The sequence below is a fragment of the Thiohalorhabdus sp. genome (assembly GCF_036628635.1).
In the GTDB taxonomy this organism is placed as follows: Bacteria; Pseudomonadota; Gammaproteobacteria; order Thiohalorhabdales; family Thiohalorhabdaceae; genus Thiohalorhabdus.
Genome location: NZ_JAZKRM010000010.1, coordinates 1 through 57,671, shown reverse-complemented (window position 1 = coordinate 57,671; position 57,671 = coordinate 1). Strand labels below are relative to the sequence as shown.

At 65.2% G+C, this 57,671-nt stretch carries 50 protein-coding genes (1 of these 50 running past the window's edge); 29 read left to right on the top strand and 21 right to left on the bottom strand.

Going from position 1 to position 57,671, the window contains the following annotated elements:
• The 12 genes from trkA to def all read right to left on the bottom strand — a co-directional run.
• A protein-coding gene (trkA, locus tag V5A19_RS05235) for a Trk system potassium transporter TrkA (protein WP_332317429.1) crosses the window boundary here: on the bottom strand, positions 1–1,368 show its 5' portion. The gene continues 9 nt to the left of window position 1, outside the view; the window shows 1,368 of its 1,377 coding nt (coding positions 1–1,368); its start codon is at positions 1,366–1,368; the stop codon falls past the left edge of the window.
• A gap of 177 nt (positions 1,369–1,545) precedes the next feature.
• The gene (locus V5A19_RS05230) at positions 1,546–2,379 is read right to left on the bottom strand and encodes an SDR family NAD(P)-dependent oxidoreductase (protein ID WP_332317430.1); all 834 of its coding nucleotides are present in this window, start codon (positions 2,377–2,379) and stop codon (positions 1,546–1,548) included.
• 14 nt (positions 2,380–2,393) lie between these two features.
• A complete protein-coding gene (locus tag V5A19_RS05225) occupies positions 2,394–3,530 on the bottom strand; it encodes an OmpA family protein (RefSeq protein WP_332317431.1) in 1,137 nt (378 codons plus the stop codon).
• Positions 3,514–4,578, bottom strand: a complete 1,065-nt coding sequence (locus V5A19_RS05220) for a hypothetical protein (RefSeq protein WP_332317432.1) — start codon at positions 4,576–4,578, stop codon at positions 3,514–3,516. Before V5A19_RS05220 ends, V5A19_RS05225 begins: the two co-directional genes overlap by 17 nt.
• A 41-nt stretch (positions 4,579–4,619) precedes the next feature.
• On the bottom strand, positions 4,620–6,029 hold the full coding sequence (locus V5A19_RS05215; protein ID WP_332317433.1) for a sigma-54-dependent transcriptional regulator: 1,410 nt from the start codon (positions 6,027–6,029) through the stop codon (positions 4,620–4,622).
• Positions 6,022–8,154 (bottom strand): sensor histidine kinase, encoded by a 2,133-nt coding sequence (locus V5A19_RS05210; RefSeq protein WP_332317434.1) that lies wholly within the window; start codon positions 8,152–8,154, stop codon positions 6,022–6,024. The genes V5A19_RS05215 and V5A19_RS05210 overlap by 8 nt, the downstream gene beginning before the upstream one ends.
• A gap of 207 nt (positions 8,155–8,361) precedes the next feature.
• Positions 8,362–8,916, bottom strand: a complete 555-nt coding sequence (locus V5A19_RS05205) for a DUF4390 domain-containing protein (RefSeq protein ID WP_332317435.1) — start codon at positions 8,914–8,916, stop codon at positions 8,362–8,364.
• Positions 8,913–9,482 carry a hypothetical protein gene (locus V5A19_RS05200; RefSeq protein WP_332317436.1) on the bottom strand — a complete coding sequence of 190 codons (570 nt, stop codon included), beginning with the start codon at positions 9,480–9,482 and terminating at the stop codon, positions 8,913–8,915. The genes V5A19_RS05205 and V5A19_RS05200 overlap by 4 nt, the downstream gene beginning before the upstream one ends.
• Positions 9,482–10,810, bottom strand: coding sequence for a 16S rRNA (cytosine(967)-C(5))-methyltransferase RsmB (gene rsmB / locus V5A19_RS05195; RefSeq protein ID WP_332317437.1), 1,329 nt, complete (start codon positions 10,808–10,810; stop codon positions 9,482–9,484). Before rsmB ends, V5A19_RS05200 begins: the two co-directional genes overlap by 1 nt.
• A 16-nt stretch (positions 10,811–10,826) precedes the next feature.
• Positions 10,827–11,681, bottom strand: coding sequence for a zinc metalloprotease HtpX (gene htpX, locus V5A19_RS05190; RefSeq protein WP_332317438.1), 855 nt, complete (start codon positions 11,679–11,681; stop codon positions 10,827–10,829).
• A gap of 65 nt (positions 11,682–11,746) precedes the next feature.
• Positions 11,747–12,718 (bottom strand): methionyl-tRNA formyltransferase, encoded by a 972-nt coding sequence (gene fmt / locus V5A19_RS05185; protein WP_332327726.1) that lies wholly within the window; start codon positions 12,716–12,718, stop codon positions 11,747–11,749.
• A 61-nt stretch (positions 12,719–12,779) separates the two neighbouring features.
• On the bottom strand, positions 12,780–13,292 hold the full coding sequence (gene def / locus V5A19_RS05180; RefSeq protein WP_332317440.1) for a peptide deformylase: 513 nt from the start codon (positions 13,290–13,292) through the stop codon (positions 12,780–12,782).
• 599 nt (positions 13,293–13,891) lie between these two features.
• Here def and V5A19_RS05175 point away from each other — a divergent pair.
• The 4 genes from V5A19_RS05175 to topA all read left to right on the top strand — a co-directional run bounded on the left by V5A19_RS05175 (position 13,892) and on the right by topA (position 19,099).
• On the top strand, positions 13,892–14,929 hold the full coding sequence (locus V5A19_RS05175; protein ID WP_332317441.1) for a LysM peptidoglycan-binding domain-containing protein: 1,038 nt from the start codon (positions 13,892–13,894) through the stop codon (positions 14,927–14,929).
• A 1-nt stretch (position 14,930) separates the two neighbouring features.
• Entirely contained in the window at positions 14,931–16,040 is a 1,110-nt protein-coding gene (gene dprA, locus V5A19_RS05170) for a DNA-processing protein DprA (RefSeq protein ID WP_332317442.1), read from the top strand.
• 13 nt (positions 16,041–16,053) lie between these two features.
• The gene (locus V5A19_RS05165) at positions 16,054–16,539 is read left to right on the top strand and encodes a DUF494 family protein (protein WP_332317443.1); all 486 of its coding nucleotides are present in this window, start codon (positions 16,054–16,056) and stop codon (positions 16,537–16,539) included.
• Between the two features lie 196 nt (positions 16,540–16,735).
• Positions 16,736–19,099: a type I DNA topoisomerase gene (topA, locus tag V5A19_RS05160; RefSeq protein ID WP_332317444.1), complete on the top strand. Its 2,364-nt coding sequence runs from the start codon at positions 16,736–16,738 to the stop codon at positions 19,097–19,099.
• Between the two features lie 630 nt (positions 19,100–19,729).
• On the opposite strand, the gene gyrB is transcribed toward topA, so the two are convergent.
• The 4 genes from gyrB to dnaA are packed head-to-tail and all read right to left on the bottom strand — an operon-like array spanning position 19,730 to position 25,733.
• A complete protein-coding gene (gene gyrB, locus V5A19_RS05155; protein ID WP_332317445.1) occupies positions 19,730–22,159 on the bottom strand; it encodes a DNA topoisomerase (ATP-hydrolyzing) subunit B in 2,430 nt (809 codons plus the stop codon).
• On the bottom strand, positions 22,160–23,224 hold the full coding sequence (gene recF, locus V5A19_RS05150) for a DNA replication/repair protein RecF (RefSeq protein WP_332317446.1): 1,065 nt from the start codon (positions 23,222–23,224) through the stop codon (positions 22,160–22,162).
• A 44-nt stretch (positions 23,225–23,268) separates the two neighbouring features.
• The gene (gene dnaN / locus V5A19_RS05145; RefSeq protein WP_332317447.1) at positions 23,269–24,366 is read right to left on the bottom strand and encodes a DNA polymerase III subunit beta; all 1,098 of its coding nucleotides are present in this window, start codon (positions 24,364–24,366) and stop codon (positions 23,269–23,271) included.
• Positions 24,367–24,389: 23 nt separating this feature from the next.
• Positions 24,390–25,733: a chromosomal replication initiator protein DnaA gene (dnaA, locus tag V5A19_RS05140; RefSeq protein WP_443081392.1), complete on the bottom strand. Its 1,344-nt coding sequence runs from the start codon at positions 25,731–25,733 to the stop codon at positions 24,390–24,392.
• Positions 25,734–26,212: 479 nt separating this feature from the next.
• Between dnaA and rpmH the strand changes: the two genes are divergently transcribed.
• The 21 genes from rpmH to V5A19_RS05040 all read left to right on the top strand — a co-directional run bounded on the left by rpmH (position 26,213) and on the right by V5A19_RS05040 (position 48,189).
• Complete coding sequence (gene rpmH, locus V5A19_RS05135; RefSeq protein ID WP_332317449.1) at positions 26,213–26,347, top strand: 50S ribosomal protein L34; 135 nt, start codon at positions 26,213–26,215, stop codon at positions 26,345–26,347.
• 23 nt (positions 26,348–26,370) lie between these two features.
• On the top strand, positions 26,371–26,709 hold the full coding sequence (rnpA, locus tag V5A19_RS14305) for a ribonuclease P protein component (RefSeq protein ID WP_443081498.1): 339 nt from the start codon (positions 26,371–26,373) through the stop codon (positions 26,707–26,709).
• Positions 26,702–26,914, top strand: coding sequence for a membrane protein insertion efficiency factor YidD (gene yidD, locus V5A19_RS05130; protein WP_332317450.1), 213 nt, complete (start codon positions 26,702–26,704; stop codon positions 26,912–26,914). The genes rnpA and yidD overlap by 8 nt, the downstream gene beginning before the upstream one ends.
• A 36-nt stretch (positions 26,915–26,950) precedes the next feature.
• Entirely contained in the window at positions 26,951–28,654 is a 1,704-nt protein-coding gene (gene yidC / locus V5A19_RS05125) for a membrane protein insertase YidC (RefSeq protein ID WP_332317451.1), read from the top strand.
• Positions 28,651–29,970, top strand: a complete 1,320-nt coding sequence (mnmE, locus tag V5A19_RS05120) for a tRNA uridine-5-carboxymethylaminomethyl(34) synthesis GTPase MnmE (RefSeq protein WP_443081393.1) — start codon at positions 28,651–28,653, stop codon at positions 29,968–29,970. Before yidC ends, mnmE begins: the two co-directional genes overlap by 4 nt.
• Before the next feature lie 9 nt (positions 29,971–29,979).
• Complete coding sequence (gene mnmG, locus V5A19_RS05115; protein WP_332317453.1) at positions 29,980–31,851, top strand: tRNA uridine-5-carboxymethylaminomethyl(34) synthesis enzyme MnmG; 1,872 nt, start codon at positions 29,980–29,982, stop codon at positions 31,849–31,851.
• A gap of 146 nt (positions 31,852–31,997) precedes the next feature.
• Positions 31,998–32,777 carry a ParA family protein gene (locus V5A19_RS05110; RefSeq protein WP_332317454.1) on the top strand — a complete coding sequence of 260 codons (780 nt, stop codon included), beginning with the start codon at positions 31,998–32,000 and terminating at the stop codon, positions 32,775–32,777.
• A complete protein-coding gene (locus V5A19_RS05105; protein ID WP_332317455.1) occupies positions 32,774–33,643 on the top strand; it encodes a ParB/RepB/Spo0J family partition protein in 870 nt (289 codons plus the stop codon). The genes V5A19_RS05110 and V5A19_RS05105 overlap by 4 nt, the downstream gene beginning before the upstream one ends.
• A gap of 210 nt (positions 33,644–33,853) precedes the next feature.
• Positions 33,854–34,255, top strand: coding sequence for an ATP synthase subunit I (locus V5A19_RS05100; RefSeq protein WP_332317456.1), 402 nt, complete (start codon positions 33,854–33,856; stop codon positions 34,253–34,255).
• Between the two features lie 22 nt (positions 34,256–34,277).
• Complete coding sequence (gene atpB, locus V5A19_RS05095) at positions 34,278–35,060, top strand: F0F1 ATP synthase subunit A (protein WP_332317457.1); 783 nt, start codon at positions 34,278–34,280, stop codon at positions 35,058–35,060.
• A 57-nt stretch (positions 35,061–35,117) separates the two neighbouring features.
• Positions 35,118–35,372 carry a F0F1 ATP synthase subunit C gene (atpE, locus tag V5A19_RS05090; RefSeq protein ID WP_054964908.1) on the top strand — a complete coding sequence of 85 codons (255 nt, stop codon included), beginning with the start codon at positions 35,118–35,120 and terminating at the stop codon, positions 35,370–35,372.
• 74 nt (positions 35,373–35,446) lie between these two features.
• Positions 35,447–35,917 carry a F0F1 ATP synthase subunit B gene (locus V5A19_RS05085; protein ID WP_332317458.1) on the top strand — a complete coding sequence of 157 codons (471 nt, stop codon included), beginning with the start codon at positions 35,447–35,449 and terminating at the stop codon, positions 35,915–35,917.
• Positions 35,918–35,927: 10 nt separating this feature from the next.
• Complete coding sequence (locus V5A19_RS05080; RefSeq protein WP_332317459.1) at positions 35,928–36,464, top strand: F0F1 ATP synthase subunit delta; 537 nt, start codon at positions 35,928–35,930, stop codon at positions 36,462–36,464.
• Positions 36,465–36,510: 46 nt separating this feature from the next.
• Positions 36,511–38,049: a F0F1 ATP synthase subunit alpha gene (gene atpA / locus V5A19_RS05075; protein ID WP_443081394.1), complete on the top strand. Its 1,539-nt coding sequence runs from the start codon at positions 36,511–36,513 to the stop codon at positions 38,047–38,049.
• 44 nt (positions 38,050–38,093) lie between these two features.
• Positions 38,094–38,957, top strand: a complete 864-nt coding sequence (gene atpG, locus V5A19_RS05070) for a F0F1 ATP synthase subunit gamma (protein WP_332317461.1) — start codon at positions 38,094–38,096, stop codon at positions 38,955–38,957.
• Positions 38,958–39,029: 72 nt separating this feature from the next.
• Positions 39,030–40,430: a F0F1 ATP synthase subunit beta gene (atpD, locus tag V5A19_RS05065; protein ID WP_332317462.1), complete on the top strand. Its 1,401-nt coding sequence runs from the start codon at positions 39,030–39,032 to the stop codon at positions 40,428–40,430.
• A 75-nt stretch (positions 40,431–40,505) separates the two neighbouring features.
• Positions 40,506–40,931, top strand: coding sequence for a F0F1 ATP synthase subunit epsilon (locus V5A19_RS05060; RefSeq protein WP_443081395.1), 426 nt, complete (start codon positions 40,506–40,508; stop codon positions 40,929–40,931).
• Between the two features lie 100 nt (positions 40,932–41,031).
• The gene (gene glmU, locus V5A19_RS05055) at positions 41,032–42,414 is read left to right on the top strand and encodes a bifunctional UDP-N-acetylglucosamine diphosphorylase/glucosamine-1-phosphate N-acetyltransferase GlmU (protein ID WP_332317464.1); all 1,383 of its coding nucleotides are present in this window, start codon (positions 41,032–41,034) and stop codon (positions 42,412–42,414) included.
• A complete protein-coding gene (gene glmS, locus V5A19_RS05050) occupies positions 42,415–44,247 on the top strand; it encodes a glutamine--fructose-6-phosphate transaminase (isomerizing) (RefSeq protein WP_332317465.1) in 1,833 nt (610 codons plus the stop codon). It begins immediately after the preceding gene.
• Between the two features lie 47 nt (positions 44,248–44,294).
• Positions 44,295–46,052, top strand: a complete 1,758-nt coding sequence (locus V5A19_RS05045; RefSeq protein ID WP_332317466.1) for a chloride channel protein — start codon at positions 44,295–44,297, stop codon at positions 46,050–46,052.
• Entirely contained in the window at positions 46,045–48,189 is a 2,145-nt protein-coding gene (locus V5A19_RS05040; protein ID WP_332317467.1) for a UvrD-helicase domain-containing protein, read from the top strand. The genes V5A19_RS05045 and V5A19_RS05040 overlap by 8 nt, the downstream gene beginning before the upstream one ends.
• Before the next feature lie 283 nt (positions 48,190–48,472).
• Here V5A19_RS05040 and V5A19_RS05035 read toward each other — a convergent pair whose 3' ends face one another.
• The 3 genes from V5A19_RS05035 to V5A19_RS05025 all read right to left on the bottom strand — a co-directional run bounded on the left by V5A19_RS05035 (position 48,473) and on the right by V5A19_RS05025 (position 50,600).
• Positions 48,473–49,441, bottom strand: coding sequence for a homoserine kinase (locus V5A19_RS05035; protein ID WP_332317468.1), 969 nt, complete (start codon positions 49,439–49,441; stop codon positions 48,473–48,475).
• Positions 49,442–49,485: 44 nt separating this feature from the next.
• Complete coding sequence (locus tag V5A19_RS05030; protein WP_332317469.1) at positions 49,486–49,815, bottom strand: DUF2782 domain-containing protein; 330 nt, start codon at positions 49,813–49,815, stop codon at positions 49,486–49,488.
• 65 nt (positions 49,816–49,880) lie between these two features.
• Complete coding sequence (locus V5A19_RS05025; RefSeq protein ID WP_332317470.1) at positions 49,881–50,600, bottom strand: TIGR00730 family Rossman fold protein; 720 nt, start codon at positions 50,598–50,600, stop codon at positions 49,881–49,883.
• Between the two features lie 77 nt (positions 50,601–50,677).
• Between V5A19_RS05025 and polA the strand changes: the two genes are divergently transcribed.
• The 4 genes from polA to V5A19_RS05005 all read left to right on the top strand — a co-directional run bounded on the left by polA (position 50,678) and on the right by V5A19_RS05005 (position 55,591).
• Positions 50,678–53,374, top strand: coding sequence for a DNA polymerase I (polA, locus tag V5A19_RS05020; RefSeq protein WP_332317471.1), 2,697 nt, complete (start codon positions 50,678–50,680; stop codon positions 53,372–53,374).
• A gap of 112 nt (positions 53,375–53,486) precedes the next feature.
• On the top strand, positions 53,487–54,056 hold the full coding sequence (locus V5A19_RS05015) for an endonuclease dU (RefSeq protein ID WP_332317472.1): 570 nt from the start codon (positions 53,487–53,489) through the stop codon (positions 54,054–54,056).
• 83 nt (positions 54,057–54,139) lie between these two features.
• On the top strand, positions 54,140–54,889 hold the full coding sequence (locus tag V5A19_RS05010) for an MBL fold metallo-hydrolase (RefSeq protein WP_332317473.1): 750 nt from the start codon (positions 54,140–54,142) through the stop codon (positions 54,887–54,889).
• A 147-nt stretch (positions 54,890–55,036) separates the two neighbouring features.
• Positions 55,037–55,591: a hydrolase gene (locus V5A19_RS05005; protein WP_332317474.1), complete on the top strand. Its 555-nt coding sequence runs from the start codon at positions 55,037–55,039 to the stop codon at positions 55,589–55,591.
• Between the two features lie 865 nt (positions 55,592–56,456).
• Here the strand turns inward: V5A19_RS05005 and V5A19_RS05000 are convergent.
• Positions 56,457–56,786, bottom strand: a complete 330-nt coding sequence (locus V5A19_RS05000; protein WP_332317475.1) for a hypothetical protein — start codon at positions 56,784–56,786, stop codon at positions 56,457–56,459.
• 18 nt (positions 56,787–56,804) lie between these two features.
• Positions 56,805–57,263, bottom strand: a complete 459-nt coding sequence (locus tag V5A19_RS04995) for a YaiI/YqxD family protein (protein WP_332327724.1) — start codon at positions 57,261–57,263, stop codon at positions 56,805–56,807.
• Between the last annotated feature and the right edge of the window lie 408 nt (positions 57,264–57,671).

Here is a 57,671-nt window from a genome sequence, read left to right as displayed (position 1 = left end):
GCCCAGCCCCACCTGGAACAGCTTCTCCACCTGGGCGATCTTGCGCTTGTCCACCAGAAACAGGATGACGTGGTCCTCCGGCTCGATGACCACGTGGCGGTGGGCAATCAGGACCTGCCCGCCGCGGACAATAGCCCCGATAGTCACCCCGCGCGGCAGCTGGATCTCGTCCAGTCGCCGGCCGATGACCTTGGAGGTGGAAGCGTCGCCGTGGGCGAGCAGCTCGATGGCCTCGGCGGCACCCCGGCGGAGGCTGTGCACCATGGCCACGTCACCCCGGCGGACGTGAGCGAGGATGCGGCCAATGGTGGCCAGGTAGGGTGAGACCGCCACATCGATTCCAGTCTGCTGCACCAGGTCCACATAGGCGCCCCGGTTGATCAGGGTGACCACCCGCTGCACGCCGATCTGCTTGGCCAGCATGGAGGCCATTATGTTGGCCTCGTCGTCGTTGGTAACGGCGACGAACATGTCCATGGCGCCGACGTTCTCCTCCCGCAGGAGGGTCTCGTCGGCGCCGTCCCCCTGCAGGACCAGGGTGTGCTTGAGGTCGGCGGCCACTTGGGCCGCATGTCCCGGGTTGTGGTCGATGAGCTTGACCTGGACCGGCGTGCGCTCCAGGGATTCCGCCAAGGAGCTGCCGATCTTGCCGCCACCGACGATGACCAGCCCGCGCACAGTCTCCTCGGCACCCCGCAGCGAGGTGAGCACCCCCTGGATGTGCTCGCGAGCGGCGATGAAGAAGACCTCGTCGCCTTCCTCGATGACCGTGGGCCCCTCCGGGATGATGGCCTGGCCGCGGCGATAGATGGCCGCCACCCGGGTATCCACCCCGGGCATCCGGTGGCGGAGCTCCTGCAGCTGGTGGCCCACAAGGGGGCCGTCGGGCTCGGCACGCACGCCCACCAGCCGCACCCGGCCGCCTGCGAAGTCCACCACTTGCAGCGCCCCCGGGTGCTCCACCAACCGATGGATGGAGTCGGTCACCACCTGCTCGGGGCTGATGATGTAATCCACGGGAAAGGCGTCGGGGGTGAACAGCTCGGGTTGGGTAAGGTACTCGGGGGCGCGCAGCCGGGCCAGCTTGGTGGGGGTATGGAACAGGGTCTCGGCCATCTGGCAGGCGACCATGTTCACCTCGTCCGACGCCGTCACCGCCAGCACCATGTCCGCCGCCCCCAGGCCGGCCTGTTCCAGGACCTCGGGATAGGCGGCATGGCCCGAAACGGGCTGTATATCCAGCCGTTCCCCAAGGGCCGCCAGCCTGTCGCCGTCGTGATCGACGACCGTGATGTCGTGGCCTTCCAGGGCCAATTGTTCGGCAACGGGGGCACCCACCTGGCCAGCACCGAGGATGGTGATCTTCACCGGGCACTCCGAGAAAAGTGTTCAGTTTTCAGTTATGGCCCCATACCAAACAGCGTTCCGAGCAACTTTTTGGACGGGAAGAGCCGGAACCTTCCTCGGGCCACCCTCCTGTCCTGCGGCCCGATCCGCAGCCTTCCCCCGCCTTTTTCAGAGAAACCTGAAAACTTAACACTGCCGTCAACTAAGGCGCCGCAGAAACGGTTCCAGCCAGCGGGTGGGCAGGGCCCACTTCAAACCGGCCAACAAATAGGTAGGGAGGGTCACGTAGTAGCGAGCCCGTGGGCGGCCTTTCTCCAGGGCCTTTACCGTCTTGGCCAGCACTGCCTCGGGTCCCAGGGTGAACGGAGCATCTTCCGTCCCGGCCAGGCGGGTAGCAATGTCGCGCTGGTAGACAGTCCGGTGGTAGCTGTGCTCAACATCGATGTTGGCCTGGAAAGCCCGGTAGGCATTTTGCCTGAAGTGGCTGGTGATCGGCCCCGGCTCGATCAGAACGGCTTGGATGCCGCTGCCGACTAGCTCCAGGCGCAGGGTGTCAGTCAGCCCCTCCAGGGCGAACTTGGAGGCGTTGTAGGCCCCCCGGTAACCCAGGGCCACCAGACCTAACAGTGAGCTGATCTGAACCACCCGCCCGAAGCCCTGCTCCCGCATAACCGGCAGCAAGCGGGTGGTGAGGTCGTGGGTGCCGAGCAGGTTGACCTCGAACTCCCGGCGTAGGGTTTCCCGGCTGAGGTCCTCCACCGCCCCGGGTTGGCCGTAGGCGGCGTTGTTGACCAGCCCCAACAGCCCGCCTTCGCTGCGCTCGGCGATGGCCCCGGCACAGGCCGCCACCGACTCGGGGTCCGCCAACTCCAGCATCAGCGGCTCCAGGCCGGCTGCTCCCAGTCGCTCCAGGTCGTCATCGGTGCGCGCTGTGGCCACCACGCGGTAGCCGCGGTCGCGCAGCCCCAGCGCAAGGGCCTCGCCGATGCCGGAAGAACAGCCGGTTACGGCGACGGTGGCAGGCATCGACATGGGCGCCCTTGAAGTCAATACCGGGTGATCTTGAGCTCGATGCGCCGGTTCTGGCGGCGCTGCTCGGGGGTCTGACCCGGGGTGAGCGGATGGTACTCACCGTAGGCGGTAGCGGCTAGTCGCTGTGGCTTCACCCCCTGCTCCCTCAGGTGATGAAGCACGGACAGGGCCCGGGCGCTGGAAAGCTCCCAGTTGGAGCTGAACTCGGCGGTGGTGATGGGTACCCGGTCCGTATGGCCCTCCACCATAATGATCATTTCCAGGCCCTCGGGGATGCGGTCGCGTACCTCCCCGTAGGTGGCCACGAAGCGGTCCAGCTGGCGCTTGCCGCCGGGTGACAGCTCGGCCTTGCCGGAGGGAAACAGGATCTCCGACTGGAACACGAAGCGGTCGCCGCGGATCTTGATGTCCCGCCGGTCGGCGAACACCTGCCGCAAGCGGCCAAAGAACTCGGATCGGTAGCGTTCCAGCTCTTCGACCCGCTTCAGCAGCTCGGTGCGGATCCGCGCCGCCATGGCCTCAATGCGCGCCGCCTGCGCCTTTTGGCGGCTTTGCTGGGCTTCCAGCTCCCCTTGCAGCTCTTCCACCCGGGATTCGGCGGCGACGCGCTCACGCTCCTCCACCTTCAGGGCCCGTTCCAGCCGCCGCAGCCGTTCGTTGAGCCGGGCCACGTGCTCGGCAAGGGCGTCCAGGTTGGCTGAGGCCGTGCGGGCGCGCTTGCGCTCCTCGGCCAGCTCCGCCTCAGTTGCCTCCTGATCCCGACCGACCTGCGCCAGCTGCTCCCGGACCTGGCGGCGGGCTTCCTCGGCGGCCGCAAGCTCCTCCCCGAGCCTTTCGGCCCGCTGGCGCTGTTCAGCAAGACGCTCCTCCAGCTGCGCGCGCTTTTTCCGACTTGCCGCCAGCTCCTCCTGCAGCTCCTTTTCCCGCTCCTCGGCGGTTCCCAGCAGATCGGACAGGCGCTCCACCTGGCCGCGCAAGGCGGTAATGGTCTCCTCCTGGGAGCCCACCTGCCGGGACAGCACCACCTCGAAGAGGAAGAACAGGATCAGCAGGAACACGAGCACCACCACCAGCCCGGCGAGGGCATCGGTAAACCCGGGCCAGATGTGGGCGATGCTTCCCTCGGGTTGGCGCCTACGCCGACGGGCCATGATCCGACCCCTTGTCCCGCGCTACAAGCCGCGCCAGACGGTCCAAGTGCTCGCCCAGGGCGCGGTTGCGCTGGGCCTCCAGACGCTCCAGGTGGTTGGCCAGCTCGCGAATCTCCGTCTGGGTCGCCTCGCCGCTGCTCTCTACGGTACGGGCCAGGGTGCCAGCCTCAGGCTGGCTGGCAATAAGGCGCTCCATTTGTTCACCCGCCGCGTCCAGGCGCTGGCTCACCCCTTCCAGCAGGGCGGCGGTATAGGCCGGCCGGTCCTCGGCCTCCATGTCCAGATCCTCGGGCCGGCGACGCGCCCGCCAGAAAGGCAAAAGTCCGGTAACGATGAGCTCCTCGGTGCGGCTCTGCCCGTGGGCCAGGGCCCGGCCTAGCTGGTTCTCGGTAAAGCCCACAATCAGCGAGGCCCCCAGGCCGTACAGGCTGGTAGCGAAGGCCAGGGCCATGCCGTCAATGGGCGCGGCCATGCGGTCGCGCAACGCGGTTACGAAGGCGGCAACATCGTCGTATTTTTCAGCGGCAAGCGTGTCGATGATGCCTTGGACCCCCTGCACCGTCTGCAGGAGGCCCCAGAAGGTGCCGAGCAAACCCAAAACGATAAGGGTTCCGGCCAGGTAGCGCGGCAGGGTTTGCCGGCTCTCGGTGCGCTCGCCCAGACTGTCCAGCAGGTAGGGCAAAGTGGTGTGATGATGGCCGCGCAGGACCACGTCCCGCACGGTGCTCAATAGCTCCGCTTGACCGCGGGGCTCGCCGGTCAGCACCGCCTGATCCACGTCCTCGGGGGCTTCCCTGCCAGCATCGACGTTACCCAGGTGGGCGGCGATGCGGTCCAGGTAGCGATCCTCGCGAACCAGGACCCCCAGCTGCCACAGGACGTCTACCAGGCCTACCCCAAGTAGGAGCAGGATCACGCCGTTCAGCGGTGGGTTGGCCCGGTACAACCGCTCCAGAGGCTCAATGAACCAAATCGCGCCAGCCACCAGGATGGCCAGAAAGACCACGATCCGGATCAGATAGCGCAGGCTGCGTCTCGTTTGGCCCATTGACCCCTCCTACGGCTGACGACGGCCGGGCAACCGGCCCCTCAGCCCTTGTCGCCGTTCTTGAATTGCCCGGCCTCGATCCCCAGCTGCTTCAGCTTGCGGTAGAGGTGGGTACGCTCCAAGCCTGCCTCGGCGGAGGTTCGGGTGATATTTCCCCCGTTAGCCCGCAGGTGGTAGGCAAGGTAACATCGCTCGAAATCCTCCCGAGCCTGCCGCAACGGTGCTTCAAACAGCCGTTCCGGAACCTGGGGACGGGCGGCGCTTCCCAGGGCATCACGGACATCCCCCGCCCCCACTGGATCGGCCTCGGAGAGGATAAGGATCCGCTCCAAGACGTTCTCTAGCTCGCGGACATTGCCGAGCCAAGCGTGCTCCGCCAGGGCGTCTAGGGCCCCCTTATCGAAGGTCCGGGAGCGCAGGCCCTCTCGCTGGCACTGTCGCTGCAGGAAGTGGTCCACCAAGGCCGGGATGTCCCCCGCATGGTCCCGCAGGGGTGGCACCGTGATGGGGAGCACGTTCAACCGATAGTAGAGATCGCTCCGGAAGGCCCCCTCACGTACCAGGCCGTCTAGGTCACGGTTGGTTGCCGCCACCACCCGAACATCCACATGCACCGGGTCATTGCCGCCTACACGTGTGAACCGCTGCTCCTCCAGCACCCGGACTAGGCGGGCCTGGACGTCTGCCTGCATATCGGCCACTTCATCCAGAAACAGCACGCCGCCGTCGGCCTGCTCGAAGCGACCGGGCTGGCTACGCTCCTCCAGCTCTCGGCCGAACAGCTGGGTCTCCATGCCGTCGGGCGCGATGGCCGCCGAATTGATGGCGATGAAGGGGCCGCTAAGACCGGACCTCTCGTGCAGGGCGCGCGCCGCTGCTTCCTTACCCACCCCCGGCTCACCCGCGATCAGGACCGCCCCCTGGGAGCCCGCGAGCCGTTCGATTTGGTGGCGAAGCTGTGCCATGGGCGCGCTGTCGCCCACGAGCACCGCCCCGGGCGCACCATTCCGCAGGGACTCGTTCTCCCGGCGCAGGCGTACCGCCTCGGTGGCGTGCTCTGCGGTGAGAAGCAGCTTGTTCAGCGAGAGGGGCTTCTCCAGGTAGTCGTAGGCTCCCAGGCGGGTCGCCTCTACGGCCGATTCGATGGTGCTGTGCCCCGACATCATAACCACCGGGAAGGGGAGGGGGCCGTCGGCCACCCATCGCCGAAGCAGATCCATACCATCGGTCCTTGGCATCCAAATATCCAGCAGCACCATGTCGGGGGGGGTCACCCGGACCTGGGCTTCGGCCTCCTGGGCATCGGCCGCGAGCCGCACCGAATAGCCTTCTTCGCCCAGGGTGTCCTCAAGCACGGTCCGGATCTCGGCCTCGTCATCAACCACCAGAATCGCACCGGACTGGTTAGGACCGGGAACGGATTCCGAACTTGAAGGCAGGGGCTCAAACATGGGCACCCTCTCGGCGTTGCTCGCCCCACTCGGCGGCGGGAAGCTCGATCCGAACCCGGGCCCCGCCCTCGGGGGGGTTATCCGCCTCGATACGGCCCCCGTGCTCCTCCACGATCTTGCGCGCGATGGCAAGGCCCAGACCGGAGCCGTGGTCCTTGGTGGTGACGTAGGGATCGAAGAGCCGATCCAGGAGGTCCGTCGGGAAGCCAGGGCCGTTATCGCTAATAGAAACCACCACCCGCGAGGGATCATTCCCGTGCGAGGTCTCGAGCCGGATCCGGCCCGGGGCGTCTTGATCGGCCAGGGCGGCCTGGGCGTTCTGGATCAAATTACCCAAAACCTGGGTTAACCGCGACCCGTCCAGATTGGCCGGTGCCAGATCCGGATCCAGGTCCTGCTCCAGCAGGGCTTCCCCTTGCTGCTCACCGTAGAGGGCCACCGCTTGCCTGACCAGGGCATTGAGGTCTTGGAGCTCTAACCGGTTTTCCGGCTGGCGGGCATACTCGGTAAAGGCGTTGACCATGTCGCGCAGGCTTTCCACCTGTTGGATGATGGTGGTCGTTGCCCGGTCGAGGGGCTCGCCTTCCTCGCCCAGGCGATGGAGGTACTTGCGGCGCAGGCGCTCGGCGGATAGCTGGATGGGGGTCAGAGGATTTTTGATCTCGTGGGCAATGCGCCGGGCCACTTCCCCCCAGGCCGACGCCCGCTGGGCCCGGGACAGCTCGGTGATGTCGTCGAACACCAGCACGAACCCGGATATCTCCGCCTTCGCTCCGGGACGCAGGGGCGCCCCCCGAACCAGCAGGGTCACGGTGCCCGTGCGGGTGTCCGCCAGTTCCACTTGCTCGGTGATGCCCCTTTGCAAATGACCCTTGATGCGCAGATAGAGATCAAATAGCGGCTGTAGATGCCGGTTCTCGCGAGTGAGAACACCCAGGCGCCGGCCGTTCAACTCTTCGTCGGGCAGACCCAGGATCTTTCGGGCTGCGGGGTTGATGGTATCCACCGTGCCCTCAGGGCCCAAGGTCACCACCCCTGAGGTCAGGCTGTCCAGAATGGTTTCCAGGTAGGCCCGCCGGGCCTGGACTTCGGTATGGCTGGCCCGGATCTCTTCCTGAGCCGAAGCCAGCCGACGGGTCATGGTGTTGAAGGAGCGGACCAGTACACCCAGCTCGTCCTGGCTGGGTACCGCCAACTCCCGGCCGTACTGGCCCCTGGCCACGGCGCGGGTGCCCCGGGCCAGATCCCGGATGGGCTCGGTAAAGCGATCCGCCAAGCGGAACGAGAGCCATATGGCCACGAAGACGGTTAGGACCAGCACCAGGGCCAGAACCAGCAAGAAGCTGGTCTTTAAGGGGGCCCTTTCCAGCTGCAAACGCTTATAGGTCTCGGCGGCTTCCCGGATGGTCCGCGAGCGGGCGGCCAGTCCGGCGGGGACGGTGTCCGCAACCCGCAGGACCCGGATGTCCCCGGTGGGGCCGGAAACCGGGAGGTAGGCCTGAATCCGCCATGGGCCATCGTCGCGGGCGGGGACCAGCTGGGTAAACGACTGGCCCTCCGCCACCTTGAGCAGCTCCCGGCGGCCGGGGGCTTGGGGCAGCTGGGGTGTGGCCGCGGCATTGCTGGCCCCCAGCAGGGTACCGTTGGCAGTGAACAGGGCCGCTTTCCGCAACCCCTCGCCCCGCCGTCCTTCAGTGAGCACTAGCTGGAGCGGTGTGCCGTCATTCCCGCTTAATTCCTGGGCCACGGCTTTTCCGTTGGCCAGCACCTCGCTTCGGCGCTCGTCCAGATACAGTTGGGCCATACCCAGTGCCTCGTCCAGGGCCTGCTCCACCTCCACCTGAAACCAGCTGTCCACACTTCGCTGAATGAACTGCATGGAGAACAGGAACACAACTCCCGGCGGCACCAGGGCGAGTATCCCAAAGCGAATAAGCAGACGCGAGGTAAGGCGGGCACCCAGGGCCTCCCGCCGGCGGGCCCCGATTAGACGGGCGAGATTGGTGAGGATGGCGGCCGCCAATCCCAGGAGGGCCACCAGGTCCACCAACAGTAGGATCAGGAAGGAATCCCCGAGGACCGAGCCGCTCTCCAAGGCCCGCGAGGTTAGGATCAGCGACGTCAAAAGGCCCACCAGCAGGAGGCCGGTGGCCAGCCCCCCGGGGGTCAGAAGGCCCTGGCCCTTGTCCCTTTTGCCCGGCTGTTCCGCGATTAAAGACCTCCCCAACCGATGGCGAGCCCCGGTAAGCCGTAAAAGCTGGGCAAGGCGCAGCCGCTGCCCTGCACCCTAACTTGGGCTCCTGCTGGGCTGGCCCATCCTGTCAAACGATTCTTAACGGGCCAGGGGCCGGTAACGCCATTCGCTCGCCCCCTCCCATAGGCTGGTAAGAGAGGCCACGATCCGGGCTGGTAGGCTGAGCTGCTCACGCCGAGCCACCACACGCGCCCCAACGTAATAGTCCACCTCCGCCTGCACCCGGTCGCTTTTCGCCACCTCTATGGATCCGGTCCGCTGGGCCTGCCGGCGGGCCTGGGGCCATTTCCGGGTAAACAGCCGCTGGCCAGTGGCCCAATCGATCACCCGATACTGACGGGTCAGCCGGTTGTAATAGATCTCCTGCCGGACGCGAGTCTTTTCCACGCTGGCGTCGAACCACCAGCCGCGGTCGCGTAACAGCTCTAGCTCCACCGTAAAATCAATGGGCACCCCCTCATGGACCTCGTTGAAGGGCTTCCGGTCCCAGGGGACGCGCCATTCCACGCTGGCCTGCCAGGCGCCCCCGGATCGTTCCAGGCGCAGGCTGGTAACGGCCAGGGAGTCCGCGGCCGTCGGGGGGGCACCCACTAAGGCCAGGCCCGCCAAAATGGTCGCCAGGGAGCCCTTCATGGCCGCAAGCTCGCCAAAACCGCCGCCGGATCCAAGCCCTCCAACCGCTTTTCGGGAAGGATCAGGGTATCCGCGGCGGAATCCCCGAAGGCGGGGGGAGGCCCCTCGGGGTCCGGGCTCAGGGAGCGTTCGGCGCCGTCGGGGCCGTCACCCCAGTCCCCCGGAATCACTGACCCTCGGGCGTGCAACCGTGAGATCCATTCCGGTGCAGGGCCCGCCAACAGTGGCCAGGCCCATGGCGGACCCGACTCCGCCCAAGCCTCAGCGGTAGCATCATCCGGGGCGTGTGACGGCAGGAGCCAATCCACCTCGCAGGCCGCCAAGGCCGGTCCCCATTCCGGACTCGGGGTGGCCGTATCAGGCGCCTGGACCTCCAAGGGAAGGGAGGAATGACGGCGCAAGGCTCCGAGCAGCGCCGTGGCCAGAGCATCACCGGGGTCGGCTTCCAGAGCCAGCCCATCCGCCCCGGCCTCCGTCCACAGGCGGGCCCAGCCGGCCGCATCCACCAGCCTATGGGGCGGAACGCGGACCACCACCCGGGTCTGGAAGGGTCGCCCGCCCCGCATTACGGCGTTTCCTTTCGCAGTCGGGCGTAATAGAAGCCGTCCGTGCCGGCCTCCCCGGGCAGGATCTGGCAACCAGGCCCCGCCGGCCGGCCCCACTGCTGAGGCAAGGGCTCGGCCCTTGCCTCTGGATGGGCCTGCTGGAGGGCAGCCACCCGTTCGCCGTTTTCCTCCGGAAGCACCGAGCAGGTTACGTAGAGCAGCTTGCCACCAGGGCGCAGGATGGGCCACAAGCCCTCCAGCAAGGCCTGCTGGCGATCTTCCATGGGCCCCACGTCCTCCGGGCGCCGCAAATGCTTGATATCCGGATGGCGGCGTATTACCCCGCTTCCGGAACAGGGGGCGTCGATCAGGATGCGGTCGAAGGGCACCCCGTCCCACCACGTTTGCGGTCGGGCGGCGTCACCCCGCAAAAGGGCCTCGGGGGCTAACCCGGTGCGCTCCAGGGTCTCCCGAGTACGGTCCAAGCGGTCAGAGTCGGGGTCGAGGGCCGTCACATGCAGATCCGGGGTCTGGCTCAGAAGGTGGGCGAGCTTGCCCCCGGGGGCGGTGCAGGCGTCCAGGACCCGCTCGCCGGACCGGGTCTCCATAAGCGGGGCCGCCAGCTGGGCGGCGGCGTCCTGAACGCTCGCTCGCCCCTCGGGGAATCCCGGTAGGCTAGCCACGGGCCGGAACGACTTCAGGTTTACCGCCGTTTCCACCAGCGGGTGGGCTTGAGCCTCGATGCCGGCTGCCGCCAGCTCCGCCAAGTAGGCTGCGCGGTCACCGACCACCCGGAGGGTCAGCGGCGGGGCCTGGTTGTTTGCATCCAGCACCCCCTGCCAGGCGTCGGGGTAGGCCGCCTCCAGGGCGATCACCAGCCATTCCGGGTGGGCATTGGCCACGCCCACCGAGCGGGCGTCGGCCGCGGCCAATCGCTGGCCGGGCTCCCTGCCGAAGCGGCGAAGCACGCCGTTAATCAGCCGACGGGCCCAGGCCTTGCTCTTGGACAGGGCACCCACCGTAGCGGAGACAGCAGCATAGGGCGGGATGTTGGTGTGCGCGAGCTGATACAGACCCACCAAGAGCAGGGCCTCCACCTCCGTTTCCCGCCGGGGCAAGGGGCGGTCCAGTAGATCGTCCAAGACGGTGCGCAAACGGATCGCCCAGCGCACCGTACCGGTGGCCAGCTCCCGCAACAGGGCGCGGTCGGAGCGGCCTAGGCCTTGGTAATCCAAGGCCTCCTCCAGGCGCCGACCGCTATGCAGCACCCCACTAACCGCGGTGGCCGCGCGACAACGCACGGCCACGCCGCGGGGGGCGGCCTGGGCCTGCTTAGAGGCCTCGGCCATCAGCGTTCCACCGGCATCAGACCAAGGCCCGGAGGCGCCGGATGCGCTCTTCCATGGGCGGATGGGTGGCAAACAGCTGCATCAGGTCCTCCCCCGAGAGGGGGTTCACGATCATCATCTGGGCGGTGGCGGGGTGGGATTCGGCGCTTTCCATGGGCTCGCGGCTGGCTCCACGTGCCAGCTTGTCCAGGGCCCGCGCTAGGGCCTCGGGGTCGCCGCTGATCTCCGCCCCGCCAGCGTCGGCTCCGTACTCCCGGGCCCGCGATATGGCCATCTGGATTAGGCTGGCGGCGATGGGAGCGAGGATCATGGCCAGGATCATGCCAGCGATGCCTAGGGGGTTGCCGTTGCCCTCGCCGGGACGGCCCCCGAAAAGGAGCATGAACTGGGCCATGTTGGCCAGCGCCGAAATGGCGCCGGCGACGGTTGCAGCGATGGTGGAGATGAGGATATCGCGGTTCTTCACGTGGGCCAGCTCGTGGGCCAGGACCCCCCGGATCTCGCGCTCGTTCAGCAGATCCATGAGACCGGCGGTAACGGCCACGGCCGCATTGTCCGGGTTGCGCCCCGTGGCGAAGGCGTTGGGGGAGGACTCGTCGACTAGGTAAACCGCCGGCATGGGCAGCTCGGCGCGCTCCGCCAGCTTCTCCACGATCTCCACCAGGCGAGGGGCGCTGGCCTTGTCCACGGGCTGCGCGTTGTACATGCGCAGCACCATCTTGTCCGAATACCAGTAGGCCCCGGCATTCATGGCCACGGCCAAGCCTAAGGCGATAACCATACCCGTGGTGCCGCCGAGGACACCACCCACCACCACAAAAAGGGCGGTGAGTGCGGCCATGAGGACAGCGGTCTTCAAACCGCTATGCATCCCTTACTCCTCCTTATACCTTACTTGGCCGGCCCGGCAGAACGGGCCAGAAGGGTATTAACCGTTCAATCGGTTGATCCGTGGGCAGTGACTCGATCGCTAAGAAGGCTGCCCGGGTCCAGGTGCCCACCCCGGACGGCCTCCGTGGCGGACATGCGCCTACGCCCCGGGGGCTGCACCTCTTCCAGGACCAGCAGGCTGCCATCGCCGCAAGCCACGGCGGGCTCGCCGGTCTCATCTCGCACTAGGGTGGCAGGGGCTTGCTCGGTCGGGCCACCGGTCCGAGCCTGCCAGATGCGCAAAGGCCCCCCACCCAGCCGGACAAACGCCACCGGCCAGGGATTGAAGCCCCGCACCCGATTGGCCAGATCGGCGGCGGACTGAGTCCAATCCAGCTCCGCCTCCTCCTTGGTAATCTTGGGGGCGTAGGTGGCCTGGTTCGGGTCCTGGGCCCGGCCCTCCAGGTTTCCAGCACGCAGCCCGGCGACGGTTTCGGCCAAGACTTCGGCACCCAACCGGGCCAGGGCGTCGTTAAGCTCGCCGGCCGTCTCCCGCTCACCGATGGCCCGCGCCCGCTGCAGCAGAATGGGGCCCCTGTCCATTCCGGGGGTCATCTGCATGATGGTGATGCCGGTTGCGCGGCGACCGTCCAGGATGGCCCGCTGGATGGGAGCAGCCCCGCGATAGGCGGGCAGCAGGCTAGCGTGGACATTGAGGCAACCCAGTCGCGGCAGTTCCAGCACCTCCGCCGGGAGCAGCAGCCCGTAGGCGGCTACCACCATCAGGTCGGGGGCCCACCCCGACAGGACCCGCTGGCCCACCCCACCCTTTAGGGTCTCGGGCTGCGCCACGGGGACCCGCGCTTTTTCCGCTACCGTTTTGACAGGGGGCGGCTGCAAGTGGCGGCCGCGCCCCGCCGTCCGGTCCGGCTGGGTTAGCACCCCCACCAACGAATCCGGGCCCTCGACGAGGGCCCGGAGGCTAGGGACGGCAAATTCGGGGGTTCCAGCGAAAACGATACGAAGGGGTGGCTCCAAAGGGGCGATCCGTTCGAGGTGGGGCCGGCCACGACCTAATGCCCGGCGCAGGAAACCGGCCCTAGGCCGGATCCGCCTGGAGCCGCTTGTCCTTTTCCATCTTTTTGCGCAGGCGATTCCGCTTGAGCTTGGACAGGTAGTCCAGGAACAGTTTGCCCTCGAGGTGATCAACCTCGTGCTGGACGCAGCGGGCCGGCAGATCGGTAAACACCTCCTCGCGGGCATGGCCCTCACGATCCGTGAACCGCACCGTGACCTCCGCGGCCCGCACCACAGGCTCGAAGACCCCGGGCAGGGACAGGCAGCCCTCGTCTCCCTCCTGTTCGCCGGTAGCGGCAACGATCTCAGGATTCACCAGGGCCAGCGGCTGACTCCGGTCCTCACTGGTATCCATAACCAGCATCCGGATATAGTGATCAACCTGAGGCGCGGCCAAGCCGACACCACTGGCGGTGTACATGGTCTCCAGCATGTCGTCGATCAGGCGCCGGAGATCCTCATCCACCTCCGGGACGGGTTGGGTTTCCTGGCGCAGCCGTTCGTCGGGGTAGTGCAATATATCCAAAACCGCCATGGGCGATTCCTCAATAGTCTGCTTATTTGGCTCGCGGTCATTGGTGGCGCTTAGCCGGCCACCGGCCCTAGGGGACTCCGTTGGAGTAGTATAGCACAAAAAGTGGGGCCAGGCGGACACCTAAGCGGGCCTTTCCCACAGGGCGCTCGCCACTGGCCGGGCCACCACCAAGGTGCTAAATTTACGGACACCAAAAATCAACCAGGGTTTCGTACCGCAGGATTTCCCGGTTACGGCCTAACGCGGCGGATACAACCCTTTCCTACTGCGTCTGGGCCTGCAGCGGCGGTGCTATCGGCATCGGCCAGGGCGACTTCCTTTTTCGGCATCTCAGGATGGGATGCTGGCCCCATTGTAATGGTAATCCCGATGCTGGTTACCCGAGTGGTCTTACTGCGCCGGTTTTTGCCCGACAACCTCCCGGTCAGGGGGGGATACGGACTCCCGGCTTCGACTAACAAGGATTGACCGGCCGCTTGTCTCAAACGGGGTGGTAAAAGTATAGATTGCTCTGTCCACCGCAATATGGTAGCTAGAAGGGGTGTCCGGGCATGAATGACCACCGGGCCAACCGATTCACCCACAGACAGCGAAGGCCAGTGCCATTGCGGACTCTGCTGCTCGTGCTCACACTGATACCGTTTACGGCCTGGGCCCTAGACCCTGATGACCTGCGTGATGATGCCCCCCAAGTGTATACGGTGAACAAAGGGGACACCCTTTGGGACATCGCCGCCAAATTCCTCGATAATCCCTGGCGGTGGCCGGATCTTTGGGATCGTAATCCCTACATCTCCAACCCCGATCTGATCTACCCCGGGGATCGGCTGAGGCTTTATACGGTCGATGGCGAGCCCCGGGTAGCCCGCCAGCAGGTGGAACGCCTGTCGCCGGAGGTCGGAACCGAGGAGGCCCAGCGATTAGAGGCCATTTCCACGGTAGACCGCAGCGTCGTCATCCCCTACGTGGACCGCTACGGCTTATTGTCGTCCGATCGCGATCCCCAGGAGGTGGGCGGCCACCTGGTGGCGGGCGCCCAGGAGCGCGTCATGTACGCCAGCGGCGACGAGGTCTTCTTCCGCCTGGGTAAAGCGGGTGACGCCGAGACCCGTCAGTGGTACACCTTCCGCAAGCCCGACCCAATCCGGGATTCGGAAAACGGCGAGCTTCTCGGCTACTTCCTGGAGCATACCGGCTTGATCCGGATGCGGGAGCCGGCGGGGGACGATCTGTACGCCGGGACCATTGAGCGCACTTATGCGCCGGTTGAAGAGGGTGACCGGATTTACCCCGGCCGGGCCGCCTCGCCCCAAACCCGCTTCATGCCCAAACCGGCCCCGGATCTGGAAGGGACCATCCTTCGCCACGTCGGCGGCGAATCCCTGTTGGGTGAAGGCCAAATGGTCATCCTTGACCGGGGCGCCCGCCATGGCCTGGAAAAAGGCCACGTTCTAATTGTCCAGGGGAACTCCCGGACCGTGGCGGATCCCCGGACCGGGGAGCCCACGCACTTACCGAGCCGCCAAAAGGGGGTGGTCATGATCATTGAGACCAGCGAGCAGCTCGCCTTCGCGCTAATCATGCAGAATCAACAGCCTCTGGAGGCTGGTGACCGCATCGAGGGCCCCGAGGTCTGAATTGGCCCTCGGGTCCCAAGCCCGGGCCTGGCTGGAGGTGCGACACCTTCCCGGGGTAGGGCCTCGGGTCCTGGGCCGGGCCATGGAGCGGATTACCGATGTCGAAGCCTTCTTCGCCCAATTCGGCGCCGGGGAGGGCAGCGGTCTCCCCCAAGCCGCTCTGGACGCCCTCCGTCACCGCCGGCCACCTCGAGCATTTTACGACGACTGCCATTGGTTAGAGAGGCCGGGCCGCCACTTGGTCCTCCTCGGGGAGGCCGGTTATCCCGATCTGTTGAGGGACCTCCCCGAACCGCCTCCCCTGCTTTACGTGGAAGGCGACCCCACTGCCCTTCAGGCGAGTCCCACCTTGGCCCTCGTCGGCAGTCGCGAGGCTAGCCGGAGCGGGTGCGAGACCGCCCGGGCCTTCGCCCGGGACCTGGCCGGCTGTGGCTTCACCATCGTCAGCGGCCTGGCCCGAGGTATCGATGCCGCCGCCCACCGCGGTGCCCTTGACGGCGGCGGGATCACTGTTGCCGTCCAAGGCCGCGGTCCCGACCGCGTCTATCCCGCCGAGCACGGCCAGTTGGCCGCCGAGATGGTCGAAGGCGGCGCCCTGATCAGCGAATTTCCGGTAGGCACCCCGCCGCGCCCCGGCCATTTTCCCCAGCGCAACCGCCTTATCAGCGGTCTTTGCTTGGGGGTCCTGGTGATGGAGGCCGGGGCCAAGAGTGGGGCCTTGACCACAGCGCGCTGGGCGGGTAGCCAGGGAAGGGAGGTTCTCGCCGTACCGGGATCCATCCATTCCACTCTCAGCCGTGGCCCCAACGGCCTCATCCGGGAGGGCGCCAAGCTGGTTGAAGAGCTCGCCGACATCGCCGAGGAACTCCGCTCCCATCGGCCGGTCCCAATCCAGTCAACCGCTGACGCCGCGGCCCTCGCCCCCGATCTCACCCCCGATCAGGCCCTGGTGGCCGACTGTGTGGATTTCCATCCCACCACCCTGGATCAGGTGGTGGCCCGGTCTGGGTTGACCGCCGATAGGGTTTCGGCCATTCTCCTCGAGCTTGAAATCCGGGGGATTGTAGGGGCTGAGCCCGGCGGTCGGTTCACCCGCACACCCGCTAGCTAGGGATCGCAGGCGCATGAACGAGAACGTCCTCGACATCCTGATGTATCTGTTCGAGAACTACTTTTCCGAGCCCATGGAAGAGGAGCCCGATCAGGGAACCCTGGAGACCGAGCTGTTGGAGGCCGGCTTTGCCGAGCCCAACGTGCGCAAGGCTTTCACTTGGCTGGAAGGTTTGGCCGAACAGCAATCCGACACCGAGGATGAGGCGGAAGCTGGGCCTTCCCGGCGCTCCGTGCGGATCTTTACCGCCGACGAGGCCCACAAGCTTACCCGGGACGCCCGCGGCTTCTTGATCTTTCTCGAGGATACCGGTGTGGTCGATCCCGCCACTCGGGAGCTGGTGATCGACCGCCTGATGGCGCTGGATAGCGAGGAGATCGACACCGAGGCCCTGTCCTGGGTGCTGCTTATGGTTCTCCACAACAGCCCCGGCCAGGAAGGGGCCTATGTCTGGGTGGAGGACATGATTTTCGACCGCATGGATGGGGTCCTCCACTAACCCTCGGACCCGAGCATGCGACGGTACCTGAGGGCCGTCCGGCGCAGGCCGGACGGCCCTCCGTTTCACGAGGGACGGCTTTTCCTGACCGGATGATTGAGGGGCGGTAAACCGCCGCCGGTACCTCCTCCGGGAGTAACATCCGGCCGCCTCCGGCGGCCGCCAGAAGGGCCCTTCAGGGCTAGGATAGCAGACCATGGCAAAGCACGTCGTCGTCGTCGAGTCGCCGGCCAAGGCCAAGAGCATCAACAATTACCTGGGCAACGACTACAAGGTCGTGGCTTCCTACGGCCACGTCCGGGACCTGCGTGCCAAGGAAGGCGCCGTCGATCCGGAGCAAGACTTCCGGATGACCTACGAGGTCATCGAGCGCAACAAGAAGCACGTCGACGCCATCGCCTCCGAGATGGACAACGCCGACAGCCTCATCCTGGCCACCGACCCCGACCGTGAAGGCGAGGCCATCGCCTGGCATCTTGCCGAGCTGCTGCGAGAGCGCGAAAAGCTCGAGGGCAAGCCGGTCTACCGGGTGGTTTTTCACGAGATCACCAAGACGGCGGTCCAGGAGGCGGTGGCCGACCCCCGCGAGATCTCCGAAAACCTGGTTAACGCTCAGCAGGCCCGCCGAGCCCTGGACTACTTGGTGGGCTTCAATCTGTCGCCGCTGTTGTGGAAGAAGGTCCGGCGCGGCCTGTCCGCCGGGCGCGTCCAGAGCCCCGCCCTACGCCTGGTCGCCGAGCGCGAGCAGGAAATCGAGGCCTTCGAGCCCACCGAATACTGGTCCATCGAGGCCGATCTGGCGGCCCAGACCGGCGGCGACGAGGCGATGCCCTTCACCGCCCAACTGGTAGAGGCCGAGGGCGACAAGCTGGAAAAGCTTTCCATTGGCGACAGCGAGCGGGCCGAACAGCTGCGGGCCCGGGTCGAAGGGGCCGCCACCGACGGTGCCCTTTCGGTAAGCTCGGTGGAGAAGAAGCAGCGCAAGCGCAATCCGGCGCCACCGTTTACCACCTCCACCATGCAGCAGGAGGCCTCGCGCAAGCTAGGCTTCCCGGTTTCCAAGACCATGCGCGTGGCCCAGCAGCTCTACGAGGGCATCGACCTCGGCGAGGGCACCGTGGGTCTGATCACCTACATGCGTACCGATTCGGTAAACCTCTCCACCGAGGCAGTGGAGGAGGCGCGGCAGATCATCGGCGAGCGTTACGGGGCCGACTTCCTCCCGGAGCAGCCGCGTGCCTTCAAATCGCAATCCAAGAATGTCCAAGAGGCGCACGAAGCGGTCCGCCCCACAAGCCCGTCGCGCCACCCCGAAACGGTTCGGGACAAGCTCGACAAGGATCAGGCCCGGCTCTACGACCTGATCTGGAAGCGCATGGTGGCCGGTCAGATGAGCCACGCCCTAGTCGACACCGTGACCGTCCACTTCCAGCCGGAGCCCGGGTGGCGCCTCAAGGCCAGCGGCTCCACCATCGCCTTTTCGGGCTTTTTGAAGGTCTACGAGGAGGGCACCGACGACACGGCGGAGCAGAAGGACAACCGGCTGCCGCCGCTGGCCGAGGGCGACCGGCCGTGGCTCCAGCAGGTACGTAAGGAGCAGCACTTCACCGAGCCGCCGCCGCGCTACACCGAGGCCACCCTGGTCAAGCAGCTTGAGGCCTACGGCATCGGCCGGCCCTCAACCTATGCCTCCATCTTGTCCACGCTCCAGGATCGGGGTTACGCCGAGCTCCAGAACAAGCGCTTCTTCGTCACCGACGTCGGGCGGGTGGTTAACCGGTTCTTGACCAACCACTTTACCGATTACGTGGATTACGACTTTACCGCCCGGCTTGAGGACGAGCTGGACGCTATCGCCCGCGGCGAGGCCGACTGGAAGCCCGTTCTGCACCGGTTCTGGGATCCGTTCCACAAGCAGGTGGCGGAAAAGGAGGAATCGGTCACCCGCGCCGAGGTGACCTCCGAGCCCCTCGATGAACAGTGCCCCAAATGCGGGTCTCAGCTGGAGAAGAAGCTCGGCCGCAACGGCCAGTTTATCGGATGCTCGGCCTACCCCGAATGCGACTACACCCGACCGGTGGAAGGTGAGGCCCCCGAGCCCGAGGTCACCGACAAGAAATGTCCCGAATGCGGCCAGCCCCTGGCCATCAAGCACGGCCGTTACGGCAAGTTCCTCGGATGCAGCGCCTACCCCGATTGCAAGCACCGCGAGCCGCTGGAAAAGCCCGAGGGCACCGGCGTCACCTGTCCGGAATGCGGTGAGGGCGAGATCCAGGCCAAGAAGAACCGCCGCGGCAAGGTGTTCTATAGCTGCAACCGTTACCCCAAGTGCAAGTACGCCATGCCCAACCCCCCCCTCGCGGAGAGCTGCCCTAAGTGCGGCTCGGGGGTATTGATGGACAAGACCACCAAGAAATACGGGCGGGAGAAGGTCTGTCCCAACAAGGAATGCAACCACCGCGAGCCCTTCCCCGAGGAGGAGCAAGAAGTGGCCGCGCAGGGCGGTGCCGACACCCCCGCCGAGGAGCCCGAGCCCGCCGAGGCCAAATCCGATTCCTAGGCAGCTGGTTTACCGCCGAGACAGCGGGGCCGGTTAGGGCCGCCAAAGCCTGCCTTGACCAGTGGAGGTTCTCGGCCCCGGCATGCGGGCCGGGTTTTTCTCCCTCTGGGGCCTTTGTGGCCGTTCCCTATGGTTCTCTGACCCTCAGGTTTTTCGCGGTAATCGGCCATGCCCAAAGGTACCCCGTACCTGATCAAGGACGCTACTCGCCGGGCGATCTGGGACCCCTTTTCAGGAAGAAGGGGCGGCCCGCTTTCCGTGTCCATCCCACGGGCGCATCCCTAACTGCCTTGCAGCCGAGCCGGCCGCCGAGCGACTCCTCGGGCATCGAGCCTTTAACGGCGTCCGGGCGACCAGGGCCAATCCGGAAGCGCCCCAACGCCCAATCCCGGGGGAGCTGAGCCAGCCCCCTTCCTGTCACCGCCGGACCCGGGGCCATCCATTGGGGCGATCTGCCCCGTGCCGCCTTGAGGGGTTGCCAGTCCTGGCCGAGATGGCCCGGCCTACCTTCCTGCCTGACCGCTAACTATCCGGGGGAAGGCCACCCTCGGGCCTAAAATGGCCGGGGCAAGACCCGGCCATTGACATACGACTTTGTCTAGCAAGGCGGGCGCCATTGATAGGAAAGCATCAGACGTCGAGGTTTTCCACTTCCAGGGCGTTGGCCTCCAGAAATGCCCGGCGGGGCTCGACATCGTCGCCCATGAGGGTGGTAAAGATCTGATCGGCCCCCACTGCGTCCTCGATCTGGACCTGGAGCATGCGTCGAGTCTCTGGGTTCATGGTGGTATCCCACAACTGATCGGCGTTCATCTCACCCAGGCCCTTGTAGCGCTGGACCGAGAGGCCGCGCTTGCCCTCCTCTAGTAGCCAGTCCACCACCTGGCCGAACTCCTCGACCTCCTTTTCCCGTTCCCCCCGCCGGACCCGGGCCGGGGGCTCAAGGAATCCAGCCAAATTGCTCGCCATCTCCCTGATACGGGTGAACTCCGGCGATTCCAGGAATTCCCGGTCGATAACGGAGCGGGTGGCGGTGCCGTGCTCGTAGCGCTGAATAACCGCCTTGTAGCCGCCCTGGTCGGGATCTTCCAGGATCTGGAGCTGGGCGTGAACGTCCTCACCCCCTGTTTCGGTAAGGCGGGTAACCACCGGCTCCAGCCCAGATCGGAGGTCGGCCTCCTTTTGGCAGGCCTCGGGGCCAAGGTCCGGTAGATCAAGGAGGGCTTGGAGTAAGTTGGGGTCGTAGCGCCGGCTCAGCCGCTCGAAAAGGCGCTGGACATCCCGGTAGCGCCGGGCCAGATCCAAAAGCCGGTTGCCCTCGATGGGCTCAGGGGTTTCCGGACTGGGGAAAAGCTGGGCCCCCTCAAGGGCGTTCTCGAACAGGTACTCTTCCAGGGAGGGCTCGTCCTTGATGTAGGTTTCCTTCTTACCCCGGGTAACCTTGTATAGCGGCGGCTGCGCGATGAATATGTGACCCCGTTCCACCAGGTCGTACATCTGGCGGTAGAAGAAGGTGAGCAGCAGGGTCCGGATGTGAGCGCCGTCGACATCGGCATCGGTCATGATGATGATGCGGTTGTAGCGCAGCTTCTCCGGATCAAAGTCCTCCCGCCCGGCGCCGGTGCCCAGGGCGGTGATCAGGGTGCCGATCTCCTGGTGGGAGAGGATCTTGTCGAAGCGGGCCTTCTCCACGTTCAGTATCTTGCCCCGCAGCGGCAGGATAGCCTGGAAGCGCCGGTCCCGGCCTTGCTTGGCGGAGCCCCCGGCGGAATCGCCCTCCACCAGGTAGAGCTCGGCCTCCGAAGGATCCTTGGTTTGGCAATCGGCCAGCTTGCCGGGGAGGTTAGCGGTCTCCAGCGCCCCTTTGCGGCGGGTGAGATCGCGGGCCTTGCGGGCCGCTTGGCGGGCCCGGGCGGCCTCCACCACCTTGGCGGCGATGGCCTTGGCTTCCTTGGGGTGCTCCTCCAGGTAACGGGTCAAGACATCGTTAAGGACCGTCTCCACCACATTCTTAACTTCGGAGGAGACTAACTTGTCCTTGGTCTGGGCGCTAAACTTGGGATCCGGGACTTTCACCGAGATGACCGCCGTTAGGCCCTCGCGGGCGTCCTCCCCGGAGGTCTGGACCTTCTCTTTCTTGGCCATCCCGACGGATTCGATATAGGTGTTCAGGCTCCGGGTCAGGCCGGTCTTGAAACCCGAGAGGTGGGTGCCCCCATCGGCCTGGGGGATATTATTGGTGTAGCAGAAGACGTTTTCCTGGTAGGACTCGTTCCACTGCAGGGCGATCTCGACCTCGATGCCTTCCCGCTGCTCCCAAACGTAGATGGGGCTCGGGTGGATCGGATGCTTGTGCTGATTGAGGTGGTCGACAAAGGAACGGATGCCGCCCTCGTAGGCGAAGCTTTCGTGCTTGTCGGTACGCTCGTCGCTGAGGGCGATGGCCACGCCGGCGTTGAGGAAGGATAGCTCCCGCAGACGCTTGGCCAGCAGATCGAAGTGGAAGCGTGTATCGGAAAAGACCTCCGGGCTGGGCTTGAACTGGATCGTGGTGCCGGTAATCTCGGCCTCGCCTACGGCGGCGAACTCGGTGGCCGGCTCGCCCATGCGGAACTCCTGGTGATAGGTCCGGCCTTCCCGGCGGACGGTCAGGCGCAGCCACTCGGAAAGGGCGTTAACCACCGAGACCCCGACGCCGTGTAGACCCCCGGAGACCTTGTAGCTGCTGGCGTCGAATTTCCCCCCGGCGTGGAGACTGGTCATGATCACCTCCGCCGCCGGCCGATCCTCCTCCTCGTGCCAGTCCACCGGGACACCCCGGCCGTTGTCGGAGACAGTGACAGAATCATCGGGGTGGATGCTCACCTCGATACGGTCGGCGTGGCCGGCCAAGGCCTCATCGATGGCGTTGTCTACCACCTCGAACACCATATGGTGGAGTCCGGTGCCGTCGTCGGTATCCCCGATGTACATGCCGGGGCGCTTGCGCACCGCCTCCAGGCCCTTGAGGACCTTGATGCTGGTGGAATCGTAGGCCTGCTCTGTCTCCGTCTCGGACATTCAGTCGCTCCGCTCGATCGATCCTTCGCGCACCCGGAAGGTGGCCGCCGGTGTGGCGGCGGCAGGGAGAGGGCAGAGGGCCTCTTCGGTGCTAGTCACAAACACCTGCTCCCCGAATCGCTCCAGAATGTTCATGGTTGCCGCTCGCCGATCTTGGTCCAATTCCGAGGCCACATCATCGAACAGGAAGATCGGGGCGTCGCCGGTTTCCTCGGTCACCAGAGCCAGCTGGGCCAGGTGCAGGGCCAGGATTACGGCCTTTTGCTGCCCCCGGGAGGCCCGCTCCCGAGCGGGGGCGCCGTCCAGGGTCAGCAACAGATCGCCCCGGTGCGGCCCCACTCGACTGGTGTCGGCATCCCGCCTGCGGTCCCGTTCGAGGGCCTCCCCCAGCTCCAGGCCTTCCGGCCAGCCCCGGTCCAGAGCCATGGCCAGTTCGCCGAAGCCCCCTAGCTCCCGGAACAGGTCGGCCGCCCGGTTCTCCAGGCGCTGCACGTAATCAGCTCGGCGGCGGGTCATCGCTTCCCCGGTGAACGCCAGCTCCGCCCCCCAGGGATCGACCCCCGGCGGGCGCCCCTTGAGCCAGCGGTTGCGCTGCTGGAGGGCCCGCCGATAACGGCGAGCGAGCTGCAGGTAATCGGGTTCCACATGGAACAGGCCCCAGTCCAGGAATCGGCGTCGCTCACGGGGCCCGCCGTCCGCCAACCGATGGCCCTCCGGGGTGTACTGGACGGTTTTGAGCACTCCCGCCAAGGCCGCAAAGCTCGAAACGGTCGCCCCATCCAAACGCATCTCCCGCCCACCTCGAGCCAGCCGAGCCCCCAAACGGTGTCCGCCCCCGCCGTCTACCTCGACGAAAAGGGTTGCCTCCTCGGCCCCTTCCCGGCGAAGGCCCACCGGACCGCCCTGGCGGAAGGACCGGCCGCTTGCCAGGTAATGGATGGCCTCAACAACGTTCGTCTTGCCGGCGCCATTGGGGCCTATTAGGCGGTTGAGGCCGGGAGACGGCTCCAAACGGGCGCCTTCGATGTTACGGAAGTCCCCGATCTGGAGCCGCTGAATGACCACAACCTCTCCGAAGCTGGGGTAGGGGCAAGACACCCCGCGGCTGGCTATAGCCGCATGGGCATAATGACATATTTTAGGGTGGAATCGTCGGGGGGGACCACTAGGCAGCTGGATTGGGGATCCCAGAGGTGGAGGACCACCCCTTCCGTCGGAACCGCTCCCACCGCCTGTTGCAGGTATTCGACGTTGAACCCGATTTCAGTGGCCTCACCGTCATAGGTCACGGGGACCTCCTCCGTGGCTTGCTCCTGATCCGGGTTTTCGGCCGATAACTCCAGCACATCGGCACCGGGGGCCAACCGAATACCGTGGGTCTTGCGGTTCGACAGGATAGCGATCCGGCGCAGGGACTGCAGCAGGACCTTGCGGTCCGCCACCAGATGGTTGCCGTCGGGTTCCGGTATGACGCGGCGATAATCGGGGAACCGGCCCTCGATCAGCTTGGTGGTGAAGGTAACCGCGGGGAGGTCGAAACGCACGTGGTTAGGGGTAAAGGCCAAGGAGACCGGATCTTCGGTATCGGCAAGAAGCCGTTCCAGCTCCTGGACCCCCTTGCGGGGCAGGATCACCCGGATCTCTTCCGGGGCCTCGGCGACCTCCCGGTCCATTAGCGCCAGGCGATGACCATCCGTGGCCACCGCCCTTAGGTTGGTTCCCGTCCATTCCAGGAGGATGCCATTGAGGTAGTAGCGGACGTCGTCCCTGGCCATGGCGAAGGAGGTCCGCTCCAACAGGGCCTTTAGCCCTCCCTGGGGCAAGGTTACCTGATACTGTTGCTCGCCCAGCTCCAGCCTGGGAAATTCCGCCGGCTCCAACCCAGCCAGATTGAACCGGCCCCGTCCGGCCAATGCCTTTATCCGGTCGTCCTCACGGGTGACCTCGATGGTGGTGCCATCGGGTAGGGAGCGGACGATGTCCAAGAATTTCCGGGCGGGAACCGTTGCCTCGCCGCCTTCGTCCACTTCCCCGTGGCATTCCGCTTTTAGCTCCACCTCCAGGTCGGTACCGGTGAGGCCCAGCCTCCCGTCAGCGGCGCTAAGATGCAGGTGGCCCAGGATAGGCAAGGTCTGACGGCTTTCCACCACCGAAGCCGCCGGTGTCAGACTACTCAGAAGATCTTCTTTGGTGCATCGAACGTGCACGGCATCCCCCTTCCGTCGCCCCCCTAGCCCGTCAGGACGCGCTTAAGGTTGTTGATATCTTCCCGCAGACGGGGATCCTCCCGTTCGCGCTCATCGACCTTGCGGCAGCCATAGAGCACGGTGGTGTGGTCCCGTCCCCCGAAGGCTTCGCCGATTTCGGGCAAGCTGTGATCGGTCAAGTGCTTGGCCAGGCTCATGGCCACTTGGCGCGGGATGGCGATGGCCCGGGAACGCTTCTTGGAGCGCATGTCCGAAACCCGAATGTGATAATAGTTGGCCACCGTCTTTTGGATGTTTTCGATGGTTATCAGCCGGGTCTGCAGCTCCAACAGGTCGGCAAGGGCTTCCTTGGTTAAATCCATGTCTACCGAGCGTCCCAAAAACCGTGCATGGGCCAGCACGCGGTTAAACGCCCCCTCCAGATCCCGGACGTTGGACTGAATGCGCTCCGAGATGAAAAACGCTACCTGCTCCGGTAGGTCTACACCGCTCGAGGCCGCTTTGCGCATGAGGATAGCCATCCGGGTCTCCAGTTCCGGCGGTTCGATAGCCACGGTCAGACCCCACCCGAAGCGGGACCGCAGGCGCTCCTCCAGCCCTTCAACTTCCTTAGGGTAGCGGTCGCAGGAGATGCCGATCTGGCTGTTCAGATCCATTAAGGTATTGAAGGTATGGAACAGTTCTTCCTGGGTGCGATCCTTTCCCGCAAAAAACTGGATATCGTCGATCAAGAGCACGTCCAGGCTCCGATAGCGCTGATTAAACTCCTCTATGGCGTTGTGCTGAATCGAGCGCACCATCTCGTTCACGAACCGGTGGGCGGTTATATACCGAACCTTGGCCTCCGCCTCATGTTGGCGGACTAGGTTGCCTATGGCCTGCATAAGATGGGTCTTGCCCAGGCCGGTACCGCCGTAAATGTAGAGGGGGTTATAAGCCCCACCCGGGTTTTCCGCCACCTGCCGAGACGCAGCCAGCGCCAACTGATTGGATTTACCCTCCACGAAGGTTTGGAAGGTGAACTGGGCATCCAGCATGTCCCGGGCGCGGTTGGCCCGCGGGCTCTCCTTTTGCTCAACCGGCGCGGCTTGCCGCGTCGGGGCTTCAGGCTCGGCCTCCGGGATTTCGGCGACCTCAAGGTCCACTGCCAAACGACCCTCGCTAAAGTGGTCCACCAACTCGGCGATACGAGCCAGGAATCGCTCCCGGATCCAATCGTAAAAAAAGCGGTTGGATACCCGCAGGGTCAGACCATTGTTTGCTTCCTCCGCCTGGATGGGCCGGATCCAGGTGTTGAACTGCTGCGATGAGAGCTCCTCACCCAGCCGTTCTAGACACAGCTTCCAAATCGATGAATCCACCAACAACCACCCCCAAGCCTTGGTTACCCGACTACCTGCCACTAGCAAGGTGGGGATTCTAACGCAAAAGGTACCCCGAGGGTCGAGCCATACCGTGGCGCCACCAATCCCCAGAACCTGGGGAAAACCGGGTATAGGCTGTGAACAAATCGGTAGGTTTTCCACCGACCTAAAGATTCGGCTCGATTATCCCCAAATCGCCAACGCCAATCCCGCACCTTATACCCCGGGATACCCACAATCCAAAGCTAAGGCAAATTATGGCTTATCAATTTACTAAAAGATTTATCCCCAACCGGCCCTAGCCTCTAATAAGTAACGACAAGGTGTATAGAGAACCCAAACCCTTATTAGCCTTGCCTTAATGTGCCCAAGGGACCGGACCAAGGGACCTCCGAGAATTGACAGAATCCCATCCAAACCGTATTTTTGACTGTTTTTCTGACGTTCCCCAGCCACCGAACGGGTGAAAACGAGGCAGGATCATGAAACGCACCTTCCAGCCCAGTCGCATTCGCCGTAAACGGCGCCACGGCTTCCGGGCCCGAATGGCCACCAAGGGGGGCCACCGAATCATCAAAAACCGGCGGGCCAAAGGTCGCAAGCGGTTAACCGCCTAAGCGAGGCATCCGGACATCGGGCCGTGTCGGAGGTGTTTCCACAGACCGACCGACTTAAAGTTCCCCAGCAGTTCCGGCAAGTCTTCGAGGAAGGACGTAAGCAAGTTGGGCGTTATTTCGTCACCTTTGCCCGACCTAGCCAAGGCGGCCGGTCTCGCTTAGGTCTCGCGGTTAGCCGGAAAGTGGGAAATGCCGTTTTGCGTAATCGGGTAAAACGGCTAGTGCGGGAAGAATTTCGTCGCCACTGGGCTTTCGGTAGCTTGGACGTCGTGGTGGTTGCCCGGACCGCGGCTGCTGAAGCCAGCCGGGATGCGCTTATCGAGGATCTTTACCGAATCTGGCAGCGGCTCGCTAATGGTTAAAGCCTCGGTCGTTTTCCTAGTGCGGGCTTATGCTTGGCTCATTAGCCCCTGGTTTGGCCGTAACTGCCGGTTCCAGCCCACCTGTAGCAATTACGCCGTCCAGGCCCTGGAACGGCACGGTGTTCTGCGCGGCAGTTGGCTCGCCCTCCGCCGTATCCTTCGATGCCACCCCTTCCACCCTGGGGGCCATGACCCGGTTCCTTAGACGGGCATCCTCCTTTATCGGCAGCGCACGAGGCTCATGGATACCAAACGTTTCCTGCTCGCGATTGGACTGACCCTGCTGGTCTTGTGGCTCTACGAGACTTGGCTGGAATACCAGTATCCGGAATATTCCCAGGGTCAGCAGGTTGCCGAGCAGGAGGCGGAAGAGGAAGCCAAAAGGCAATCCGCCCCCGATGCTCGGGATTCCGCCGGGGCCTCGGCGGAATCCGGGGACGAATCCCGTTCCGGCGCCGATGTCCCCAAAGTAAGCCAGAACCAAGAAGAATCGAGTCCTGCCCAGCCGGCTGAAAGCTTGGGTTCCGCCCCGGGGCCCAGCGTAAGCACCGACCTCCTCCGGGTGGTGTTTGGCAAGCGCAGTGGCGACCCCATCCGAGCGGAAACCCTCCGGCATCGTCAAGACGACAAAGCGGGAAGCCCGCCGGTGGCTGTGCTCCAGCCTGAGGGTCCTCAGGTAGTGGTGGTGGAGAGCGGTTGGCAGGCTCAGGAGCTGCCGGCCCCCGGCCGTGATGCGGATTTCACCACCGACGCCTCCGGGGAGTTGGGCCTGGACCCGGGCCAAGACCGGATTGCCGTAAACTACACCCATACCCGGGACGGGCTGGAATTCCGCAAGACCTACCGATTGCGCCGGGGCTCGTATCAGGTAACCGTTGATTACACTGTAATCAATCGCAGCGATGCGCCGTGGCAGGGGCACCTTTTTGGCCATGTGCGCGAACGGGGAAGCAAACCGGGGGGGAACTGGCTTCTTGCGGGGTTCAGCTACGACGGCCCGGTGGTGTTCACCGGGGAGGACATGCAGACGTACAGCCATGATGCCCTCCTGGAACGGCAAGGGCAGGGTTTTCAGAAACGGGATCCCGACGGCTGGGCCGGCATCATGTCCCGGTATTTCCTGGCCGCATGGCTGCCCGACAGCGGGCAGGATAATCTCATCTATGCCCAGGCCTCCGGGCCCGATAGCTTCGCCGGATACTCCTCCCCCTTTCCTCGGGTCGCTCCCGGGGACAAGGTCAGCGTTCAGGAAACCCTTTACCTGGGTCCCAAGGAACAGTCGGTACTCAACCAAGTTGGACGCAACCTGCGCCGGTCCGTTGACTACGGCATCCTTTCTTTCCTCGCCATCCCCCTGTTCGAGGTCCTGCAGTTCTTTCACGGCCTGGTGGGCAACTACGGCTTCGCCATTATCTTGGTGACTCTTCTCATCAAGGTGATCTTCTTCCCGCTTTTTTCCATGAGCTATCGGGCCATGGCCAAGATGCGCAAGGTCCAGCCCGAGCTTCAGCGGTTGCGTGAGCAATACGGCGACGATCGCCAGAAGCTCAACGAAGAAATGATGCGGTTGTATCGGGAGGAAAAGGTCAATCCCTTGGGCGGCTGCCTTCCCATCCTGGTGCAGATCCCCGTATTCATCTCGCTGTACTGGGTGCTGCTGGAAAGCGTCGAGATCCGGCACGAGCCCTTTATCCTTTGGATTACGGATCTAACCAGCCAGGACCCGTTTTACGTTCTGCCCGTCCTTATGGGTGCCTCCATGGTGGTCCAGCAACTGATGAACCCGGCACCCCTTGATCCCATCCAGAAGAAGGTCATGCTGGCCTTGCCTGTGGTTTTCACCCTGTTCTTCATGCAGTTTCCTGCCGGGCTGGTCCTGTACTGGCTGTCAAATAACCTTATCTCCATAGGCCAGCAGTGGTGGATCATGCGCAAAATCGGTTGAATCCGCGAACCATAGCTGCTATCGCCACCCCGTCGGGAAAGGGTGGGGTAGGAGTGGTGCGTGTCTCCGGGACCAAGGCCCTGGCCGTGGGTCAGGCCGTATCGGGCCGTCGGACCTTTTCACCCCGTTATTGCCATTACGCCACTTTCCGGGACGCCAGCGGTAGTCCCCTCGACGAGGGCCTGGTCATTCATTTCCCTGGGCCCCATTCCTACACCGGTGAGGATGTGGTCGAGTTTCAAGGTCACGGGGGGCCGGCAGTCATGCAGGGCCTATTGCAGGCCGCTTTGGATGCCGGGGGGGAAATGGCGGAACCCGGGGAATTCACCCGGCGCGCCTTTCTTAATAATCGTTTGGATCTGTCCCAGGCCGAATCCGTAGCCGCCCTCATCGAGGCCGATCACCGTACCGCTGCGCGAGCGGCCATCCGGTCCCTGGAAGGGGAGTTCGGCCATTTGGTAAACGGACTTGCCGATGAGCTTACCCAGCTTCGGGTCTTCGTCGAAGGCTCTCTGGACTTCCCCGACGAGGACATCGACTGGCTTGCCGAGGCCGGCATGCTGAAACGGGTGGATGTTCTGCAGGGGCAGCTCGAGGCCCTGCGGCGCCGGGCCGCCACTGGGGTGAGGCTGGGGCAAGGCTTTCAGGTAGTTTTGGCAGGGCGTCCCAACGCCGGCAAGTCCAGTTTGCTTAATGCCCTTTCCGGGCGGGAGTCGGCTATCGTTACCGAGCGTGCCGGGACTACTCGGGATATTCTGCGAGAGTCCGTTGAAGTGGCGGGGTTCCCCGTGGAACTGGTGGATACCGCCGGCTTGCGGCAAACCGAGGATCTCGTGGAAGGGGAGGGCGTGCGTCGAGCTCGGGATCTGGTGGCCCATTCCGACTTGGTCCTTTTTCTGGTGGATGCTGGGCACGGATGGACCGAAACCGACGATACGGAATGGTCCCAGCTGCCTGAGGATCGGCGGGCCGTGGTTTGGTCCAAGGTGGATCGGGGGAGACCTGCTACGGGGCAAACGGCTGTCTCCACGGTGTCGGAACCCGGGCTGGAACCGGTGATCCAATTGCTGCGAGACCGGCTTCAGGAAGGTTCTGCCGGGGATGCCCTAGCCGCCCGGCAACGCCATCTGGATGCCCTGGATCGAGTCCACGGGCACGTGGTGGCCGCCCGGAGGACCCTGGCCGACTATGGAAGCGGTGATCTGGCCGCTCAGGATCTACTGTGGGCGCAGGAGGCCTTAGGGGAAATCACCGGCCATATGCATTCCGATGAACTGTTAGGTCGCATCTTCGCCACCTTTTGTATCGGTAAGTGAGGGACCGGCATGACCAGGCAGGAGTATGACCTGATCGTGGTTGGCGGCGGGCATGCCGGGGTGGAGGCGGCCACCGCCGGGGCCCGTATGGGCGCAGCTACCCTGCTGGTGACCCACAATCTAGACACCATCGGCCAGATGTCGTGCAACCCCGCGGTGGGCGGGCTGGGCAAATCCCAACTGGTGCGGGAGGTGGACGCCATGGATGGGCTCATGGCCCGGGCTGCTGATCGGGCCGCCATCCAGGTTCGGGTTCTTAACCGGCGCAAGGGGCCAGCTGTTCGGGCAACCCGTGTTCAGACGGACCGGCTGGAGTACCGTCGGGCGGTGCAGGGGGCGGTGTTGCAACAGGAAGGGCTCGAGCTGCTTCAAGCCAGCGTGGAACGGATCCGCATCCAGGCCGACCGGGTGAGAGGCGTGGTCCTTCAGGGTGAGGAAACCATCGACGCCGAGTCCGTAGTCCTAACCACCGGGACCTTTCTTGCCGGCGAGGTCCATCGGGGGCGGAACCAGCACAGCGCCGGCCGGGCAGGGGAAGCGCCTTCCCTGGGCCTGGCCGAATGGCTGCGGGCCCAGGGGTTTCACGTGGAACGCCTCAAGACCGGGACCCCACCCCGGTTGGACGGCCGCTCCATCGACTGGCAGCGCTTGGATGTCCAGCCCGGAGAGGAACCGCTTCCAGCCCTTTCCGCCCTGCCTCCGGGAAAGCGTTTGCCCCAGGTACCCTGCCATCTGACTTACACCGTCCCCCAGAGCCATAAGGTTGTCGCCGGTGCCCTTGAGGAATCGCCCATCTATTCGGGGGCCATCGACAGTTCCGGGCCCCGGTACTGCCCCTCAATCGAGGACAAGGTGGTTCGCTTTGCCGATCGCGACCACCATACCGTATTTCTAGAGCCGGAAGGCCTCCATACCCCGGAGGTCTATCCCAACGGTATCTCCACGAGCCTGCCGCGCTCCGCCCAGGAAGACCTGGTTCGGACCATTCCCGGGCTGGAGGAGGCCCGGATCACCCGCTACGGCTACGCCATCGAATACGACTTCCTCGACCCCCGCCAGCTGGACCCGACCCTGGCCCTCGGGGCGTGCGAGGGATTGTTCCTCGCAGGTCAGATAAACGGCACCACGGGCTACGAGGAAGCCGCCGCCCAGGGGATGCTCGCCGGCATCAATGCCGTTTTAAGGGTCCAGGGAGAAGGCGGATGGTACCCCCGCCGGGACGAAGCCTACCTGGGGGTGCTTGTGGACGACCTTACTTCCCGTGGTGTGGACGAGCCCTACCGGATGTTCACGTCCCGGGCTGAGCACCGCCTTATCCTAAGGGAGGACAACGCCGACACCCGCCTCACCCCCTTAGGCTGGGACCTAGGCGTGGTGAGTGAAGCTCGTTGGCAGCGCTCCCAAAGGGTGGCAGCCGACCTTCAGGCACTGATCGCCACCCTGGAAGGGCGGTGGATTGATCCCCAGCAGGTGGACACGGCTTTCGCCCAGGGCGTGCTTGGTACCCCCCTGTCCAAGCCCAGCCGTTTGGCCGACCTGGTGCGCCGGCCCCGGGTTGGCCTAGCCGAGGTGGTCCAATTATTCCCCGACGCGGGGCTGGAGGTTTACGACCCGGAGGTGCGTAAGCGGGCCGAAATCGAGGTCAAATACGCGGGCTACATCGAACGGGACCAAGCGGAGAACCGGCGGCTCAATGCCGAATTGGAGCGTCCCATGCCGGAAGGGCTGGATTACCGCCAAATCCGGGGGCTATCCAACGAGGTAGTGCAGCGCCTGGAGGCGGCCAGGCCGCGTACCCTGGATCAGGCCGCCCGCATCCAGGGGGTCACCCCGGCTGCCCTCAACCTGCTGCTGGTCCACGCCAAGCGCCTAGCAGGTTAGGCGCCGAAGCCAAGGTTCGGCTTGGCGGAAACGGTCGGCGGGGCGTACCCTATCAGCATCCCCTAGGGCGACAGGTTCCACGTGGAACCCAAAGCAGGTACGGCGGACCCCGCGAACCCCTTTCAGGTACCCGAAAAGGAGGGCCCATGGCCAAGGTGATCGCTGTAACCAATCAGAAGGGGGGCGTGGGTAAAACCACGACATCGGTCAATTTAGCGGCCTCCCTGGCGGTGGCGGAACAACGGATCCTGGTGGTGGATAATGATCCCCAGGGCAATGCCACCATGGGCCTGGGCTACGACAAGCGGGCCCAGCATGTCACAACCTACCAGGCCTTGATGGGGGAGGTGCCCATTCGCCAAGCCATTCTACGGACCGAGGCCAATGGGGCCCGTGGGCCCGATTTGGTTCCCGGCAACAGCAACCTCTCGGGGGCTGAGGTGGAGCTTGTCGATCAGGACAGCAGGGAACGCCGGTTGCGGCGGGTTTTGGCCGAAACTCAGGAGGATTACGACTACATCCTCATCGATTGCCCCCCCTCGCTGAACCTGCTTACGGTGAACGCCCTGGTGGCGGCCCACTCCGTGCTCATCCCCATCCAAACCGAATACTACGCCCTCGAGGGCCTGTCACAGCTAATGGAGGTGATCCAGAAGATCCGGCGGCGCTCCAATCCGCAGCTGCGTATCGAGGGCCTGCTGCTGACCATGTTCGACAACCGCAACAATCTGGCCAATCAGGTCTCGGAAGAGGTCCGCAGCCACTTCGGCCGCAAGGTCTATGAGACCATGATCCCGCGCAATGTGCGCCTGGGCGAAGCCCCTAGCTACGGCATGCCGGTTATCTACTACGACGCCCTGTGCCGGGGATCCCGCTCCTATATGGATTTGGCCAACGAAATCATGGATCTGGGGGTGCCGGCATGAGCAAGCGCCGACTCGGGCGAGGCCTCGACGCCCTGTTGACCGAGGACCCCGGGGACGACGAATCCTCGGAAGGCGTTGGCTTCCAGGTCCTACCGTTGGACATGATCCGGCCGGGGGCCTTCCAGCCCCGTCAGCACATGGAGGAAGCAGCCCTTCAGGACCTAGCGGAGTCAGTCCGGACCCAGGGCATTGTTCAGCCGGTATTGGTCCGCGCCAGCGAGGAGGGCGGCGAATACGAGCTAATCGCCGGCGAGCGGCGTTGGCGAGCGGCCCAGCTAGCGGGGCTGGAGACCATACCGGCCATAGTCCGGGAACTGAGCGACGACCAGGCCTTGGAAATTGCCCTGATCGAGAACATCCAGCGCGAGGAGCTCACCCCGGTGGAGGAGGCGCGGGCCTTCGAGCGTTTGACCAAGGAGTTCGGCCTGACCCACGACGCTCTCGCCGAAGCGGTAGGGCGCAAGCGGGCTACCATATCCAACACCCTCCGTCTCCTGCGCCTTCCCTCCGAGGTCCAGAAGGCCCTGGAGGAGGGCGACCTGCGCATGGGGCACGCCCGCGCCCTGTTGGCTTTAGAGGGCGACGAACGCCTGGGCGAGGTGGCCCACGAGGTGGTTAAAAAGGGGCTTTCGGTAAGGGCGACCGAGGACAGGGTACGCAAAGTCGCCAAGGAACCGGGGCCGCGAGAGAGCGCAGCTAAATCGGCGGCCAACCGTAAGGATCCCGACGTGGAGCGTTTGGAGCGAGACTTGGGGGAGCGCCTCGGCGCCAAGGTCCGCATTACGCAGCGCCAGAATCGGGGTCGCGTTGAGATCGAGTACAGCTCTCTAGACGACCTGGAAGGCATTGTGGCTAAAATCGGCTAATACCCGGGAGGTAGGTCCTCCGGATGATTGACTTTCAAGACCCTCCACCTTAGTATCCGCAGCGACCTCAATTAGCAGACCCAGCTACGGGGCGGCCCCATCCCGCGGCCCTAAAGGGCGTGGAGCGCGAGGGAGGTAAGTTCGTCTGCTGTGGGCGCAGTCCTCCCTTTGGGGCGCGCCGCTCCGCCGCCCAGAACCTGGGAGAAGCCCGTGCCTTACCAGCGGCAATTGGTCAATCAGACGGGCCGCCTGATCGCCATCCAGGTGGTCCTGGTGGGCGCAGGGGCCGCGGCCGTGGCCTGGGTCGGCCACGGCGACTGGGCCAAGGGGATGGCCTACGGAGCCGGCCTGTCGGCCCTGCTGGCCGCCATGCTGTCGGCGAGTCTGCAGCGCGCAGCTGAACGGGCCGGGGACAACGGGGCGACGGTCTTGTACTGCGGAGCGGTGGAGCGTTTTGTGGCGGTAATTGCGGGGGTCGTCGCCGCTGCCACCGTATTCCAACTGCACATCGGCGGCGTGGTTCTAGGCCTGATCCTGGCCCACGTCGTTAGCTTTATCGAGGCGGCCCGGGCTTTCGGAGGACCGGGCGCGGCCAGGCGCGGAACCGAATAACAGCGGGAGCAGGGAGCCAACGGTGAGCACCGGGAACGTAGCCGGCGAAGAGGCCCACAAGGGCTACATCGAGCACCACATCACTAACTGGACCTTCGGTGACGGGTTGATGGCCATCAATCTGGACACCATGATCATGTCCATCGTTTCCGGTCTGCTCATCATCGTCTTCGGCCGGTACGTCCAGAAAGGAATCACCGAGGGGGTGCCCAGTGGCATCCAGAACTTCATGGAGATGATCGTGGAGTTCGTCAACAAGAACGTCGAGGACAACTTCCCGGGGCACAACCCGATCGTGGCTCCCATCGCCATCACGGTGTTCCTATGGATCTTTTTGATGAATTTCTTCGACATCGTCCCGGTGGACCTCATCCCGGGCTTGGTCGAAGCTGCCGGGGCCGACAATTTCCGGGCCGTGGCCACGGCGGACCTCAACGTTCCCATGGGCATGGCCCTGGTGATCTTCCTCCTGACCATCTTCTACAGCTTCAAGGTAAAGGGAGGCGAGTTCGCCAAGGAGTTCCTGGTCCATCCCTTCGGGAAATTCCTGTTTCCCATCAACATCATCATGAAGCTGGTGGAGGAACTGGCGAAGCCCCTGTCCCTGGGTCTTCGTCTGTTCGGCAATCTCTTCGCTGGAGAGCTGATCTATATCCTGATCGCTTTCCTCCTCCCCTGGTGGCTGCATTGGCTGGGCGGCCTGCCATGGACCATCTTCCACGTTCTGGTCATCATCCTGCAGGCCTTCATCTTCATGGTGCTGTCGATCGTCTACCTGGCCATGGCCGTTTCCCCCGAGGAATAAGCCCACGCTACGCCAACTTTAAATTCTTCCACGCTTCGCCAACCGCAGGAGGATTCGATGGAACCTGCCACCATCATCACCGCCGCCACCGCTATCGCCGTGGGCATCATCCTCGGTGCCGCCGGCCTGGGCTCGGCCCTCGGCTGGGGCATGATCACCTCCAAGGCCCTGGAGGGCATCGCCCGCCAGCCGGAGATGCGGCCCCAGCTCCTGACCAACACCTTCATCTTCGCCGGTTTGATGGAGTCCTTCCCCTTCATCGTGCTGGCGCTGGCCCTGTGGTTCGTGTTCGCCAACCCGTTCCTGGGCTAGCGAACGCACCCGGCACCCGGGCGGCGTAGGCCGCCCGGCTTGCGTCGTTCGGGACCAATCATAGGGGTACGACCGTGAACCTGAATCTGACCCTGATCGGCCAGGCGATCACCTTCGTGATCTTCATTTGGCTGTTCCAGCGGTACGTTTACGCTCCCATCAACGCTGCCCTGGCCAATCGCCAGCAGAAGATCCAGGAGGGCCTGGAGGCGGCCGAGAAGGGCGAAAAGGAGCAGGAGCTCGCCGAGAAGCGGGCCAAGGACACCATCGCCGAGGCCAAGGAAAAAGCCAACGAGATGGTGGCGGCCGCCGAGCGGCGGGCCAACGAGATCCGTGAGGAAGCCGCCGGCGAGGCCCGGCAGGAAGCCGACCGGATCGTGGCCAACGCCCGCGAGGAGGTTGACCAGGACCTCAACCGGGCGCGCCAAGAGCTTAAACAGAAGGTGGCCGACCTGGCGGTGGAAGGCGCCGAGCAGATCCTGGAGCGCGAGATCGACGCCCAGGCCCACTCCGACGTTCTCGACCGCTTAGTCGAGCGCCTATAAGGAGGGCCCCATGGCCGACGCCTATACCATAGCCCGGCCCTACGCCGAGGCGGTCTTCGAGCTGGCCAAGGACCACGGGACCTTCCAGGAATGGGAAGAAGCCTTGCCCCTAATGGCGGCCATTAGCAGCGACGAGAGAATGGAGAAGCTGCTGACCAATCCCCGGGTCCCCCAGGAGCGTAAGGAGCAGCTTTTCCGGGAAGTCGCGGGAGAACGGATGGATAAGGAGGCCGCGCGGTTGCTCGACACCCTGTTCGCCAACGACCGGGTGGCCGTTCTGCCCGAAATCCACGAGATCTATCAGGCTTTGCGCCGCAGCGCCCAAGGAGAGGTCCACGCGGTGATCACCGCGGCCCAAGCCTTGTCGGCCGAGCAGCAGCAGACCATTGCCGACCGCCTTGAAAGGCGGCTGGGCCAGAAGGTCACCGTGGAAAGCCAGGTGGACCAGTCCTTGATGGCAGGCCTCGTCATCCGGGCAGGCGATCTGGTGATTGACGGTTCCGTCCGGGGCGGACTGGAGCAGCTCCGTAACCAATTAAAAGCCTGAAAACGGGCCTAAAGCCTGAAAAGGCCGTGAGGATAGGGGAATATTGGTGCAACTGAACACCTCGGAAATCAGCGAACTGATCCGTAAGCAGATCGAAGGCTTCGAGCAGGACCTCGAAGCCCGCAGCGAGGGCACGGTGGTTGCCGTCCAGGACGGCATCATCAAGGCCCACGGCATCGAGGACGTCATGCAGGGTGAGATGCTGGAGTTCCCCAACAACACCTTCGGCATGGCGCTCAACCTCGAGCGCGACGCCGTAGGCGGGGTGGTTCTCGGCGACTATACCCACATCCGTGAGGGCGATACCGTCAAGGCCACCGGTCGCATCATGCAGGTTCCGGTGGGCGAGACCCTGGTCGGCCGGGTGGTGAACCCCCTGGGTGAGCCTATCGACGGCAAGGGCCCCATCGAGCCAACCGGCCACGAGCCCATCGAGAAGATAGCCCCGGGAGTGATCGCCCGCGAGGGCGTGGACCAGCCCCTGCAAACCGGCATCAAGGCGCTCGACTCCATGGTCCCCATCGGCCGCGGGCAGCGTGAGCTGATCATCGGCGACCGCCAGACCGGCAAGACCGCGGTGGCGGTGGACACCATCATCAACCAGAAGGGTGCGGGGGTGACCTGTATCTACGTCGCCGTGGGCCAGAAGGCCTCCTCGGTGGCGCAGGTGGTGGCCAAGCTGGAGCAAGAGGGCGCCTTGGACCACACCATCGTGGTCGCCGCCAACGCCTCCGAGTCCGCCACCCTCCAGTACATCGCTCCCTACGCCGGCTGTTCCATGGGCGAGTACTTCCGCGACCGCGGCCAGGACGCGATGATCGTCTACGACGACCTAACCAAGCAGGCATGGGCCTACCGCCAGGTATCCCTGCTGCTGCGCCGGCCCCCCGGCCGCGAGGCCTACCCCGGCGACATTTTCTACCTCCACAGCCGGCTGCTGGAACGGGCCGCCCGGGTCAATGCCAAGTTTGTGGAAGACAAGACCGACAGCGAGGTGACCGGGCAGACCGGGTCCCTGACCGCCCTGCCCATCATCGAGACCCAGGCCGGCGACGTCTCCGCGTTCGTGCCGACCAACGTCATCTCCATCACCGATGGCCAGATCTATCTGGAGTCGGACCTGTTCAACTCGGGCATCCGGCCGGCCATCAATGCCGGGCTGTCGGTGTCGCGGGTGGGTGGCTCGGCCCAGACCGGGATCATCAAGAAGCTGGCCGGCGGCATCCGGACGGACCTCGCCCAATACCGCGAGCTGGCGGCATTCGCCCAGTTCGCCTCGGATCTTGACGAGGCCACCCGCAACCAGATCGAGCGGGGCAAGCGGGTGACAGAGCTGATGAAGCAGGGTCAGTACCAGCCCCTGTCGGTGCCGGAGATGGCCGTTTCCCTGTTCGCCGCCAACGAGGGCTACCTCGACGATATCGAGGTGGAGAAGATTGTGGACACCGAAAAGGCCCTGCATGAGTACATGCATTCCCAGCAGAAGGCCCTGATGGACAAGGTCGCCTCGGAGCTCAAGCTGACCGACGAGATCCAGTCCGGCCTACACGAGGCCCTCAAGGACTTCAAGGAGAAGCACGCCTAATAACCTCAAAAGGTTAGACGGCCTGCCAACGAGCGGAGAACGGGATGCCGAGCTCCAAGGACATCAAGAAGCAAATCGGCTCCATCGAAAACACGAAGAAGATCACTTCGGCGATGGAGATGGTTGCGGCCTCCAAGATGCGGAAGGCGGAAGCCCGCATGCACGCCGCTCGCCCCTACGCCGACAAGATGCGGCAGGTGATAGGGCACGTCGGCCGGGCCCATCCGGAGTATACCCACTCCTTCATGGAGGGGCGGGAGACGAAAAACGCCGGCATCATCATCATCACTTCGGACCGGGGCCTGTGTGGCGGGCTGAATACCAACGTTATGCGGGCGGCAATTAACCTGATGGAGGATCTGCAGAACCAGGAAATCGGCTACCGGGCCGCCGCCCTGGGCAAGAAAAGCCTGCCGGTCCTCAACCGGATCGGAGCTGACATCATGGCGGAGCGCTCGGACCTTGGGGACGCTCCCGAGGTGACCGACATCGCCGGTGCCGTAAGGGTGGTCATGGACGCCTTTACGGCCGGGGAGCTGGACCGGGTCTATCTGGTCTACAACCATTTCGTAAACACTATGACCCAGAGCGTCCAGACCGAGCAGATCCTGCCAATCACCGATGTGGCCGATCCGGATGAGCTGCACTGGGATTACATCTACGAGCCCGAGCCCCAAGCCGTCATCGACGGACTCATGGAGCGTTACGTGGAGTCCCTGGTATTCCACGGCATCGTGGAAAATATCGCCTCCGAGCAGGCGGCCCGGATGGTGGCCATGAAGAGCGCCACCGACAATGCTGAGGACCTCATCGAGGACCTCAAGCTGTCCTACAACAAGGCGCGTCAGGCGGCCATTACCGCCGAGCTCGCGGAGATCACCTCCGGTGCGGCGGCCTTGGAAGGCTGAGACCAGTCGCACCGGGTAAGCGGCGCCCTGGGCGTCGACCGAATTCCCAAGCTAGAGGAAGCGGGCACGACAATGAGCGAATCCACGGGAACTGGAAAGATCGTCCAGATCATTGGTCCGGTGGTGGACGTGGACTTCGAAGAGGGCGGCATGCCCGAAGTCTACGATGCCCTGGAGCTGGTGGACGGCGATTTGATCCTGGAAGTCCAGCAGCACACCGGCGACGGCACCGTCCGTTGCATCGCCATGGGCTCCACCGACGGCCTCAAGCGCGGCATGGAAATGAAGGGCACCGGCGCCCCCATCACCGTGCCAGTGGGCGAGAAGACCCTAGGCCGCATGATGGACGTCCTGGGCAACCCCATCGACGAGGCCGGTCCCGTCCCTCAGGACGAGACCCAGGCCATTCACCAGAGCCCCCCGCCCTACGAGGAGCTGTCGGCCACCGCCGACATCCTGGAGACGGGCATCAAGGTGATCGATCTCATGTGCCCCTTCGCCCGGGGCGGCAAGGTCGGCCTGTTCGGGGGGGCCGGCGTGGGCAAGACGGTGAACATGATGGAGCTGATCCGGAACATCGCAATCGAGCACTCCGGGTACTCCGTTTTCGCAGGCGTCGGGGAGCGCACCCGCGAGGGCAACGACTTCTACTACGAGATGAAGGAGTCGGAGGTCCTCGACAAGGTATCGCTGGTCTACGGCCAGATGAACGAGCCGCCAGGAAACCGCCTGCGCGTCGCGCTAACCGGCCTGACCATCGCGGAGAAGTTCCGCGACGAGGGCCGTGACGTCCTGATGTTCATCGACAACATCTACCGGTACTCGCTGGCGGGTAACGAGGTCTCCGCCCTTCTGGGCCGCATGCCATCGGCGGTGGGCTACCAGCCCACACTGGCCGAGGAGATGGGCGTCTTGCAGGAGCGCATTACCACCACCAAGACCGGCTCCATTACTTCGGTCCAGGCGGTCTACGTGCCGGCGGACGACCTCACCGACCCAGCGCCGGCCACCACGTTCGCCCACCTGGACGCCACCGTGGTGCTGGCCCGTTCCATCGCGGAGCTGGGCATCTACCCGGCAGTGGACCCGCTGGATTCCACCAGCCGCCAGCTGGATCCCCAGATCATCGGCCAGGAGCACTATGACACCGCCCGCCGGGTCCAGCAGGTTCTCCAGCGGTACAAGGAGCTCCAGGACATCATTGCCATCTTGGGTATGGACGAGCTGTCCGAGGAAGACAAGCTGACCGTGGCGCGTGCCCGGAAGATCCAGCGCTTTTTGTCCCAGCCCTTCTTCGTGGCGGAAGTGTTCACCGGCTCGCCGGGCAAGTACGTGGGGCTGGCCGAGACCATCCGCGGCTTTAAGGGCATCGTTGACGGCGAATACGACGAGCTCCCGGAGCAGGCCTTCTACATGGTCGGCACCATCGACGAAGCGGTGGATAAGGCCAACTCCCTCAAGAAGGCCAGTTAAGCCAAGTTCGCCCGGTAGCGATGGGGTTGATCCGTCCGCGGCTACCGGGTTCGATCCTTTGGGAAAGAGGGCGCAATGGGAATGACCATCCACGTCGACGTGGTGAGTGCCGAACGCCAGATCTATTCCGGAACGAGCGAGATGGTTGCCGCCCCGGCCGAGATGGGCGAGGTCGGCATCATGCCCGGCCATTCGCCGCTCATAACCCGTTTAACCCCGGGTGAGGTGCGGGTTCAGCACGAGGGCAGGGACGCAGAGGTGCTGTTCGTTTCCGGCGGCTTCCTGGAGGTCCAGCCTTCGGTGGTGACCATTCTCGCCGATACCGTGGAGCGGGCCCCCGACATCGATGCCGCCGCAGCCGAGGCGGCCAAGCGGCGTGCCGAGCAGGCCCTTGAGGAACAGACTTCCGACATGGAGCTTGCGCGCGCTAAGGCCGAGCTGATGGAAGCCACCGCCCGCCTTCGGGTCTATCGCCGTCACCGTGAGCGGGGCCAGGCCTGAGGTTGTCGGTGGCGCCGACGACGCCGGTACCTGACGGTAACGGGATTCGGGGGCGGCCCATGGCGCGCCCCCTTCCTTTGTCGAAAGGGGAAAAAACGGCATGACGGTAGAGGTGGTGATTTTGGCGGCGGGTCAGGGGACCCGCATGCGCTCCAGCCTGCCCAAGGTGCTCCACCAAGTGGGCGGCCGGTCCATGCTCAGCCACATTATCGACGCGGCTCGGACCCTGGAGCCAGCAACCATCCGCGTGGTGGTCGGCCACGGTGCGGAGGCGGTCAGGGCATCGCTGGGGGCCCCAGAGGTGACTTTGGTAGACCAGCCGGAGCAGCTGGGTACCGGCGATGCGGTTCGCCGCGCCGGGCCGGGTTTCGGCCAGGCCGACTGGGTGGTGGTGCTCAACGCCGATGTTCCGCTGCTGCGAGGCACCACCCTGCGCAAGTGGGTGGCGGACCTTTCGGAAACCAGCGCCGATGTGGGTATCCTTACCGCCCACCCGGCGGATCCCACCGGTTACGGCCGAATCCTGAGGGACGAGGTTGGCGGGGTCGCCGGCATCCGCGAGGAGAAGGACGCAACGCCCGAGGAGCGGGCCATCGGCGAGGTGTTTACCGGCATCATCGCGGTGCGCGGTCCGCGCCTGGGCCCCTGGCTGGACCAGCTGACGGCCGACAACGCCCAGGGCGAGTACTATGTCACCGATGTGGTGGGCATTGCCGCGGTGGAAGGTGGTGTGCACGCCCATGGAGTGGCCGACGCCACGGAGGTCCAGGGGATCAATGATCGCATCCACCTGGCGGCAGCGGAGGCCGCCTATCAACGCCGGGTGGCGGTAGATCTAATGGCCGCGGGTGTGACCCTTCGGGATCCCGAGCGAACCGCTGTCTATGGCCGGGTGGAGCCGGCCCCGGACGTGGTGGTGGATCCGGACTGCCAGTTCGAGGGGGATGTGGTCCTAGGCGAAGGTGTCCACATTGGTCCGGGCTGCCTTCTTCGCAACTGCCGCCTGAAGGCCGGCGCGGTGGTGGAGGCCCGGAGCCACATCGACGGCGCGGTGGTGGGCGAAGGGGCCACGGTGGGCCCCTTCGCCCGGTTGCGAAGTGGCACGGTGCTCGAGGAGGGCGCCAAGGTGGGCAATTTCGTGGAGACCAAAAACGCCCACCTGCATTATGGGGTCAAGGCCAATCACCTGTCCTACGTGGGGGATGCCGAGGTCGGTGCTGGGGCCAACCTGGGCGCGGGAACCATAACCTGCAACTTCGACGGCCACCGCAAGCATGGTACCAGCATAGGCGCTGGGGCTTTCATCGGCTCGGCGGTGCAGCTCGTGGCGCCGATAACCGTAGGCGAGGGGGCTACCATCGGCGCCGGCTCCACCATCACCAAGCATGCCCCCGCTCACGCGCTAACCCTTTCCCGTGCCAGAGCGGTTACCCGCTATGACTGGAAGCGCCCCGAGCAGCGCGGGCCGGAGGAGCCGGAATAGATGTGCGGCATCATTGGCGGAGTGGGCGAGCGCAATATGGTCCCGGTTTTGCTGGAGGGCCTGTCCCGGCTGGAGTACCGGGGCTACGACAGCGCCGGGCTGGCGGTGGCGGGCGACGCGGGGCTGGTCCGCCGTCGCTGCGAGGGCAAGGTGGGGGCCCTGGAGCAAGCCCTTAGCGGTGACCAGGTCGCCGGCCACACTGGCATCGCCCACACCCGTTGGGCCACCCACGGCAGCCCCTGCGCCGGCAACGCCCATCCCCACACCGCCGCCGATCGGGTGGCGGTGGTCCACAACGGCATCATCGAGAACCACACCGAGCTACGCGTCGAGCTGGAAGCCGACGGCTATGTCTTCGCCTCCCAGACCGACACCGAGACCATCCCCTACCTCATTCACCGCGAGCTGGCGGCGGGCACGGACCTGTTCGACGCCCTGCGCAGGGTGGCCCACCGCCTGAAGGGGGCCTACGCCCTGGCAGGTGTGGACGCCCACCACCCGGGGCGCATCGTGGCCGCCCGCAAGGGCAGCCCCCTGTTGCTCGGGGTGGGCGTGGGCGAGCATTTCCTCGCCTCGGACGCCGCCGCCCTGGTGCCGGTGACCCAGGAGCTGGTGGATCTGGCCGACGGCGACTTCGTCGAGCTCAACGGGGACGGTTTCACCGTCACCGACATCGACGGCACCCCGCAGGAGCGGGCGGTGCGCACCAGCCACATCCGGGTGGACCAGGTAGAGCGGGGCGAGTATCGCCACTTCATGCAAAAGGAGATCTTCGAGCAGCCCGCTGCCATCGCCGAGACCCTGGAGGGCCGCCTGGACCACCCCGATTGGGGTTTCGAAGACATCGCCCCGGGCCTATCGGCAACCTGGTCGGGGGTGGCGGAGGTGCTCATCCTGGCCTGCGGCACCAGCTACCACGCCGCCGCGGTGGCCCGCTACTGGCTGGAAGCCCAGGCCGGCGTCCCCACCACCGTGGAGATCGCCTCGGAGTTCCGCTACCGGGACCCGGTGGTGCGCCCCGGCACGGTAATCATCGCCATCTCCCAAAGCGGCGAGACCGCCGACACCCTGGCGGCCGTGCAGGAGCTCAAGAGCCGGGGCCACGGCCCCATCTTGAGTATATGCAACGTGCGCGAGAGCTCGCTGGCGCGCGCGGCGGACACCACCGTGTTTACCGAGGCCGGTCCCGAGATTGGTGTGGCCTCCACCAAGGCCTTCACCACCCAGCTCACGGTGCTGGCCCTGCTCACCGCCGCGGCGGCCAAGGAGAGCCAGGGCGCGGCTTGGGCCGAACCCGCCACCTGGCGGGAAGAGCTGCGGTCCTTGCCCGGCCGGATCCATAGTATACTAGAGCTGGATCGGCCCATGCGCCAGGTGGCGGCGCGGCTCCTGCACAGGGAGCACGCCCTGTTCCTGGGCCGCGGCGCGTTCTACCCCATCGCCCTGGAAGGCGCGCTCAAGCTCAAGGAGATCAGCTACATCCACGCCGAGGCTTATCCCGCCGGCGAGCTCAAGCACGGCCCCCTGGCGTTGGTGGACGAGGAAATGCCGGTGTTCGTCCTGGCCCCCAATAACCAGCTGCTGGACAAGGTCCTGGCCAACCTGGAGGAGGTGCGCACCCGCGGCGGCGATGTAGTGGTGCTCACCGAGCCTGGGCAGGGCCCGCCGGCGGGCGAGGGCATGGCGGTGGTGGAGCTGCCCGATCCGGGTGAGCTGCTGGCGCCCGTGCTGTACACCGTGCCGCTGCAGCTTCTGGCTTACCATACCGCCGTGCTCAAGGGCACGGACGTGGATCAGCCGCGCAACCTGGCCAAATCGGTTACGGTGGAATAACGCCGACAGGTCCGGCTTTTCCCCAATCCCCTCGGCCGCGAGGGCCCATGGACCTTCCCAAGCTGTTACGCACCTGGAGCGAGCACTGGAGCCTCCGGCTAATGCTGCTGGGGGTGTTCGTGGGCATCCTGGCGGGAGCGGTGGTTCTCCTGTTTCGCGTGGCCATCGGCGAGGCCGCCTACTGGGTAACCCTGGGCGAGGGCTTTGCCGGCCTCCCGGCCTGGGGGCGGCTCCTGTTACCCGCCGCCGGCGGCTTGGCCGTGGGCCTGCTGGCCACCTTTGTCTTTCCCCGCCATTCGGACGTCGGCGTCAGCAGGGTGCTGGAGCAGGTGGCCTACGGTGCCAGCCACCTGGGCGCCCGCAGCGCCTTCGCCCAGTTCCTGTTCGGTGTCCTGGCCATCGGCTCGGGCCATTCCGTAGGCCGGGAAGGGCCCTCCATCCACATGGGGGCGGCCATTGGCTCCCAGGTGGGCCAGTACCTCAACATCGACCCCGACCATCTGCGCATCCTGGTGGCGGCAGGTGCGGCCGGGGCCTTCGCAGGGGCCCTGGATATCCCCCTGGCCGGGGTGGTGTTCGCCCTGGAAGTGATCCTGGGCGAATACACCCTGATCTTGTTTGCCCCGGTGGTGGTGAGCGCCGTTCTTGCCACGGTAGTGGCGCAGATGGGCATAGGCCGCGGGCTGGTGCTGGAGGTTCCGCAAGTGGCCACCCATCCCTTGCCCCTGTTGCCGCTGGACTGGGTTATCGGCCTAGGGGCGGCCCTGATGTCCTTTTTCCTCCTGCGGGGGCTGGAGGGGGTGTACCACCTGAAGGAGCGGGTGGCGGTACCCACCTGGGCCCTACCGGCCCTGGGTGGCCTGGGGGTCGGCCTATTGGCGGTGGCGGTTCCGGGGATCATGGGCGTCAGTTACGGCCTGTTGGAAGACGTGTTTGCCGGCTCACTGACATTATTGGGCATGGCCGCCCTGCTGGTGGCCAAGCTAGCGGCCACTACCATTAGCCTGGGAACGCAGTCCCGGGGTGGTGCCATTGGCCCTTCCTTGTTCATGGGCGCCCTGCTGGGCGCCATACTGGCGGAGATGGCCCGGGCGGTGGTGCCAATGGAAGTGGGCGGTACCGCCATCTGGGCCATCATTGGCATGGCCGCGGGCATGGCAGCCATCCTTAACGCTCCCTTCAGCGCCATTGTGGCGGTCTTCGAGCTGGTCCAGAACCCGGCGGTGATCCTCCCGGTCATGCTGGCTACGGTGACCGCGGCGGTTACCTCGCGAGACTGGTTCAAGGCCCAGTCCGTTTTCGCCTGGACCCTACACCTGCGGGAGCTGTCCGAGCCCGCCCTGCCGGAGGCCGGACAGAAGTGCACCATCCCGGTAAACGAGGTCATGGTTAGCGACTTCCGGAGCCTGCCGTTGCGGGCCAGCCATGAGGAATTGGAAAAGGCCACAGCGGATTCGGGGATTCAGGCGGTATTTCCGGTGTCCGACGAGGAGGCGCAATTCCTGGGCCTGGTGGACCTGACCGGCCTCCTTCAGGCGGGCTTGGTGGCCCCGGACGATGAGGGCCTGATCGATCTAGGGCCCTACTTGCATCGGTCCGAGGACCTGCGCAACCTCTATCCTGGCGATGGGGCCGTCAAGGCCATGGACCTGATGGCCTCCTACGGCCTGCAGGGCTTCCCCGTGCGCTCCCCCCGTGATGCGGCCGTGGTGGTGGGCCTGGTCAACCGCAATGAGGTGGTCGCGGCCTGCATGGAACAAATGCAAAACAATCAGCAAGAGCAAGAGACCGGGATCGATGTTTGACGGCCTCAACCAGCAGCAGCAGGAGGCGGTGAGTCTGCCCGAAGGCCCCAGCCTGATCCTGGCCGGGGCGGGCAGCGGTAAGACGCGTGTCTTGACGCACCGTATCGCCTTCCTGGTGGGCCACCTGGGGGAACCGCCGGGCTCGGTGCTGGCAGTGACCTTCACCAACAAGGCGGCGCGCGAGATGCGGGAGCGGGTGGAGGACCTGCTTGGAATCAGCGTCGTCAACCTGTGGATCGGTACCTTCCATGGTCTGTGCCACCGAATGCTGCGGGCACACCATCAGGCCCTGGATCTTCCGGCCGATTTCCAGATTCTGGACGCCGAGGACCAGAAGCGCATGGTCAAGCGGGTCGTCCGTGACGCCGGGGTAGACGAGAAGGCCTTTGATCCGCGCCGCGTCCAGGGGGCCATCAACGCTCTCAAGGAAGACGGCCAAACCCCGGCGGAGGCCGAGGCTGGGGACAACGATGCCACCATGGTCGCCCTCTACCGCCGTTACCAGGCCGCCCTCCACCGCTCGGGGCTGGTGGATTTCGGCGACCTCCTGCTGCGCACCCAGGAGCTATTCCGCAAGCAGCCCGAAGTGGCCGCCCACTATCGCGATCGTTTCCGCCACGTCCTGGTGGACGAATTCCAGGACACCAATCGTGTGCAGCACTTGTGGTTAAGCAACTTGCTGGCCAAGGGGGACGACCTCTTCGCCGTGGGCGACGATGACCAGTCCATTTACGGCTGGCGCGGTGCCCGCGTAGAGCACGTGCTGAACTTTTCCGACCATTACCCGGCGGCCCAGGTGGTGCGGCTGGAGCGCAATTACCGCTCCACTCAGCCCATCCTGGCCGCCGCCAACGACGTCATCGGCCACAACACGGGCCGGATGGGCAAGGAGCTGTGGACCGAGGCCAGCGATGGGCCGCTCCCCGCTTGGTTGGCGGCGCCCACCGAGCGGGAGGAGGCCCAGTACGTGGTGCGCGAGATCCAGAAATGGGTGGAGGCCGGCCACCCGCGCTCCGACTGTGCCGTCCTCTACCGCTCCCACGCCCAGTCCCGCCAGTTCGAAGAGGCCCTGCTCGGGGCCGGTTTGCCCTATCGGGTTTATGGCGGTATGCGCTTCTTCGAGCGCGCCGAGATCAAGGACGCCCTGGCCTACCTGCGGCTGCTGCGCAATCCGCACGATGACGCCAGCTTTGATCGGGTGGTGAATCACCCCAGCCGTGGCGTGGGCGAAAAATCCCTGGCAACGGTACGCGCCGCCGCCGGCGGCGACTCCCTGTGGACCGGGGCGCAGCGGGCCCTGACCGAGAGCCGGTTGCGGGGCAAGGCGGCCACCGGTCTGGAAGGCTTCATTCGCCTTGTCGACGAGCTGCGCGAGACTTCCCATACCGCGGCCTTGGGCGATCTGGTTGAGCGGGTCCTGCGGCGAACGGGTCTGGCCGAGGCGCTGGCGGCCAAGGGCGATGCCGAGGCCGACAACCGGGTGGAGAACCTGGAGGAGATGGTCAGCGCCGCCGAACAGTTCGCCGAGGACGAGATTGCCGGCGAGGACGACGCCCTGTCCGCCTTCCTCGCCCATACCGCCCTGGAGGCCGGCGAGGGCCGTGCTGACCCCGATGAGGATGCGGTCCAGCTGATGTCCCTGCACGCCGCCAAGGGCCTGGAGTTCCGCAAGGTCTTCCTGACCGGCATGGAGGAGGGCTTGTTCCCCCATTTCCGGACCCTGGACGACGACGTCGCCCTGGAAGAGGAGCGCCGGCTTTGCTACGTGGGCATGACGCGGGCTATGCAGGAGCTGACCCTGACCATGGCCCAGCGCCGGCGGCTCCACGGCCGGGAGCAGACCAACCCGCCGTCCCGGTTCGTCGAGGAGATCGCCCCGGACAAGCTCAAGGACCTGACACCCAAGCCCGAGATCCAGCTCGGCGGCATGGCCGCCCCCGGGGCCGACCCTATGGGAGGCCGGGAAGCGCCGCCGTTCCCCCCGGGAGAAGGGGTCCGCCATCCTCGCTTCGGGGCCGGGGTGGTCATGGCCTGCGAGGGTGCCGGGCCCAAGGGCCGGGTCCGGGTGTTCTTCCGTGAGCTCGGCGAGGAGAAGTGGCTGATTACCGAGTACGCGGGACTGGAAAGGCTTGAGTGAGGGGTGAGACGTGAGGTGTGAGGGGTAAAGGCAGCACCAACGGCGTTATCCGCAGATTACCCCGATGAACGCAGATGGAAGGCAAGGCCGTTAATAAAATGAATCAGGAAAATAATCTAAAAGCCTGAGTTTACCGAAAAGCCTGGCCCAATAGGGTCGGAGGCAGGGCCCATCGGCAGTTCTCTGCCGTTTTCGGTTTTCATCTGCGGCCATCTGTGTCATCTGCGGATAACGCTTGCGCCGTACCGCCTTGGCCGTTACGCCTCACTACTCACCCCCTCACTCAGTCAACGACATCCTTCGGCCAGCCCATCCAGGCGTTGCGGGGCAGGTCGCGGCGGGCCTCCAGGATGGCCCGGAAGTGCTCGGGGTCCTTGGTGGAGGTGATTTCCCCGGCACGCGGGTGGTGGTAGTCCCACAGCCGGGAGAGCCAGAAGCGCAGGGCGGCCCCGCGCAACATCACCGGCCACAGGGCCTCCTCGTTACGCGCCAGCGGGCGTTCGGCGTGGTAGTGGTGGAGCAGGGCCTTGGCCCGGTAGGGATTGAGGGTGCCGTCGGGGTGGATGCACCAGTCGTTGGCGACGATGGCCAAGTCGAATGCGAGGACGTCACTGCAGGCGTAGTAGAAGTCGATCACCCCGGTAAGCTCGCCTTCCTGGAACAGCGCGTTGTCGTGGAAGAGGTCGGCGTGGATGACCCCCCGGGGCAGATCGATCCGGCGGTTATGATACTGGTAGGTGAGCTCGTCTTCCACCAATCGCTGCTCGTCCGCTTCCAGGTCCCCTTCCAGGGCAGCGGCAGTATCCTGCCACCAGGACGGCCCGCGCGGATTGGGCCGGGAGCGGGGGAATTCCTGACCGGCGCGGTGCATGCGGCCGAGAACAGAACCCACTGCCGCGCAATGCTCGACGCCCGGGTAATAAACAGTGCGGCCCGGTAGCTTGGTGACGATCGCTGCGGGACGGTTGGCCAGGTAGCGCAGGTAATTGCCGTCGTCGTCGGCAACCGGACGCGGGACAGGCAGGCTGCGGTCGCCTAGGAAGGCCATGAGGTTCAGAAAAAAGGGCAGGTCTTCCTCGGGCACCCGCTCGAACAGGGTCAGCACGTACTCGTCGCGATCGGTTACCAGGAAGTAGTTGGTGTTCTCCACCCCCTGGGAGATACCCACCAGCTCCAAGGGCGTTCCCACCCGGCTGAAATGCCCGATGAAGGTTTCCAGCTGCTCCTGGCTGACCGAGGTGTAGACCGACACTAAGCAGGTTCCTTAACCGTTTGCGCCGTGGGGGCCGGCGCGGCTTACCACTCGAAGATGGTCCACTGGGGCACGGCGATATCGGGCCCCATGCGGCGGTCCCATGAGCCATCGCCGGTGCGGTCCACGAGGTAATAAGGCGGACCCACGTCGGGATCCACCTTGATCATGTAAACCCGGCCACCGGAACGGTATTCGGTGATGGTCATGTCCTTCTGCTGGATGATGGTCACCTCGGGGTCGCCTTCACCCGGGGCGATGCGGTGCTCCGGGGGGATGTCACCCCCTTCCTGCTCCTGGGCGGTAACCCCAGCCGGCAAAGTCAGAAAAAGGCCTGGAAGTAGGATAGCGGAGCGCAGGAAGGTAGAGTACATGATCGATACCGTGGAAGGCGCGAGGTTGAAGGAATGATACCAGGGTTAGCGGTCCTGGATGGAATTCAGAATTCGGGCTCGGCCTGTTCCCGGGACGGGCCGTTCTCGCGCTGGTAGAAGTCGAGGATTAGGCGGACCACATCGTCGGGGTCGTCGCGCACCTGAAACAGCTCCAAGTCCTCGGCGGTGATGACACCTTGGGCCTTCAGACTGTCCTCGAACCAGTCAATTAGCCCCTGCCAGAAGGATCTGCCCACTAGGATGGTGGGGAAGCGCCGGCTCTTGCCCGTTTGCTGCAGGGTCAAGGCCTCCACCAGCTCATCGAGGGTACCGAAGCCGCCTGGCATGACCACGTAGGCGGTGGCGTATTTCACGAACATCACCTTGCGGGCGAAGAAATGGCGGAACTGGAGCTGCCGGGTCTGGAAGCCGTTGGCTTGCTGCTCGTGGGGAAGATCGATGTTGAGGCCAATGCTTTCGCCCCCTCCTCCCCAGGCACCACGGTTGGCGGCCTCCATCAGGCCCGGTCCGCCGCCGCTGATGATGGAGAAGCCTTGGCTGGCCAGGCGGCGGGCGATCTCGGCCGTAATTGGGTAGTAGGGACTGTCCTCGCCGATGCGGGAGGAGCCGAAAATAGTGACGGCCGGCTCCACGTCCGCCAAATTCTCAAAGCCATGGCTGAACTCGGCCATGATCTCGTCGTTCCAGGCGCTGTTGGCCGCCGAGGCGCCGGGATGGATGAATTCCCGCGCTAGCCCTGACAAAGAATCGGCCTGATCTTTCATGATACCTTCGTGCCTCTGGAAGCAACGGCTCAGGGACCGTAGACCGGTCCCGGTCAAAGCAAGAGAGCATACCGCCTATGGCGAGCACCGGGCAAAACACGGATAGCAGCCTCATCTTCCTGGTGGACGGCAGCTCCTACATCTTTCGCGCTTATCATGCCCTGCCCGACCTCTCCAATTCCCGGGGCCTGAGCACCGGCGCTGCCTACGGTTTCGCCCAGATGGTGCTCAAGTTGATCCAGGATTACGCCCCCGACGAGCTCGGCGTGGTGTTCGATCCCAAGGGCCCCACCTTCCGGGTCGACCTGTTCGAGGACTACAAAGCCAACCGGCCTCCCATGCCCGAAGACCTGGCGGAGCAGCTGCCCTACATCCACCGTCTGGCGGCCGCCTTTGGTCTGCCCGTGCTGGTGGAGGACGGCGTGGAGGCCGACGATGTCATCGGCACCCTGGCGGCCCAGGCCGAAACCCTCGGCCGGGAGGTCATGATCGTTACCGGCGACAAGGACATGGCCCAGCTCGTGGACGACAAGACCCTCCTTTTGGACACCATGAAGGACCGCCTGATTAACGAGGACGCGGTTCGCGAGCGCTGGGGGGTGGGACCGGAGGCCGTGGCTGACTTCCTGGCCCTGGTGGGCGACAAGGTGGACAACATCCCCGGGGTGCCCGGGGTGGGTGAGAAGACGGCCGCCAAGCTGCTGCAGACCTACGGTTGCCTAGAAGGTTTGCTTGCCCACGCCGACGAGCTAACCGGCAAGGTGGGCGAGCGCATCCGCGAGCACGCCGAGCAGCTGCAGCTGAACAAGGACCTTACTACCATCCGCTGCGGCCTGAATCTCGACCGCACATTGGCCGATCTGACCCGGGGCGAGGAGGCCACCGACGAGCTGCGCGCCCTGTTCCGGGACCTAGAGTTCACCAGCATGCTGCGGGCCCTGGGCAACGGCGAGGAGGCCGGACCGGCCGCCGATTACCACGCCGTCACCGACGAGGTCGCCCTCACCGAGCTAGCCGAAGGTTTGGCTGGAGCCGAGCACTTCGCTTTCGATACCGAGACCACCACCCTGTCGGCGGTGCGCGCCGATCTGGTGGGCCTTTCCTTCGCCAGAGAGGCGGGGGCGGCCTACTACGTGCCGGTGGGGCACAGCGGGGAGGGCAGCGCCGACCAGCTGGATCCGGAGCGGGCACGCCGGGCCCTGGCCCACGCCCTTGCCGGCGGCGCCGTCAAGATCGGCCAGAACCTCAAGTACGACCTGTCGGTGCTCCAACGCGCCGGCTGGGCGGTGGCCGGCCCCTTCGAAGACACCATGCTCATGAGCTACGTCCTCAACCCCACCCGCCACAGCCACGACATGGACACCCTCGCCAGCGAGCGGTTGGGTCGGACCACCACCAAGTACACCGAGGTGGCCGGCAAGGGCGCCAAGCAGGTGACCTTCGACCAGGTGCCGGTGGCGGAGGCGGTGACGTACGCCAGCGAGGACGCCGAGATCACCTTGGCGCTGTACCGGGACCTGGCCCCGGACCTGGCGGCCGAGCCTCGACTGGAGGCCCTCTACCGCGACTTGGAGCTGCCGCTCATGCCCGTGCTGGCGCGCATGGAGCGCACCGGGGTGCGCCTGGATCTGGGGCTGCTGGGCGAGCTGTCCGAGGAGCTGGCCGGGGAGATGGCGCGCACCCAGGAACAGGCCTTCGCCCTTGCGGACCGCGAGTTCAACCTCAATTCGCCCAAGCAGATCCAGGCGCTGCTGTTCGACGAGCAGGAACTGCCGGTGGCCAAGCGCACGCCCAAGGGGGCACCGTCCACCAACGAGGAGGTCCTGAGCCAGCTGGCCGAGCACTACCCCCTGCCGGCGCGCATCCTGGAATACCGCGGCCTGGCCAAGCTCAAGTCCACCTACACCGACGCCCTGCCCAAATTGGTGAACCCGGACACGGGCCGGGTCCACACCAGCTACCATCAGGCCAACACCGCCACCGGCCGTCTTTCCTCGGCGGAGCCAAACCTCCAGAACATCCCGGTGCGCAGCGAGCAGGGCAGGCGCATCCGCAAGGCCTTCGTCCCGGCCGAGGGCTGGACCATGGTGGCGGCCGACTACTCCCAGATCGAGCTGCGGCTTATGGCCCACCTCTCCGGCGACGAGCGCCTGCGGCAAGCCTTCGCCGAAGGCGAGGATATCCACGCAGCCACTGCCGCCGAGGTCTTCGGCGTCGATGGCGGGGAGGTGTCCTCGGCCGCCCGCCGGGCCGCCAAAACCATCAATTTCGGCCTGATCTACGGCATGTCCGCCTGGGGCCTGGCGCAGCAGCTGGAGATCGGGAACGACGAAGCCCAGGCCTACATCGATGCCTACTTCGAGCGCTATCCGGGAGTGCGGGGGTACATGGACCAGGCCCGGGAGCAGGTGCGCGCCACCGGCTATGTGGAGACCCTGCGCGGCCGGCGCATCTACATCCCGGACATCCAGTCCAGCAATCCCGGTTTGCGCGCTGCCGCCGAGCGCCAGGCAATCAATGCCCCACTGCAGGGAACGGCGGCCGACATCATCAAGCAGGCCATGATCAATGTGGCGGCCTGGCTTTGGGATCAGGACCTAGTCGCTCGCCTGCTCATGCAGGTCCACGACGAGCTGGTTCTGGAGTGTCCGCCTGGCGAGCTGGAGCGTCTGCAGAACGGGCTACCCGGCCTCATGACCACCGGAGTCGATGATCTGGAAGTGCCCCTGGAAGTGGAGTTGGGCACGGGGGCCAACTGGGAAGAGGCCCACTGAGGGCCGGGGCCGTCTTGTAGGAGCGACCTCCTTGTTGCGACCGATGCGGCCGCGAAGGCGAATCGCGGCGGGGACCCCGCTTCAATAAGAGCCCATTCCGGGATGGCTCGCCATGACCGATTATCGCTTCAGTCATGCTGTCGGTTTCGACGACGCCCCCTTTGATCGAGGGTCGCGAGATCCGGTACAGGTGGTGGGAACGGTGTTCGCTGGCGACCGCCTCGACGGCGTTCTTTCGGGAACGGTGGCTCGCGATGGCGCCGACGCCACCGCCGAGCTGGTCCGGCTGGTGGCCACTTCCCGGTTCTATCCCCAGCTCCAGCTGGTGTTTCTGCAGGGGATCGCCTTTGCCGGGTTCAATATAGTGGACGTCCGCCTGCTTTACCACGCCCTGAACCTGCCGGCCGTGATCGTGGCCCGGCGGGCCCCCGACCTCGCCGCCATGGAACGGGCTCTAACAGCCAAGGTGCCCGAGGGCGCGCGCAAATGGCGTACCATCCAGCGCACCGGGGCCATGGAGTCGGTGGCCGGAATCCACCTGCAGCGGGCGGGCCTGTCGGCGGCCGAAGCCGAGGCGGCCGTGCGGCGCTGGGCCCTCCGCGGTAGTATCCCAGAGCCCCTGCGGGTAGCCCATTTGGTCGCCGGTGGCCTCGGCGACGGCCACAGCCGGGGCCGGGCCTAGCGGGGGAAACCCGCGGCCACACCGGTTGCTCCAAGGCCCAGAAACAGCCTGTGGCGTTGAATCGCAATGAAGGAAAGCCATCCATGATATTCCGGCAACTGTTCGAGGGCATTTCCAGCACCTACACCTATCTGATCGCCAGCGAGGAGACCGGTCGGGCCCTGCTCGTCGATCCGGTGCTACCCACCTGGCAGCGGGATCTCGAGGTGATCAGCGAGCTGGGCCTGTCACTGGCCTACACGGTTGAGACCCACATCCACGCCGACCACATCACTTCGGCCAAGATGCTCAAGCAGGAGGCCGGTAGCCGTATCGCGGGCCCGGCCTTGGACGGCCTGTCCTGCACCGAGGCACCCCTTGCGGACGGCATCCCGTTCACAGTCGACGACATCGGGCTGGAGCCCATCCATACGCCGGGGCACACCGATAACCACCTGGCCTATCGCGTGGCCGACCGGGTACTAACCGGCGATGCCCTGATGATCGACGGCTGCGGCCGCACCGATTTCCAGAACGGCGATGCCGGAACGCTCTACGATAGCGTTACCGGGCGCCTGTTCGCCCTGTCCGATGACACCCTGGTGTTCCCTGCGCACGATTACAACGGCCGTCACGTATCCTCCATTGCTCAGGAGAAGGAGCGCAATCCGCGGTTGGGCTCGGGCAAAACTCGGTCGGAGTTCATCGAGATCATGAACGATCTCAACCTGCCTTATCCCAAGTTCATTGATTACGCCGTTCCCGGTAACCAGGATTGCGGCGAGTGTCCCGAGGATATTCCGGCCCATCTGGAGCAGTACTGCGGCCAAATGGGGGAAAGTCCCCAGGGCTGACGGCACCATTGGATGCCACACTGGCACGGCCCCGGCCGAGGGCATGCCGGTGTCGGGTGGCTTCGGCCACCCCTGTCCCTCGACTCGGGTTGGGGTATCATGCCACCCAGCTAACCGCTTGGCCCCATCCCTTCGCCGGAGGCTGTCATGACCCTCGCCCGCGCCGAGGACTCCCATCTGGTCATCGTGGATATCCAGGAGAAGCTGGCCCCGGCCATGCCCCCGGATGCCCGGCGTGAGGTACTGGCCACGGTGCAGACCCTGCTGACCGCCGCCAAGGAGCTGGCCATTCCGGTGGTCGTCACTGAGCAGTACCCCAAAGGGCTGGGGGAAACCATTCCCGAAGTGAGCAGCCACTTTCCAGAGAATGCCGCCTTCATCGCCAAGGACAGTTTCTCCTGTTGCGGCGAGGCGCGCTTCACCGAGGCCTTGTCGGCGACCGGCCGCAATCAGGTGGTGATTGCCGGCATGGAGGCCCACGTGTGCGTGGTGCAGACCGCGGTCGAGTTGCTGGAGGCGGGCTACACCCCCTTTGTCGTCGCCGATGGGGTATGCTCGCGGCGGCCGGCGCACCAGGCCAACGCCCTCGACCGCCTGCGCGCTCTAGGGGTGCCGGTGTCCAATGTGGAGTCGGTGTTGTTCGAATGGCTGCAACGGGCGGGAACGGACCAATTCCGCCAGCTGGCCCGGCTCATCCGTTAGTCCCATGCACCGATGACCGGAAGATACGTTTAAGCTGGGTCAGGTTACCCTTATGGGCCGGCCCTGGCTGCGAAATGTCCGCTGATTTGATCTCGTAAAGCTCGCCGTGGCGTATCGTGGACACTTTATCCCAGCCGGCCCGGGTAGCCACCTGCTTGGGCCATAAGCGATTGCCGGACCTGCAGCCGACGAGGATGGCCGGGGACCGCCGCACGACCTCCTGAGGATAGGCCAGATCCGCTCCCGGCCGGCACCCTTCGGTGCCTGGTCAGGCAAGCAATCCTCACCCCCAGGTGGATCAGCTCCGATATTCAGTCGATCCCGACGATCGGGGGGGGGGCGCCCACTCCTAGAAATAGACCCGGGCCCGCTCACATCACGCTGTTTGAACACACGAACCGCCACATCCGCCCGGATTAGCCCGGCAGCGATGTCGGCCGGTAGAGCCGAGAGCCCTGGCACCAGAGCGGGCTCGAGGGCCAGAATGAGGCCGGTCTTGGCGCTGGTGAACGCCGACACCCGCGGCTAACCCGGCGGGCCGACGGGGATGGCACACTGAACCCGGAGATGCCGGCGATGCGTCCAGGTTCCCGAGGGGATAAAGGGCCTCGGGGTTGTCCTCGGTCAGCCAGACGATCCCCTCAGGTGATGCAGGCAGTGCCTACGGCAATGGTCGCCTGCTAGTCGTTACGGCAAGGGGATGTGGGCCGTCAGGCAGCAACTTGGGTGTGCCTGCCGGGGCCCCGGGCTTTTGGCCCGGAGGGCAGGAATTAAGGGGGCAGAAGAAGGCTGGTCAAAGTGGCTGCCCAGGGCTCCAGGCAAACAGCTCGGGGGGCTTTCCTGCGGGAGATGCGGGCGGATCCCTTCAGTGCCGTCGCTCGCGTGAGCGCACTGCCAGATCCGCCGGTTTGTCGGCGATCCAAGCCACGAAGCGGGCGATCTCGGGATGGGCCAGGAGGGCCTCGCAGGTGTTGTATTCGTGGGCCAGCTGCTTCTCGGAGAGAGTGGCGTGGATGTGGCGATGGCAGGGCTCGCATACCCAGATCACCCCCGCCTGCATGCCCTCCCGACCGAAGCGGCGGCGGGCCCACTTGCGGTTGTGCATGGCGCGCGGGATCAGATGATGCTTGGTCAGGGGCGGACCCCGCCGCCCGCATAGGGCGCAGGCTTCCCCATGGTGGGCTTCGGTGGCCATTGCCGCGGCAGCCTTCTCTCAGTCGTTGGGGCCCGTTTGGCGGGCCAGCCAGCGGTCCAGGGCGTTGGCGAAGGCCTGGCGGTCGCGTTGGGACTCCGGCGCCGGCCCACCCCCGGCCAGCCCGGCGCCGCGCATGGACTCCATGAAATCCCGCATGGACAGCTGCTGGCGCACCGATTCAGCGGTATATTCCTCCCCCCGTGGCGAGATAGCCAAGGCGCCCCGCTCGACTACCTGTGCCGCCAACGGGACGTCGGCGGTAACCACCAGATCGGAGGTTGCCACGTGGTCCGCTATATAGTGGTCGGCGACTTCCGCCCCCGCAGAGACCCGCACGAAGGAGGCGTTGGCCGCCTTGGGCTCGGGCATATCGCGGTTGGCGACCATGACCACCGGCATCCCAGTACGTCGGGAGGCTTTGAGAACAATCTCGCGCACCGCGCCGGGACAGGCGTCGGCATCCACCCAGATGGTCACTGCGGCCTCCTTCCTCCCAGTCCTAACTGGCTCATTATACGCCATTTCCGGTCCGGGCCACCACGGGAGGGGGCCACGCGGCTTCCCGAGGAGCGCCTAAAAGTAACCGCTCCCAGGCGTTGCCCGGAGCCGAGCCGGGTGCTGAGCCGTGCTGGGCATGCGGGGCGCTGCTCCGGGATTGGAGTTGACCCGAATTCGTGGATACCCAATCCTTTGGTCGGAAGGCGTGAGCCACGATGGCAGCAACCTTACCAATGTATTCCGCGGCATGCCGCGAGCAGATGGTCGAGCTGGTGCTCTCAGGGCGGAGCCCGGCCGAGTTTGCCAAAGCGTTTGAGCCCTCGGCGCAGACCATCCGCACCTGGTTTTTCCAGGCCGAGCGTGATGCCGGCAACCGCTCCGACGGCC

Excerpts from the sequence above, each read along its gene's own strand:
- V5A19_RS05230 (WP_332317430.1), bottom strand. The coding sequence starts at position 2,379 with ATGTCGATGCCTGCCACCGTCGCCGTAACCGGCTGTTCTTCCGGCATC.
- V5A19_RS05225 (WP_332317431.1), bottom strand. The coding sequence starts at position 3,530 with ATGGCCCGTCGGCGTAGGCGCCAACCCGAGGGAAGCATCGCCCACATC.
- V5A19_RS05220 (WP_332317432.1), bottom strand. The coding sequence starts at position 4,578 with ATGGGCCAAACGAGACGCAGCCTGCGCTATCTGATCCGGATCGTGGTC.
- V5A19_RS05215 (WP_332317433.1), bottom strand. The coding sequence starts at position 6,029 with ATGTTTGAGCCCCTGCCTTCAAGTTCGGAATCCGTTCCCGGTCCTAAC.
- V5A19_RS05205 (WP_332317435.1), bottom strand. The coding sequence starts at position 8,916 with ATGAAGGGCTCCCTGGCGACCATTTTGGCGGGCCTGGCCTTAGTGGGT.
- V5A19_RS05200 (WP_332317436.1), bottom strand. The coding sequence starts at position 9,482 with ATGCGGGGCGGGCGACCCTTCCAGACCCGGGTGGTGGTCCGCGTTCCG.
- rsmB (WP_332317437.1), bottom strand. The coding sequence starts at position 10,810 with ATGGCCGAGGCCTCTAAGCAGGCCCAGGCCGCCCCCCGCGGCGTGGCC.
- htpX (WP_332317438.1), bottom strand. The coding sequence starts at position 11,681 with ATGCATAGCGGTTTGAAGACCGCTGTCCTCATGGCCGCACTCACCGCC.
- def (WP_332317440.1), bottom strand. The coding sequence starts at position 13,292 with ATGGCGGTTTTGGATATATTGCACTACCCCGACGAACGGCTGCGCCAG.
- V5A19_RS05165 (WP_332317443.1), top strand. The coding sequence starts at position 16,054 with ATGAACGAGAACGTCCTCGACATCCTGATGTATCTGTTCGAGAACTAC.
- topA (WP_332317444.1), top strand. The coding sequence starts at position 16,736 with ATGGCAAAGCACGTCGTCGTCGTCGAGTCGCCGGCCAAGGCCAAGAGC.
- gyrB (WP_332317445.1), bottom strand. The coding sequence starts at position 22,159 with ATGTCCGAGACGGAGACAGAGCAGGCCTACGATTCCACCAGCATCAAG.
- rpmH (WP_332317449.1), top strand. The coding sequence starts at position 26,213 with ATGAAACGCACCTTCCAGCCCAGTCGCATTCGCCGTAAACGGCGCCAC.
- yidD (WP_332317450.1), top strand. The coding sequence starts at position 26,702 with ATGGTTAAAGCCTCGGTCGTTTTCCTAGTGCGGGCTTATGCTTGGCTC.
- yidC (WP_332317451.1), top strand. The coding sequence starts at position 26,951 with ATGGATACCAAACGTTTCCTGCTCGCGATTGGACTGACCCTGCTGGTC.
- mnmG (WP_332317453.1), top strand. The coding sequence starts at position 29,980 with ATGACCAGGCAGGAGTATGACCTGATCGTGGTTGGCGGCGGGCATGCC.
- V5A19_RS05110 (WP_332317454.1), top strand. The coding sequence starts at position 31,998 with ATGGCCAAGGTGATCGCTGTAACCAATCAGAAGGGGGGCGTGGGTAAA.
- V5A19_RS05105 (WP_332317455.1), top strand. The coding sequence starts at position 32,774 with ATGAGCAAGCGCCGACTCGGGCGAGGCCTCGACGCCCTGTTGACCGAG.
- atpE (WP_054964908.1), top strand. The coding sequence starts at position 35,118 with ATGGAACCTGCCACCATCATCACCGCCGCCACCGCTATCGCCGTGGGC.
- V5A19_RS05080 (WP_332317459.1), top strand. The coding sequence starts at position 35,928 with ATGGCCGACGCCTATACCATAGCCCGGCCCTACGCCGAGGCGGTCTTC.
- atpG (WP_332317461.1), top strand. The coding sequence starts at position 38,094 with ATGCCGAGCTCCAAGGACATCAAGAAGCAAATCGGCTCCATCGAAAAC.
- atpD (WP_332317462.1), top strand. The coding sequence starts at position 39,030 with ATGAGCGAATCCACGGGAACTGGAAAGATCGTCCAGATCATTGGTCCG.
- V5A19_RS05060 (WP_443081395.1), top strand. The coding sequence starts at position 40,506 with ATGGGAATGACCATCCACGTCGACGTGGTGAGTGCCGAACGCCAGATC.
- glmU (WP_332317464.1), top strand. The coding sequence starts at position 41,032 with ATGACGGTAGAGGTGGTGATTTTGGCGGCGGGTCAGGGGACCCGCATG.
- glmS (WP_332317465.1), top strand. The coding sequence starts at position 42,415 with ATGTGCGGCATCATTGGCGGAGTGGGCGAGCGCAATATGGTCCCGGTT.
- V5A19_RS05045 (WP_332317466.1), top strand. The coding sequence starts at position 44,295 with ATGGACCTTCCCAAGCTGTTACGCACCTGGAGCGAGCACTGGAGCCTC.
- V5A19_RS05040 (WP_332317467.1), top strand. The coding sequence starts at position 46,045 with ATGTTTGACGGCCTCAACCAGCAGCAGCAGGAGGCGGTGAGTCTGCCC.
- V5A19_RS05030 (WP_332317469.1), bottom strand. The coding sequence starts at position 49,815 with ATGTACTCTACCTTCCTGCGCTCCGCTATCCTACTTCCAGGCCTTTTT.
- V5A19_RS05025 (WP_332317470.1), bottom strand. The coding sequence starts at position 50,600 with ATGAAAGATCAGGCCGATTCTTTGTCAGGGCTAGCGCGGGAATTCATC.
- polA (WP_332317471.1), top strand. The coding sequence starts at position 50,678 with ATGGCGAGCACCGGGCAAAACACGGATAGCAGCCTCATCTTCCTGGTG.
- V5A19_RS05015 (WP_332317472.1), top strand. The coding sequence starts at position 53,487 with ATGACCGATTATCGCTTCAGTCATGCTGTCGGTTTCGACGACGCCCCC.
- V5A19_RS05010 (WP_332317473.1), top strand. The coding sequence starts at position 54,140 with ATGATATTCCGGCAACTGTTCGAGGGCATTTCCAGCACCTACACCTAT.
- V5A19_RS05005 (WP_332317474.1), top strand. The coding sequence starts at position 55,037 with ATGACCCTCGCCCGCGCCGAGGACTCCCATCTGGTCATCGTGGATATC.
- V5A19_RS05000 (WP_332317475.1), bottom strand. The coding sequence starts at position 56,786 with ATGGCCACCGAAGCCCACCATGGGGAAGCCTGCGCCCTATGCGGGCGG.